This is a genomic window from Terrabacter ginsenosidimutans (genome assembly GCF_039539425.1).
Taxonomy (GTDB): domain Bacteria; phylum Actinomycetota; class Actinomycetes; order Actinomycetales; family Dermatophilaceae; genus Terrabacter; species Terrabacter ginsenosidimutans.
In genome coordinates, this window is the sequence record NZ_BAABDC010000001.1 from 392,614 (window position 1) to 450,284 (window position 57,671).

The 57,671-nt window shown below is 71.9% G+C and carries 49 protein-coding genes (2 of these 49 only partly in view); 22 read left to right on the plus strand and 27 right to left on the minus strand.

Annotation, left to right across the window (positions count from 1 at the left end; translation table 11 throughout):
- The 9 genes from ABD831_RS01975 to ABD831_RS02015 all read right to left on the minus strand — a co-directional run.
- A protein-coding gene (locus tag ABD831_RS01975) for a sensor histidine kinase (RefSeq protein WP_344940745.1) crosses the window boundary here: on the minus strand, positions 1-1,717 show its 5' portion. 92 nt of this gene lie to the left of the window's left edge; 1,717 of the gene's 1,809 nt are visible here — the first part of the coding sequence; the start codon lies at positions 1,715-1,717; the stop codon falls past the left edge of the window.
- A gap of 65 nt (positions 1,718-1,782) precedes the next feature.
- Positions 1,783-4,281 carry a sensor histidine kinase gene (locus ABD831_RS01980; protein ID WP_344940748.1) on the minus strand — a complete coding sequence of 833 codons (2,499 nt, stop codon included), beginning with the start codon at positions 4,279-4,281 and terminating at the stop codon, positions 1,783-1,785.
- Between the two features lie 165 nt (positions 4,282-4,446).
- On the minus strand, positions 4,447-4,860 hold the full coding sequence (locus ABD831_RS01985) for a nitroreductase family deazaflavin-dependent oxidoreductase (RefSeq protein ID WP_344940751.1): 414 nt from the start codon (positions 4,858-4,860) through the stop codon (positions 4,447-4,449).
- A gap of 89 nt (positions 4,861-4,949) precedes the next feature.
- Positions 4,950-6,215 (minus strand): acyl-CoA dehydrogenase family protein, encoded by a 1,266-nt coding sequence (locus ABD831_RS01990; protein WP_344940754.1) that lies wholly within the window; start codon positions 6,213-6,215, stop codon positions 4,950-4,952.
- Positions 6,202-7,422 (minus strand): acyl-CoA dehydrogenase family protein, encoded by a 1,221-nt coding sequence (locus tag ABD831_RS01995; protein ID WP_344940758.1) that lies wholly within the window; start codon positions 7,420-7,422, stop codon positions 6,202-6,204. Before ABD831_RS01995 ends, ABD831_RS01990 begins: the two co-directional genes overlap by 14 nt.
- A gap of 1 nt (position 7,423) precedes the next feature.
- Positions 7,424-8,473, minus strand: coding sequence for a phosphotransferase family protein (locus ABD831_RS02000; protein ID WP_344940760.1), 1,050 nt, complete (start codon positions 8,471-8,473; stop codon positions 7,424-7,426).
- A 1-nt stretch (position 8,474) separates the two neighbouring features.
- Positions 8,475-9,257: a 3-oxoacyl-ACP reductase FabG gene (fabG, locus tag ABD831_RS02005; RefSeq protein WP_344940763.1), complete on the minus strand. Its 783-nt coding sequence runs from the start codon at positions 9,255-9,257 to the stop codon at positions 8,475-8,477.
- Positions 9,254-10,063: an SDR family NAD(P)-dependent oxidoreductase gene (locus ABD831_RS02010; RefSeq protein WP_344940766.1), complete on the minus strand. Its 810-nt coding sequence runs from the start codon at positions 10,061-10,063 to the stop codon at positions 9,254-9,256. The genes fabG and ABD831_RS02010 overlap by 4 nt, the downstream gene beginning before the upstream one ends.
- Before the next feature lie 209 nt (positions 10,064-10,272).
- Positions 10,273-11,283, minus strand: a complete 1,011-nt coding sequence (locus ABD831_RS02015) for an alpha/beta hydrolase (protein WP_344940769.1) — start codon at positions 11,281-11,283, stop codon at positions 10,273-10,275.
- Between the two features lie 180 nt (positions 11,284-11,463).
- Between ABD831_RS02015 and ABD831_RS02020 the strand changes: the two genes are divergently transcribed.
- From ABD831_RS02020 to ABD831_RS02080, 13 genes are all read left to right on the plus strand, one after another.
- Complete coding sequence (locus tag ABD831_RS02020; RefSeq protein WP_344940772.1) at positions 11,464-13,020, plus strand: ATP-dependent DNA ligase; 1,557 nt, start codon at positions 11,464-11,466, stop codon at positions 13,018-13,020.
- Between the two features lie 125 nt (positions 13,021-13,145).
- Positions 13,146-14,963 carry a glycoside hydrolase family 3 protein gene (locus ABD831_RS02025; RefSeq protein WP_344940775.1) on the plus strand — a complete coding sequence of 606 codons (1,818 nt, stop codon included), beginning with the start codon at positions 13,146-13,148 and terminating at the stop codon, positions 14,961-14,963.
- Position 14,964: 1 nt separating this feature from the next.
- Entirely contained in the window at positions 14,965-15,891 is a 927-nt protein-coding gene (locus ABD831_RS02030; RefSeq protein WP_344940778.1) for an endonuclease/exonuclease/phosphatase family protein, read from the plus strand.
- Entirely contained in the window at positions 15,888-17,210 is a 1,323-nt protein-coding gene (locus ABD831_RS02035; RefSeq protein WP_344940781.1) for an exo-beta-N-acetylmuramidase NamZ family protein, read from the plus strand. The genes ABD831_RS02030 and ABD831_RS02035 overlap by 4 nt, the downstream gene beginning before the upstream one ends.
- A 37-nt stretch (positions 17,211-17,247) precedes the next feature.
- Positions 17,248-18,990: a serine hydrolase domain-containing protein gene (locus ABD831_RS02040; RefSeq protein WP_344940784.1), complete on the plus strand. Its 1,743-nt coding sequence runs from the start codon at positions 17,248-17,250 to the stop codon at positions 18,988-18,990.
- Positions 18,991-18,994: 4 nt separating this feature from the next.
- On the plus strand, positions 18,995-19,894 hold the full coding sequence (locus tag ABD831_RS02045; RefSeq protein WP_142176582.1) for an SIS domain-containing protein: 900 nt from the start codon (positions 18,995-18,997) through the stop codon (positions 19,892-19,894).
- 195 nt (positions 19,895-20,089) lie between these two features.
- Positions 20,090-21,007, plus strand: coding sequence for an N-acetylmuramic acid 6-phosphate etherase (locus ABD831_RS02050; protein ID WP_344940787.1), 918 nt, complete (start codon positions 20,090-20,092; stop codon positions 21,005-21,007).
- Between the two features lie 76 nt (positions 21,008-21,083).
- A complete protein-coding gene (locus tag ABD831_RS02055; protein WP_344940790.1) occupies positions 21,084-22,412 on the plus strand; it encodes an ABC transporter substrate-binding protein in 1,329 nt (442 codons plus the stop codon).
- A 22-nt stretch (positions 22,413-22,434) separates the two neighbouring features.
- A complete protein-coding gene (locus ABD831_RS02060; RefSeq protein ID WP_344940793.1) occupies positions 22,435-23,334 on the plus strand; it encodes a carbohydrate ABC transporter permease in 900 nt (299 codons plus the stop codon).
- Entirely contained in the window at positions 23,331-24,239 is a 909-nt protein-coding gene (locus ABD831_RS02065; protein WP_344940796.1) for a carbohydrate ABC transporter permease, read from the plus strand. The genes ABD831_RS02060 and ABD831_RS02065 overlap by 4 nt, the downstream gene beginning before the upstream one ends.
- A gap of 13 nt (positions 24,240-24,252) precedes the next feature.
- Complete coding sequence (locus ABD831_RS02070; protein WP_344940798.1) at positions 24,253-25,200, plus strand: N-acetylglucosamine kinase; 948 nt, start codon at positions 24,253-24,255, stop codon at positions 25,198-25,200.
- A 161-nt stretch (positions 25,201-25,361) separates the two neighbouring features.
- Positions 25,362-28,646, plus strand: coding sequence for a glycoside hydrolase domain-containing protein (locus tag ABD831_RS02075; RefSeq protein ID WP_344940801.1), 3,285 nt, complete (start codon positions 25,362-25,364; stop codon positions 28,644-28,646).
- Positions 28,647-28,752: 106 nt separating this feature from the next.
- Complete coding sequence (locus ABD831_RS02080) at positions 28,753-30,525, plus strand: alpha-amylase family glycosyl hydrolase (protein WP_344940804.1); 1,773 nt, start codon at positions 28,753-28,755, stop codon at positions 30,523-30,525.
- 261 nt (positions 30,526-30,786) lie between these two features.
- Here the strand turns inward: ABD831_RS02080 and ABD831_RS02085 are convergent, their stop codons facing one another.
- Positions 30,787-32,055: an NAD(P)/FAD-dependent oxidoreductase gene (locus tag ABD831_RS02085; protein WP_344940807.1), complete on the minus strand. Its 1,269-nt coding sequence runs from the start codon at positions 32,053-32,055 to the stop codon at positions 30,787-30,789.
- A gap of 138 nt (positions 32,056-32,193) precedes the next feature.
- Here ABD831_RS02085 and ABD831_RS02090 point away from each other — a divergent pair, with 138 nt between their 5' ends.
- The gene (locus ABD831_RS02090; RefSeq protein ID WP_344940809.1) at positions 32,194-33,828 is read left to right on the plus strand and encodes a PucR family transcriptional regulator; all 1,635 of its coding nucleotides are present in this window, start codon (positions 32,194-32,196) and stop codon (positions 33,826-33,828) included.
- A 17-nt stretch (positions 33,829-33,845) separates the two neighbouring features.
- Here ABD831_RS02090 and ABD831_RS02095 read toward each other — a convergent pair whose 3' ends face one another.
- A complete protein-coding gene (locus ABD831_RS02095) occupies positions 33,846-34,286 on the minus strand; it encodes a VOC family protein (protein ID WP_344940813.1) in 441 nt (146 codons plus the stop codon).
- Between the two features lie 179 nt (positions 34,287-34,465).
- Here ABD831_RS02095 and ABD831_RS02100 point away from each other — a divergent pair, with 179 nt between their 5' ends.
- On the plus strand, positions 34,466-34,894 hold the full coding sequence (locus tag ABD831_RS02100; RefSeq protein WP_344940816.1) for a hypothetical protein: 429 nt from the start codon (positions 34,466-34,468) through the stop codon (positions 34,892-34,894).
- A 114-nt stretch (positions 34,895-35,008) separates the two neighbouring features.
- Here the strand turns inward: ABD831_RS02100 and ABD831_RS02105 are convergent, their stop codons facing one another.
- Entirely contained in the window at positions 35,009-35,200 is a 192-nt protein-coding gene (locus tag ABD831_RS02105; protein WP_045191048.1) for a BldC family transcriptional regulator, read from the minus strand.
- Between the two features lie 472 nt (positions 35,201-35,672).
- Between ABD831_RS02105 and ABD831_RS02110 the strand changes: the two genes are divergently transcribed.
- A complete protein-coding gene (locus ABD831_RS02110) occupies positions 35,673-35,867 on the plus strand; it encodes a DUF3073 domain-containing protein (protein ID WP_030199226.1) in 195 nt (64 codons plus the stop codon).
- A gap of 275 nt (positions 35,868-36,142) precedes the next feature.
- Here the strand turns inward: ABD831_RS02110 and purM are convergent, their stop codons facing one another.
- Positions 36,143-37,273, minus strand: coding sequence for a phosphoribosylformylglycinamidine cyclo-ligase (gene purM / locus ABD831_RS02115; protein ID WP_344940820.1), 1,131 nt, complete (start codon positions 37,271-37,273; stop codon positions 36,143-36,145).
- 57 nt (positions 37,274-37,330) lie between these two features.
- Between purM and ABD831_RS02120 the strand changes: the two genes are divergently transcribed.
- The gene (locus ABD831_RS02120) at positions 37,331-37,948 is read left to right on the plus strand and encodes a YdeI/OmpD-associated family protein (RefSeq protein WP_344940822.1); all 618 of its coding nucleotides are present in this window, start codon (positions 37,331-37,333) and stop codon (positions 37,946-37,948) included.
- A 20-nt stretch (positions 37,949-37,968) separates the two neighbouring features.
- Here the strand turns inward: ABD831_RS02120 and purF are convergent, their stop codons facing one another.
- The 6 genes from purF to ABD831_RS02150 are packed head-to-tail and all read right to left on the minus strand — an operon-like array spanning position 37,969 to position 42,902.
- Entirely contained in the window at positions 37,969-39,531 is a 1,563-nt protein-coding gene (gene purF, locus ABD831_RS02125; RefSeq protein ID WP_344940825.1) for an amidophosphoribosyltransferase, read from the minus strand.
- Between the two features lie 26 nt (positions 39,532-39,557).
- Positions 39,558-40,136, minus strand: coding sequence for an RNA 2',3'-cyclic phosphodiesterase (thpR, locus tag ABD831_RS02130; RefSeq protein WP_344940828.1), 579 nt, complete (start codon positions 40,134-40,136; stop codon positions 39,558-39,560).
- Positions 40,133-41,311: a CaiB/BaiF CoA transferase family protein gene (locus tag ABD831_RS02135; protein WP_344940831.1), complete on the minus strand. Its 1,179-nt coding sequence runs from the start codon at positions 41,309-41,311 to the stop codon at positions 40,133-40,135. The genes thpR and ABD831_RS02135 overlap by 4 nt, the downstream gene beginning before the upstream one ends.
- Entirely contained in the window at positions 41,308-41,592 is a 285-nt protein-coding gene (locus ABD831_RS02140; RefSeq protein WP_344940834.1) for a hypothetical protein, read from the minus strand. The genes ABD831_RS02135 and ABD831_RS02140 overlap by 4 nt, the downstream gene beginning before the upstream one ends.
- Positions 41,589-41,969, minus strand: coding sequence for a sterol carrier family protein (locus ABD831_RS02145; protein WP_344940837.1), 381 nt, complete (start codon positions 41,967-41,969; stop codon positions 41,589-41,591). Before ABD831_RS02145 ends, ABD831_RS02140 begins: the two co-directional genes overlap by 4 nt.
- 51 nt (positions 41,970-42,020) lie before the next feature.
- A complete protein-coding gene (locus tag ABD831_RS02150) occupies positions 42,021-42,902 on the minus strand; it encodes an LLM class flavin-dependent oxidoreductase (protein WP_344940841.1) in 882 nt (293 codons plus the stop codon).
- An 88-nt stretch (positions 42,903-42,990) separates the two neighbouring features.
- On the opposite strand from ABD831_RS02150, the gene ABD831_RS02155 reads away from it, so the two are divergent.
- Positions 42,991-43,416, plus strand: a complete 426-nt coding sequence (locus tag ABD831_RS02155) for a VOC family protein (protein WP_344940844.1) — start codon at positions 42,991-42,993, stop codon at positions 43,414-43,416.
- A 24-nt stretch (positions 43,417-43,440) separates the two neighbouring features.
- Positions 43,441-44,265: a spermidine synthase gene (locus tag ABD831_RS02160; protein WP_344940847.1), complete on the plus strand. Its 825-nt coding sequence runs from the start codon at positions 43,441-43,443 to the stop codon at positions 44,263-44,265.
- 12 nt (positions 44,266-44,277) lie between these two features.
- Here the strand turns inward: ABD831_RS02160 and purL are convergent, their stop codons facing one another.
- From purL to ABD831_RS02180, 4 genes are all read right to left on the minus strand, one after another.
- A complete protein-coding gene (gene purL / locus ABD831_RS02165; RefSeq protein ID WP_344940850.1) occupies positions 44,278-46,596 on the minus strand; it encodes a phosphoribosylformylglycinamidine synthase subunit PurL in 2,319 nt (772 codons plus the stop codon).
- Positions 46,593-47,288, minus strand: coding sequence for a phosphoribosylformylglycinamidine synthase subunit PurQ (gene purQ / locus ABD831_RS02170; protein WP_344940853.1), 696 nt, complete (start codon positions 47,286-47,288; stop codon positions 46,593-46,595). Before purQ ends, purL begins: the two co-directional genes overlap by 4 nt.
- Positions 47,285-47,566: a phosphoribosylformylglycinamidine synthase subunit PurS gene (gene purS / locus ABD831_RS02175; RefSeq protein ID WP_344940856.1), complete on the minus strand. Its 282-nt coding sequence runs from the start codon at positions 47,564-47,566 to the stop codon at positions 47,285-47,287. Before purS ends, purQ begins: the two co-directional genes overlap by 4 nt.
- Positions 47,567-47,660: 94 nt before the next feature.
- Positions 47,661-48,290 carry an LURP-one-related family protein gene (locus ABD831_RS02180; RefSeq protein ID WP_344940859.1) on the minus strand — a complete coding sequence of 210 codons (630 nt, stop codon included), beginning with the start codon at positions 48,288-48,290 and terminating at the stop codon, positions 47,661-47,663.
- A 137-nt stretch (positions 48,291-48,427) separates the two neighbouring features.
- On the opposite strand from ABD831_RS02180, the gene ABD831_RS02185 reads away from it, so the two are divergent.
- The gene (locus ABD831_RS02185) at positions 48,428-49,585 is read left to right on the plus strand and encodes an acyltransferase family protein (RefSeq protein ID WP_344940862.1); all 1,158 of its coding nucleotides are present in this window, start codon (positions 48,428-48,430) and stop codon (positions 49,583-49,585) included.
- Positions 49,586-49,628: 43 nt separating this feature from the next.
- Here the strand turns inward: ABD831_RS02185 and ABD831_RS02190 are convergent, their stop codons facing one another.
- From ABD831_RS02190 to ABD831_RS02205, 4 genes are read right to left on the minus strand one after another with little or no spacing between them, the layout of a single operon-like run.
- Positions 49,629-50,534 (minus strand): phosphoribosylaminoimidazolesuccinocarboxamide synthase, encoded by a 906-nt coding sequence (locus ABD831_RS02190; RefSeq protein ID WP_344942999.1) that lies wholly within the window; start codon positions 50,532-50,534, stop codon positions 49,629-49,631.
- Positions 50,535-50,590: 56 nt separating this feature from the next.
- Positions 50,591-51,226, minus strand: a complete 636-nt coding sequence (locus ABD831_RS02195; RefSeq protein ID WP_344940865.1) for an RNA polymerase sigma factor — start codon at positions 51,224-51,226, stop codon at positions 50,591-50,593.
- A 36-nt stretch (positions 51,227-51,262) separates the two neighbouring features.
- Positions 51,263-52,540 (minus strand): phosphoribosylamine--glycine ligase, encoded by a 1,278-nt coding sequence (gene purD / locus ABD831_RS02200; protein ID WP_344940868.1) that lies wholly within the window; start codon positions 52,538-52,540, stop codon positions 51,263-51,265.
- Between the two features lie 10 nt (positions 52,541-52,550).
- Complete coding sequence (locus ABD831_RS02205) at positions 52,551-53,189, minus strand: GNAT family N-acetyltransferase (protein ID WP_344940871.1); 639 nt, start codon at positions 53,187-53,189, stop codon at positions 52,551-52,553.
- A 128-nt stretch (positions 53,190-53,317) separates the two neighbouring features.
- Here ABD831_RS02205 and ABD831_RS02210 point away from each other — a divergent pair, with 128 nt between their 5' ends.
- Both ABD831_RS02210 and ABD831_RS02215 read left to right on the plus strand, forming a co-directional pair.
- Entirely contained in the window at positions 53,318-55,603 is a 2,286-nt protein-coding gene (locus tag ABD831_RS02210; RefSeq protein ID WP_344940874.1) for a HelD family protein, read from the plus strand.
- Positions 55,604-56,123: 520 nt separating this feature from the next.
- Positions 56,124-57,671, plus strand: partial view of a M4 family metallopeptidase gene (locus ABD831_RS02215; RefSeq protein WP_344940877.1) — the 5' portion only. The gene runs 36 nt beyond the window's last position; only the first 1,548 of its 1,584 coding nucleotides appear in the window; its start codon is at positions 56,124-56,126; the stop codon falls past the right edge of the window.

The window sequence follows — 57,671 nt, forward strand, 5'->3', positions numbered from 1 at the left end:
GCGCGATGCTGAGGCCCAGACCGGTGCCCGGCACCCGGAGACTCTGCGGGTTGGTGCCGCGGAAGAACTCCGTGAACAGCCCGGCCTGGTCCTCCCTGGAGATCCCGACCCCGTCGTCGACGCACTCGAGCACGACCCGGTCGCGGCGACGGCCCACCGAGACCGCCACCTTGCCGCCCGCGGGGGTGAACTTCACCGCGTTGCTCACCAGGTTCTGCACGACGCGCTCGAGGTCGCCCGCGCTGCCACGGACGAGCGGCAGGCGCTCCTGGAGGTCGAAGGTGAGACGGACCTGCTGCGTGTCCGCCCGGGGTCGGAACATGTCGACGACCTCGCGCGACACCTCGCCGAGGTCGACGTCGGCCTCGGGCATGGCCCGGTCGGGGTCGCTGACCCGCGACAGCGTCAGGAGGTCGTCGACGAGGCTCTGCAGCCGTTCGGTGTTGCGCTCGATGACCCCGAGCGACCAGTCGCGCTCGCCCTCCGGCTCCTGGCGAAGCAGCTCGACGTGACCGACGATCGACGCGAGCGGGTTCTTCAGCTCGTGCGACACCGTCGAGAAGAGCTGCGTCTTGGTGCGGTCCGCCTCCCTCAGCTCGGCAGCCACCCGACGCTCCACGGCATACAACCGGGCGTTGCGGATGGCGCGCCCGAGGTCACGGCCCATCTCGAGCGCCGCCACCGCCTCGGCATCGGTCCAGGCCGGGTCGTCGGGTCCGCGCGTGCAGGCGATGTAGCCGAAGCAGCTCGAGCCCGACCCCATCGGGGCCAGGAGCAGCGAACGGGCGCCGGCGTCTCCGAGGAAGGTGCGGACCTGCGCGACGTCGTCGTCGGCCCATAGGGCCGGCGGATCCACGTGGTCGGACCCGACGACGGCGACGACACCGCCGCGCCAACAGCTCGCCGCCATCCGTCGCGCGATCGCGACGAGGCTGACGGGGGTGCGAACGGGTGCCCCGCTGCGGGCCGACACGCTCTCACGCTCGTCGTCGTCCTCACCCGCAAAAGCCCTCAGCCACAGGCCCGCCGACGCCAGCCCGGCCGAGATCGGCACGGCAGCCACGTCCACGACCCTGGCCGGGTCGAGGTCCTCCTGGGCGATGCGGGCCACCGTCTGGACCGCCTCGCCCAGACGCACCCGCTCGGAGAGCGCATGACGCTGGCGAGCCGCCGAGATGGCAATGCCGGTCTGGTTGGCGAAGAGCTCGAGGACGGCCCGCTGCGTGACGTCCGGGCGGCAGCCCGTGAGCGGGAGGTCGACCGAGAGGATGCCGAGCAGCTCACCCACGGCGTCGAAGAACGGCGCGATGAGCGTGTCCTCGGGGTTCCAGGCGTCGAGGGCGCCGTCCGCAGCCGGTGCGGTCCAGTCCGACGACACCCAGCCCTCGGCCGACCCGTCGGGCAGCTCACCGGCCGGGACGAAGCGCAGGCTCCCCCAGCGCTCCGCCACCGCGAACTCCGCCTCGAGGTTGGCCCGTGGCGTCCGACGACCGAGCAGCTCGGCGCGCGCGTCATCGTCGCCCGCGACGGCGACCACCTCGACGTCACCGGAGGGCATGACGAGGCTGATCGCCGCCACCTTGAAACCGACGACGTCCGCCGCACCGTCCACGACCATGTCGAAGAGGACCGAGAGGTCGTCCTGGGCGCTGACGCGGTTCATCAGCTCGGTGAGTCGCCGGAGCGCCAGCACCTCCCACACCACGCCGTCGCGCAACACTGTCCCCTCACGTGCGCCTACCCCTGGAGCGCGGCGATCGCCGCCGGGAATCATCCCGATGGTCACGATATGTCCGAGACGCCACGTTCGGGGGCAGGTCCGCCAGAACCCGAGACGGGAACGGCCGTCGCAGGAGCCACGGGAAGTGTCACGGTGAACGTCGATCCGGCGTCGGGGGCGGACTCGACCGCCACCGACCCGCCGTGCCCCTCGGCGATGGCACGCACGATCGACAGGCCGAGGCCCGACCCCTGGATGGCCCGCTCGTTGGCGGCGCTCGACCGGAAGAAGCGCGCGAAGACCCGCTCGTGGTCGGCCGGCGGGATGCCCATGCCCGAGTCGGAGACGACGAGCCGGACCGTCCCGGGATCCCTGTCGTCGGGGTGGGCCGCCAGCGAGACCCGGCCTCCGTCGGGCGTGAACTTCACGGCATTCGAGAGCAGGTTGGTGACCATCCGCTCGAGCGCGGCCGGGTCGCCCTCGACCCACAGCGGTCGCGGCGACACGTCGATGTCGCGCGCGAGCTCGCGCTGGCTCGTCACCGTGGCAACCGACGTCCAGGCGCTCGCGACGACGTCGGACAGGTCGCACCGGCGCGGCTCGAGCCGGAGGCGGCCCGCCTCGATGCGTGAGTTGAGGAGCAGGTCCTCGATGAGCGACAGCAGGCGTCTGCCGTTGCGGTCCACGCGTCCCACGAGCTCGAGCTGGCGCTCGGTGAGGTCGCCGGCGGCACCGTCCTCGAGCATCTCGGCGTAGCCGAGGACGCTCGCGAGCGGGGTGCGCAGCTCGTGGCTCACGGACGAGACGAAGTCCGACTTGGTGCGGTCGAGCGCGGTCAGCTCCTCGACCGCCTGCCGCTCGCGGTCGAGTGCGACCTGGAGGGCCACCTCCGCCTGACGGCGCCGGGTCACGTCCTCGGCGACGCCCAGATAGCCCGTCAGCCGGCCGCTCTCGTCCCGGATGCCGCTCATCGTCAGTGACACGGTGCGGCGCGTGCCGTCCTTGCGCACGTAGGTCCAGTCACGCGTCTCCGTCGCCGCGCCTCCCCGAAGGCGGTGCACGAGGACGCCGAAGCCGGGATCGAGCCCGAGCTCGGCCGCGCGCCGCTCGACGTCGGCCGGGTCGTGCAGGAGTGACCAGTCGCGGATGCCGACGACCTCGGCCGCGCGCCACCCGAGGACGGTCTCCGCCCCCCGGTTGAAGAGCGTGATGACGCCGTCGAGGTCGGTGCCGATGATGGCTGTCGCCGTGGCCGCCTCGAGGACGGCCTCGACGAAGGTTCGTGCGGCGCGCTCGTCGGTGACGTCGACGCCGGTCTTGACGAGGTGGGTGCGGCGCCCGTCGTCGTCGGTGAGGTAGGCGTTGGTCCACACCATGTGCCGCACGCCCAGACCCTCGACGCGCCAGTCCTGCTCGTTGCGCAGGGGGACCGTGCCGTCGGCGATCTCGGCCATCCGGGTGCGCACCTCCTGCGGGTCGTCGACCGGGAAGACCTCGGCGGCAGGTCGCCCGACGAGCGCGTCCTCCGGCGCGTCCTCCGGCGCGTCCTCCGGCGCGCCGAGCAGGCGCGCCGCCGTCGCGTTGAGGCGCGCGATGGTGCCCGACGCGTCGACGACGATGATCGCGCTGGCCGCCGTGTCGAGCACGACGCCGGAGAGCTCGACCTCGCTGCGCAGCTCGGCGAGGGCAGCCCGACGTTGGGTGGTGGCGACGGCGAGCGAGAGGGTCGTGACGGCCGCCGTTGCGAGGAACGCCTGGGTCAGGGCCCCGACCGTCTCGGGAGGTATGCCGCCCACCTGCGCCGCAGTCGCGAACGGGCCGCCACCCACACTGGTCATCGTCACCGCCACGACGCCGACGACGAGCAGCTGCGCGGCCACGGTGCGCAGGCCGAGGCGCAGGGCACCCCAGACGAGCCCCGGGATCGGCAGGAAGGCGAGCGGCAGCGACTGGTCCAGGTGGAACACCCACGCCGTCACCCCGACGACCACGACCCACTGGACGAGGTCCTCGACCTCCGGGCGCCGGGTGCGGCGGATGCCGGCCGCGATCCCGAGCGGAGCCATGACCAGCACGGCGGCCCCGTGCGAGAACGCCGCCGCCGACGCCGAGTCGAGGAAGTCCCCGCCCAGGACGTAGTGCGCGGTCAGGCCGGCCAGCACGCCGATGACGGCCGCGCCGGTGACGGTCGCGGCGATGAGGCGCCACAGGTCGTCCATCGAGGCGAGCCGTGGGCGGCGCCCGCGAGCCGTCAGCAGCCCGTGCACCAGGGCGACCTCGGCCGCGTTGGCGACGCCGTAGAGGATGCTGACCCACGCCGGGCGTCCGCCGACGAGGTTGGCGGCGGCGCTCGAGACGAGCACGCCGAGCACGAAGACGGCGGAGCGACGCGGTCCCGGGTTGGTCGCGAGCAGGAACGACACGGCCAGCCCTGCCGCCGGCCACCAGAGCGCGACCGTCGAGCCGGGCAGCGCGAAGTGCACCGAGGTCACGCCGAGCACGAAGACACCCGCCAGGGCGACGGCTGCCGCCACCGACCAGCGCAGGCGGGGGGCCGTCACGCGGCTCACGCGGCCCTGTCGGAGGTCGCGGGCCGACGTGTGGCAGCTGCTGCCGTCTGCGCGGACCTCATGTCCTCATGATGGCCCAGCGTCGGGGTCAACCGGGCAAATGGGACGTTTCGTGCGCCGTGTCGTCGCGACCGGCCGGTGACCCGGATCCCGCCGTCACCAGCCGGACTGCATGGCCGAGTGCTCGGGGGCCGCGGTCCGGGTCAGCTGGATGAACCCTCCGGGCATGTCCGTCCTCTCGACCATCCGCCGGACCAGACCTCGGGACGCCGCCAGGGCCACACTCTTGTCGACGAACGTCGGCGCCGTGCAGCTGAACTCCCGACCCCGCCACCGGACCGTGCAGCCGCCGGCCGCGCGGACGTTGCGGACCCAGTCGGTCCGCCGCCCCCACGGCAGCCCGATGAGAAAGGTCGTGGGTGTCGAGATGACGGCTACGGGTGTCGCGTAGTCCCTGCCGCTCTTCCGGCCCTGATGTCGCAGCACCGCCCAGATCGGGATGAGTCGGTGTCCGGCCAGATGGACGGCCACCTTGTTGAACTGCTTCGCGGCTGCGGGTGGACCTGCCATTCCTCCACTATCCTCGCCGTCGCCCTGTTCAGGGCCCCGACGCGGATGCGGACCGAGGACGTATGCCGTGTGGCCGGCTGCGCCCGTCGCTACCCGAGGTGGCCGCGCACCGACACGTGCCCCTTGAGCAGGTTGCGGGCGATGGTCCGACGCTGGATCTCGTCGGTGCCCTCGTAGATGCGCAGCAGTCGCAGCTCGCGGTACCACCGCTCGACGGGCAGCTCTCTGGTGTAACCCATCCCGCCGTGCATCTGCAGCACCCGGTCGACGATCTCGTTGGCCTTGACACCGCCGTAGAGCTTGGCCATCGACTGCGACTGGCGCGAGTCGAGCCCTCGGTCGACCTGCCACGCCGCGGTGAGCACGAGCCAGCGCAGCGCCTCGATCTCGACGGCGGAGTCGGCGACCATCCACTGGATGGCCTGGCGCTCGGCGATGGGCTGGCCGAAGGTGACGCGGTTGCGCGCCCATTCCATGCCCATCTCGACGAGGCGCTCGCACGAGCCGAGGGCGCGAGCGGGCAGCATGTAGCGGCCCTTGCCGATCCATCGCATGGCCAGGTCGAAGCCCTTCCCCTCCTCGCCGAGGATGGCCGAGTGCGGCACGCGGACGTCCTCGAAGACGAGCGCGGCCGGTCCCCACTCGCCCATGGTGTCGATGGGCGTGCTCGTCCACCCGCGGTCGCGGTCGACGAGGAAGCACGTCACGCCTCCGTCGGCGCCCTTCTCCTTGTCCGTCACGGCGAAGACCATGACGAAGTCGGCCTCGTGCCCGCCGGTGATGAACGTCTTCTCGCCGTTGATGACCCACTCGTCGCCCTCGCGCCGCGCGCTGGTCCGGATGGCGCGGGCGTCGGAGCCGGCCCCGGGCTCGGTGATCGCGAAGCACGACTTCCGGGTGCCCTCGATCGTCGGCCGGAGGTAGGCCTCCTGCTGCTCCTCGGTGGCGCTGAAGAGGATGTTGTCGGCCTCCCCGGCGAAGCGGAACGGCACGAACGACCGGCCCAGCTCGATCTCGATGAGGGCGGCCACGACCGCGCCCTGCCCCATGCCGCCGTGGCTCTCCGGCGTCTGGATACCGAAGAAACCCGACGAGCGCGCCTTGTCCTGAAGGGTTTTCAGCTCCTCAGCGGTCAGGCCGCGCTCGCCCCGCCTCTCGCGCTCGAGCACCTGCGGCTCGAGCGGCACGATCTCCTTGCGCACGAACGTCCGCACCCAGTCGCGGATCTCGCGCTCCTCGGCGCTGAGGTCGAAGTCCATCGTCGGTCCCTTCGTCGTGCGGTCGGGTGTGGTCGGGCGGTCGTGGATGGTCGACAGACGGGCGTATGCCGTCCGGCGGCGGTCAGCGGGCGGCATACCTCCGCAGCTCGGCCTTGGCGAGAGCGTTCTTGTGCACCTCGTCGGGACCGTCGGCGAAGCGCAGCGTGCGGATGCCGGCGAAGGCGGCGGCGAGCTCGGTGTCCTGGCTGAGCCCGGCGGCGCCGTGGGTCTGGATCGCCTTGTCGAGGATCCACTCCACGGTCTTGGGCGTCGCGATCTTGATCGCCTGGATCTCGGTGTGCGCGCCCTTGTTGCCGACGGTGTCCATGAGCCAGGCGGTCTTGAGCACGAGCAGGCGCAGCTGCTCGATGCGCACGCGCGACTCCGCGATCCAGTCGCGCACGACGCCCTGCTCGGCGATGGGCCGGCCGAACGCGACGCGCTCCGACGCGCGACGGCACATCGCCTCGATGGCGACCTCGGCGAGGCCGATGGAGCGCATGCAGTGGTGGATGCGTCCGGGGCCGAGGCGTGCCTGGGCGATGGCGAATCCTGTGCCCTCCTCGCCGATGAGGTTGCTCACCGGCACCCGGACGTCGGTGAAGCGCAGCTCGGCGTGCCCGCCGTGGTCGTGGTCGTCGTAGCCGAAGACCTCCATGCCGCGGACGACCTCGACTCCGGGCGCATCGCGCGGGACGAGGACCATCGACTGCTGCCGGTGCCGGTCCGCGTCGGGGTCGGTCTTGCCCATGACGATGAGGACCTCGCACTCCGGGTTCATCGCGCCGGTGATCCACCACTTGCGGCCGTTGATGACGTAGACGTCGCCGTCGCGACGGATGCTCGTGCCGATGTTGGTGGCGTCGCTGCTGGCGACGTCGGGCTCGGTCATCGCGAAGGCCGAGCGGATCTCGCCGCGCAGCAACGGTTTCAGCCAGCGCTCCTGCTGCTCGGTGTCGCCGAACTGGGCGAGCACCTCCATGTTGCCGGTGTCGGGTGCCGCGCAGTTGAGCACCGCCGGGGCGAGGCGGATGCAGCGTCCCGTGATCTCGGCCAGCGGGGCGTACTGGAGGTTGGTCAGGCCGGCCCCGTGCTCGCCGGGGAGGAAGACGTTCCAGAGGCCGAGGTCACGTGCCTCGCGGCGCAGGTCCTGCAGCACGGGCGCAGTGCTCCACGCCCACGGGTCGGGCAGCCCCGAGACCTGCTCGTCGAAGACGGGGAGCGAGGGCGCGATGCGCTCGTCCATGAAGCCGAGTAGCTCCTGGCGCAGCTCCTCGGTGCGGGCGTCGAATCCGAAGTCCATGTCAGCTCTCCTTGACGGCTGCGAGGCCGGCCGTGACGAGGGGGACGGTGGCCTCACCGATGCCGGCGAAGCCGGTCCCGACCGTCTGGCCCTGGGTGTGGCGGTAGTGGATCCCCTCGAGGATCACCGCGAGCTTGAAGTAGGCGAGCCCGAGGTGGAAGGAGAGGTGCCCCAGGTCGCGGCCGCTCGCCGCGGCATACCGCTGCCGCAGCTCGGGTCCGCTGATGAAGCCGGGCGCCCGGGAGACGTCGGAGACGGCGACGGTGTCCATGAGCAGCGGGAGCCGCTGGTAGGCCTCGAGGAGCGCCACGTCGGTGAGCGGGTCACCGATCGTGGCCATCTCCCAGTCGAGCACCGCCGACACCTCGTCATCGGTCGTGACGAGGAGGTTGTCGAGGCGGAAGTCCCCGTGCACGATCGTCGGATCCCCTTGCGCGGGAACGGACGCGGCGAGTCGCTCGTGCAGCTCGTCGATGCCGGGCAGGTCGCGGCTGCGGGACGCGTCGAGCTGCTGCTTCCAGCGCCGGACCTGCCGCTCCAGGAAGCCCTCGGGGCGGCCGAAGTCAGCGAGACCCACGGACGCGGGGTCGACGGCGTGCAGCGCGACGAGGGTGTCGACCATCCGCTCACTGATGGCACGCACCCGCCTCGCCCCGAGCGGCTGGAGCTGCGCCTCGAAGCGGAAGGGCGTGCCCGCGACGCGTTCCATGACGTAGAACGGCGCCCCGATGACGTCGGGGTCCTCGCACACGGCATACGTCGTCGGGACGGGGACCGCGGTGTCGCGCAGGGCGGTGATGACGCGGTGCTCACGCACCATGTCGTGTGCGGTGGCGAGCACGTGGCCGAGCGGGGGGCGTCGCACGATGACCGTCCTCGTGCCGTCGCCGACCTCGTAGGTGAGGTTGGACTTCCCGCCGGCGACGACCCTGCCCGCGAGCGGTCCGTCGAGCAGGCCCGGGGCCGCGTCGTCGAGGAAGCCCCGGAGGCGGTCGAGGGGCAGACCCGGCGGGTCGCCGTCCGGGGCAGGGGCGTCGCGGGCGTCGGTCACGTCAGTCCTTCGGTCCGCCGGCGACGTAGATGACCTGGCCGGAGACGAAGCCGGCCTCGTCACGGACGAGGAAGGACGCCGTGGCGGCGATGTCCTCGGGCTGGCCGACTCGGGCGACCGGGATCTCCTTGGCCGCACCCTCGAGGAACTGCTCGAAGGTGATGCCCATGCGCTCGGCGGTCTGGCGCGTCATGTCGGTGGCGATGAAACCCGGGGCGATGGCGTTGGCCGTGACCCCGAACTTGCCGAGCTCGATGGCGAGCGTCTTGGTGAAGCCCTGCAGGCCCGCCTTGGCGGCGGAGTAGTTGGCCTGACCGCGGTTGCCGAGAGCGGAGGTCGAGCTGAGGTTGACGATGCGCCCGAACTTCGCGTCGATCATGTACTTCTGCGTCGCCCGCGTCATGAGGAACGAGCCGCGGAGGTGGACGTTCATGACGGCGTCCCAGTCGTCGGTGCTCATCTTGAAGAGCATGTTGTCGCGGATGATGCCGGCGTTGTTGACGAGCACGGTCGGGGCGCCCAGCTCGGACGCCACGCGCTCGACGGCCGCCGAGACGGCGGCCTCGTCGGACACGTCGACGCCCACGGCCAGGCCCTTGCCTCCCCCGGCCTCGATCTCGGACACCACTGCGGCGCAAGCCGACTCGTCGAGGTCGAGGACGGCGACGGCGTAGCCGTCGGAGGCGAGGCGCTTGGCGACGGCGGCGCCGATGCCACGCGCGGCACCCGTGACGATGGCGGTGCGCGAGGTGGTCGTGTCGGCCGTGGTCGGCTGGTCGGTCATGCGGGCTCCTGGGTCGAGGTGGTGGTCGAGGTGGTGGAGGTCTGGATCTGGTGGTCGAGCTTCTGCTGGAGCCGGTTCATGCCGGCCAGCCAGGCGTCGGGGTGGGCGGCGCGCTGCGCGTAGTAGTCGCGCACCTCCGGGTGCGGCAGGACGTAGAAGTCGTCGGTCGCGAGCGCGCGCCACGCGGCGTCGGCGACCTCGTCGGCGGTGAGCGTCGCGTCGAGGGTGAGGAGGTCCTTGAGCGGCCCGGAACCGTCGAGCATCCGGGTCTGGACGCCCTGCGGGCAGATCGCCTGCACGACGACGCCTCGATGGCGGTACGTCGCGCTCAGCCACTCGGCGAAGGAGACGGCGGCGTGCTTGCTGACGGAGTATGGCGCGTCGCCCAGCATCGTGAGCAGCCCTGCGGCAGAGGCGGTCACGACGAGTCGGCCGCCGCCGGCGTCGAGCCAGCGCGGGACGAGCTGGCGGGCCGCGCGCACGTGGGCGAGGACGTTGGTCTCGAGGGTGCGAGTCCACTCGGCGTCCGAGGCGTCGAGTCCCTTGAGCGTGCCGATCCCCGCGTTGGCGAAGAAGACGTCGACGTGGCCGAGGTGGGCGTATGCCGTGTCGACGAGGTGGCGCACGCCGGCGTCGGTCGACGTGTCGCCCGGGACGGCGAGGGCGCCGGTCGCGTCGGCCACGGCCGCGAGCTCGGCGGCGTCGAGGTCCGCGACGACGAGCTGCCAGCCCTCTCGGGCCAGGCGGGACGCGAGGGCGCGGCCGATCCCTCGGGCGGCCCCGGTGACGACGGCGGTGTCGGGCATGCTGCTCCTCGCGAGTGGACTAAGCGCTTGCTTACCTTGACGACAAGAGCCCCCTCCCGTCAAGTGACCACCCCACCCCCTCAACCGTCGAGAGGCCACGAATGGCCCCACCCCCACCGTCGAGAGGCCACGAATGGCCCCTCCCCCACCGTCGAGAGGCCACGAATGGCCCCTCCCCGACCGTCGAGAGGCCGCACATGGCCCAGACGTCAGTCGACGACGCGCTCGATGAACGCGACCGCCCGGTCGAGCGCCTCACGCCCGTCCGCGGTGTCGAGGTCGAACTGGTACTCGTGCCCGAGTCGCGGCTCGTGGTCGTCGTCGAAGAGCAGGACTTCGTGGTCGACGCCGTTCCGGTCGAGCGCCTCGACGAGCGCGACCGTGTGCGGAAGGAGAGGGTCGCCATTGCCGGCCGAGACGAAGCTCGGCGGGAACGCCGACGTGACGTGCACCGGGACCGAACCCTGACGCGTGGTGCGCTCGTCGTGGCGCCGGCTCGAGCCGAGGTACGACCAGATGGCCGTGTCGATGAGCCAGCTGCCCAGCCGGGTCGACCCCTGCGCGAGCGTGAAGTCGTAGGCGCCGCAGAAGAGCACGAGACCCTTGAGCGCCCCCGCTGGCACGTCGACGTCGATGCCGACGTCCTTTGCGTATGCCGTGTCGCTCACGAGCAGCGCAACCTGCGCGGCGATCTGGGCTCCAGCCGAGTCGCCTGCGAGGACGATGCGGGCAGGGTCGAGGCCGAGCCGGTCGGCGTGGTCGACGAGGTGGGCGAGCGCGGCCGCAACCTGCTTGACCGGCACGGGGTAGCGCGAGCCGGGAGCGATCGAGTAGTCCACCCCGACCGTCGTGAATCCGCGGCCGGCGAGCACGCGGAGGTAGTTGGCGACGTCACCCTTCGACCCGGACACGAAGGCGCCGCCGTGCACCCACACGACCGTGGGCAACGGCTCGTCCCGCACCGGCCGGAAGACGTCGAGCCTGCCGTCAGGCGATGCGATGTCGTACGCCTCGTCGACCACCTCGACGAGGTCGCCCGGGACGTGCTTCTCCAGGGCGGCGCTCGCCCGCGCAGCCCCGCGGTCGAAGACGGCCCGGATGAGCAGCGCCGACGGCCAAGGGGTCGTCCGGGCGGTGACGACCAGTGCGCCGGCAGCGGTCGCCGTGCCCAGCGCGACCCTGCGCGCGAGACCGCGAGTCCGGTCGACGATGCCACCCATGCGGCGAATCTAGTCCGGACGACCGGCCCAACGTGACCACTCGACTCCCGATGGGGCCAGACGTGGCCTCTCGACGGTTGGCGGAGGGCCAGACGTGGCCTCTCGACGGTTGGCGGAGGGCCAGACGTGGCCTCTCGACGGTGCTGGTTGGGTGTCGGTGTGGCGGGGCAAGATCACGTCATGGAGCTCTCCGACGTCGTCGCCACCTCGCACACCGTCGCCGCCACGTCCTCGCGCACCGCCAAGGTCGAGGCGCTGGCTGCCTGCCTGCGACGCGCCTCCGAGGACGGGCCCGACGTCGTCGAGGTGGTCACCGCTCACCTGTCGGGCGTACTGCCGCAGCGGCGCATCGGCGTCAGCTGGCGCGGCCTCCAGGGCCTGCCCGACCCGGCGGAGACCTCCAGCCTCACGGTCGAGGACGTGGACGCCGCCGCGACGGCGATCGCGGCCATCGGCGGTTCGGGCTCCGGCGCGACCCGTTCGGCCGCGGTCCGGGGGCTCTTCGGTCGCGCGACCGCCGACGAGCAGGCGTGGCTGCGCGGCCTCATCACGGGTGAGACGCGACAGGGAGCCGGCGACGGGGTCATGCTCCAGGCGATCGCCAAGGCGGCTGCCGTGCCAGACGCCGCCGTCCGCCGGGCGGTCATGCTCGCAGGTTTCGCCGGTCCGGTCGCCCGCGCCGCCCTGGCCGGCGGCGTCGAGGCCCTCGAGGCCCTGACGCTCGAGGTGGGACGGCCCCTGCGGCCGATGCTCGCCGGCTCGGCCCCCGACGTCGCGGCCGCCCTCGCCACGCTGGGAGGGGAGGTCGTCGTCGAGACCAAGCTGGACGGCATACGCCTGCAGGCGCACGTCGACAACCGCACGAGCCCGGGGAGCGTGCGCCTCTTCACCCGCACGCTCGACGAGGTGACCGACCGGATGCCCGAGATCACCGAGGCGCTCGCGACCCTGGAGGTCGAGACCCTCGTCCTCGACGGCGAGGTCATCGCGCTCGGCGAGGGCGGACGGCCGCAGCCCTTCCAGGTCACCGGCGCCCGCACGGCGAGCAGCGCCGACGTCGATCGGCTGCGCGCCGAGGTCCCGCTGACGCCGTTCTTCTTCGACGTGCTGCACCTCGACGGCGCCGACCTGCTCGACGAGCCAGCCCACGTGCGCTGGGAACACCTCGCCCGCACGGTGCCGCCCGCGTGGCTGGTGCCACGCCAGAGCACCGACGACCCTGCGCGGGCCCAGCAGTTCTTCACCGACCTCGTCGCAGCAGGTCACGAGGGTGTCGTCGTCAAGGACCCCGACCTGCCGTATGCCGCCGGACGACGGGGTCCGGGGTGGGTCAAGGTCAAGCCGCGCCACACCCTCGACCTCGTCGTGCTCGCCGTCGAGTGGGGCAGCGGCCGCCGCAAGGGGTGGCTGTCCAACATCCACCTCGGCGCCCGTGACGCCGAGACCGGGGACCTCGTCATGCTCGGCAAGACGTTCAAGGGGATGACCGACGAGATGCTCGCCTGGCAGACCGAGCGATTCCGCGAGCTCGCCGTCGGAGACAGCGACCAGAGTGACTGGGTCGTCAGGGTGCGGCCGGAGCAGGTCGTCGAGATCGCCTTCGACGGAGTGCAGAAGTCCACGCGGTACCCCGGCGGCATGGCGCTGCGGTTCGCGCGCGTGCTGCGTTACCGCGACGACAAGCCGGTCTCGGAGATCGACACCGTGCAGACCGTGAGGTCCCTGTCCGGCTGGTGACCGTCGGACCGACGGGCGATGTCCACCGGACCGGGCGTCACTATCTGTTGCCTACGCCACAGTACGTAGGTAAGTTCCGGCCAAGAGTCAGTACGCGTCATTTCTTCACATCTCTTGGAGGCACCATGACCATGTCCGATCTCTCACGCCGATCCGTGATCGCCGGCGGCATCGCCGCGGCGGCCGCCGGAGCCGCGGCCGGCAGTGCCCGCGCCGCGTCGAGCTCCTCTCCCGCCGTCCTCGCCGGCGAGAACGGCTGGGTCACCTCGACGATGGCCCGGATGACCTTGGAGGAGAAAGTCGGCCAGCTCTTCATCCAGAACGTCTACGGCAAGGACGCCACGACGCCCGACAGCCGGAACCTGCCGCTCTACGGCGTCGCGAGCCCGGCCGAGGTCGTGCAGAAGTACCACCTCGGCGGCATCATCTACTTCGCGTGGACCGACAGCGTCCAGAACCCCGACCAGATCGTCGGCCTCTCCAACGGTCTGCAGAAGGCGGCGCTGACGCAGCAGAGCAAGGTCCGCATCCCGCTCCAGGTCGCCACCGACCAGGAGCAGGGCGTCGTGACCCGCATCGGCCCCCCGGCCACGCAGTTCCCCGGGTCGATGGCCCTCGGGGCGGGGCGCAGCGCCCCGGACGCCCGCACCGCCGCCGCCATCACGGGCCGCGAGCTGCTCGCGATGGGGGTCAACACGAACTTCGCGCCCGACTGCGACGTCAACGTCAACCCCCTCAACCCCGTCATCGGCACACGGTCCTTCTCGTCCCGGCCCGAGCTCGCGGCGCAGCTGGCCGCAGCCCAGGTCGCCGGCTACCAGCGCGACGGTGGGGTCGCGTCGTCGGCCAAGCACTTCCCGGGCCACGGTGACACCGCGACCGACAGCCATGTCGCCTTCCCGGTCATCACCCACACGCGCGAGCAGTGGGAGGCGATCGACGCTCCGCCCTTCAGGGCCGCGATCAAGGAGCAGATCGACATGATCATGACGGCGCACCTGTCGTTCCCGGCCCTCGACGACTCGGGCAACCCGGCCACGCTGAGCAAGCCGATCCTGACCGGCGTCCTGCGCGGCGAGCTCGGCTACGAGGGCGTCATCGTCACCGACTCCCTCGCGATGCAGGGTGTCCGCGACCTCTACGGCGACGCCGAGGTCGCGGTCCGCGCCCTGATGGCCGGTGTGGACCAGCTGCTCATGACACCCGCCATGGACGAGGCGTATGCCGCCGTCATCGAGGCCGCCCGCAGCGGCCGCATCGCCCCCGACGAGCTCGACGCGAAGGTCCGCCGGGTGCTGGGCCTGAAGTACCGCCGCGGCATCGTGGCCCGGCCGTACGCCGACCCGGCCGCTGTCGCTTCGGTCGTCGGCACGCCCGCCCACCTCGCGTCGGCCACCGCGGTCACCGACCGCACGACGACACTCGTCAAGAACGACGCGAAGGCGCTGCCCATCGCCCCGAACGGCAAGAAGGTCCTCGTCACGGGCTACGGCGTCTCGACGACCGCCACCCTCGCGGCAGGCCTGACGTCCAAGGGCGCCACCGTGCAGACGATGCAGACCGGCACGTCCCCGACCGATGCCCAGGTCGCGGCCGCTGTCGCTGCCGCCGCCGACAAGGATGTCGTCGTCGTCACGACGATGAAGGCGTGGGACACGAGTGTCACCGACAAGCGCGGTGGACAGCAGAAGCTCGTCAAGCAGCTGCTCTCCACCGGCAGGACGGTCGTCGTGGTGGCCGTGCGCGATCCCTACGACATCGCCTACTTCACCGACGCACCGACGTACGTCGCGACCTACTCCTACAGCCCCGTGGCGATCGAGGCGGCCGCCCGGGTGATCGTCGGCGACGTCGCCCCGACCGCGTCACTGCCGGTCGACATCCCGGTCGCCGGAGCCCCGGAGACCGTCCTCTACCCCTTCGGTCACGGGCTGACCTACTGACATGGGCGCCCTGCAGCGGTTGGCCGTGACGACGGCGCTCGCCGTCGTCACGGCCACGGCCACCGCAGTGGTCCCCGCGAGCGCCGACGTCGGAAGCCCGGGCAACGCCGTCAGTCCGGAGGTCCCGCCCGTCCGCGCGGTCGCGGCCACCTACAACATCCACGCAGGCGCCGGAAGCGACAACGTCTACGACCTCGACCGCACGGCGGCGGCCATCCGTGCCCTCGACGCCGACGTCGTGGGCCTCGAGGAGGCCGACGTGCACTGGGGCGACCGGAGCCACTGGGAGGACACCGTCGCAGCGCTCGGCCGCCGCCTCGGGATGCGGACGGCGTTCGCCCCCATCTACAGCCTCGACCCGGTGGCACCGGGACAGCCCAGACGCGAGTTCGGTGTCGCCCTCCTCTCCCGCCATCCGATCGTGGCTGTCGAGAACCACGACCTGACGCGGCTCTCGACCCAGGACCCCGACCCGGTCCCGGCACCCGCGCCGGGCTTCCTCGAGGCCACTGTCCAGATCGGCGGGGCCCGAACCCACGTCTACGTCACGCACCTCGACTACCGCGGCGACCCCACGGTGAGACGCCTCCAGGTCGCCGACACGATCGCCGTCCTCGACGACGACCCGGCCGGCGCCAACCAGGTGCTGCTCGGTGACCTCAACGCCGATGCGAGCGCCCCGGAGCTCGCCGGCCTCTGGACCCGCCTGCGCGACGCCTGGGCCGTGGCCCCGGTCCGCGACGGCGCGCCCGGCCTCAGCTACCCCGCCATCAGCCCCTCGAAGCGCATCGACCTCGTCGCCGTCTCCCCCGGCGTCGGTGTCATCGACGCGACCACCGCCCACGACCCCACCCTCGTCGGCGCGAGCGACCACAGAGCCGTCGCCGCGACCGTCGTGCTCGACCAAGGATCGGAGAGCTCCAGATGACGAACCTCAACCGCAGACAGCTCCTCACAGCCGGCGCCCTGAGCGCCGTCGCCATCCCCGCCACCGCAGCGGGTTCCGTTGCCGCGCAGACCGGCCCGACGGCATACGCCAGCAGCTATCCCAACAACCCCGTGACGACAGGGGCGCAGAGCGCGGCGGCCTCCAACTGGTCCGCGCTGTCGGGCCAGAAGGTCGGCGTCATCACGAACCCGACCGGCATCCTCACCAACCTCCGCACCATCGTGGACGAGATGCACGAGTCCGGCGCCGTCGACATCGTCGGTGTCTTCGGTCCGGAGCACGGCTTCCGCGGCACCGCGCAGGCCGGTGACTCCGAGGGCAACCACAAGGACCCGCGCACCGGCCTCATGGTCTACGACGCCTACGGCGCCAATGCGGACAAGATGACGGCCCTGTTCCGGACAGCCGGCGTCGAGACCGTCGTCTTCGACATCCAGGACGTCGGCGCGCGCTTCTACACCTACATCTGGACGATGTACACGGCGATGCGCGCGGCCGTCGCCGTCGGCGCGCGGTTCGTCGTCCTCGACCGCCCGAACCCCATCGGAGGCAAGGCGATCGGGCCGATGATGACCACACCGTGGACCTCCGGCGTCGGAGCCAAGGAGATCGTCCAGGCGCACGGGATGACCGTGGGCGAGCTGGCCCGCTACTTCGACGGCGAGTTCCTCACCGCCGACGCGGGCGGCCGCCTCGCCGACCTGTCCGTGATCGAGGTCAAGGGCTGGCGCCGTGACGTGCCGTATGCCGTCACCGGCCTCCCGTGGGTCATGCCGAGTCCCAACATGCCGACTCCTGACACCGCCCTGGTCTATCCCGGTACCGGGATGTTCGAGGGCACCAGCCTCTCGGAGGGACGCGGCACGACGCGGCCGTTCGAGCTCGTCGGCGCACCGTTCGTCGACTACAAGTGGGCCGAACGCCTTGCGGCACTTGGGCTCCCGGGCGTCGGCTTCCGTGAGGCCTACTTCTCCCCGACCTTCAGCAAGCACACCGGGAAGGTGTGCGGCGGGGTGCAGGTCCACGTCACCGACCCGTCGTCATTCGACCCGATTCGGTCCACGGTGGAGATGCTCGTCGCGGCCAAGGCGCTCTACAGCGACTTCGCCTGGCGCTACGACTCCTACGACCCGGCGAGGCCCTACTGGATCGACAAGCTGACCGGCTCGCAGCGACTGCGCACCCAGATCTCGGCCGGCGCTTCCGCCGACGAGGTCGTCGGAGCGTGGCGCGACGAGCTCGCGGCCTTCGACGCCAAGCGCCGGCAGTACCTCATCTACCGCGGCCCGGCCGCCTGAGCCCGCCGCCCGCCGTACCCGACAATCCAGGAGTGACATGCGCCTGCGCACCCTCGTCCCGGCTGCCCTGGGCGGTCTCGCCCTCGCGGGCAGCCTCGTGACCGCTGGACCCGCCGGCCGCGCCACGGCCGACGACTTCAGCAAGCCCGACCGCGGGTTCGCCCCGCCCAACACCGTCCTGTCCGACGCGAGCCCGGCCTCGCTCGGCCTGGACCCGGCGCCGATCGCAGAGGCCGTGGACCGGATCCACGCCCACGAGCAGGTCGACGCGAGCGGTCACCCGCTCTTCGCCGGCGCCGTCGGGATCATGGGCCACGAAGGACGCATCGTCGAGCGTGACGCCAGCGGCTGGGCGCTGCGCTACGCCGACGCGGCGAACGAGCTGCCCCGCGACCAGTGGGAGCCGATGCGGACCGACACGATCTTCGACCTCGCCTCGGTCTCGAAGCTCTTCACCTCCATCGCCGTGGTCCAGCTCATCGAGGAGGGCCGCGTCTCCCTCGAGAGCCCGGTTGCGGCATACCTCCCGGAGTTCGCGGCCAACGGCAAGGGGTCGGTGACGGTGCGCCAGCTGCTGACGCACACGTCGGGGTTCACCTCGTGGCTGCCGCTCTGGAGCAGGTGGCCCGACAAGGCCTCGCGCATCAAGGCCGTCCTGGACCAGCCGCTGACCAACGCGCCGGGCACGACCTACCTCTACAGCGACCTCAACCTCATCACCCTCGGCGTCATGGTCGAGAAGCTGCGCGGCGAGCCGCTCGACGCCGTCGTGCGCGACCACATCACCGCGCCGCTCGGGATGAAGGACACCGGCTACAACCCCACCGACAAGGGTCGGACCGCCGCGACGGAGTACCAGACGGCCCCTCCGCGGGGCATGGTGCGCGGGGAGGTGCACGACGAGAACGCCTGGTCCCTGGGCGGCGTAGCCGGGCACGCCGGGGTCTTCTCCACCGTCGACGACCTCGCGGTCCTCTCGCAGGCACTGCTCAATGGCGGCACCTACCGCGGCGAGCGCATCCTCAGCCGCAAGAGCGTCGAGGCCCTCGTCACGAACTTCAACGGGGCCTTTCCCGGTGACTCACACGGTCTGGGCTTCGAGCTCGACCAGCGGTGGTACATGGATGCCCTGAGCGGCCCGCGCACAGCGGGGCACACCGGCTACACGGGCACCTCGATCGTCATCGACTTCACGTCACGGTCGTTCGCGATCCTGCTCACCAACCGGGTGCACCCCTCGCGCAGCTGGGGCTCGATCAACCTGGCCCGCCGCGAGTGGGCCCACGGCCTGGCAGCCTCGATGGGCATCCGCCCGCGACACGGCGACACGGCGTGGTTCACCGGCTCCGACAACGCGACGACCACCACGCTGACGACCCGGGCCCTGCCCGTGGGATCGGGCGGAGCCCGGCTCGGGTTCGACCTCTTCCTCGACACGGAGGAGACCGACCTGCTCCACCTCGAGCGTTCCACCGATGGTGGGGCCACGTGGACGGCGCTGCCCTTCGAGGTCGTCGACCGCGGCCAGACCGAGACGGCCGACGGCGTCATCTCGGGCGCCGGCACGAGGCGCTGGGTGCAGGTCCGGGCCGACCTGCCGGCGGGCTCTCAGCAGCTGCGCTGGCGGCACGCGACCGACGGCGGCTACCTCGGCCGTGGCGTGGCCGTCGACGACGTCCTGGTGCAGGGCCCGGGCGGCGTCCTGCTCGACGGCGAGAAGACACCTGACGCCTTCATCGCCGACGGCTGGCACCTGGCCGGCCGCGACGCCGTAGCGTAGGCCCATGCCCAGGACCGAGGACGGGGCCTCGTCCCCCGCAGGCGCCGCGAGCGCATCGCTGCTCATCCGCCTGCGGGGGATCAAGCCCTCACTGTCACCCGCCGAGGACCGGGTCGCCGACATCGTCCTCGCCGACGCGCGACGCGCGGCCGGGCTCACCATCAGCGAGCTCGCCACGGCGGCACGCACCTCCGAGACGACGGTGCTCCGCTTCTGCCGCCGCCTCGGGCTGCCGGGCTACCCACAGCTGCGCCTCGCCCTCGCCGAGGAGTCGGCCCACCCGCGCACGATGAGCCGCAGCGGCACCGACATCAGCGCGAGCGACACCATCGACGACATCATCGCCAAGGTGGCCTTCACCGACGCGAGCGCCGTCGAGGAGACCGCCCAGCAGCTCGACCGCGAGGCGCTCGCCTCGGCTGCGGCGGCCATCGCCAAGGCGGGACGCGTCGACATCTACGGCATCGGCGCGAGCGCGATCGTCGGCACCGACCTGCAGCAGAAGCTGCACCGCATCGGCATCGTCGCCTTCGCGTGGAACGACCCGCACATCGCCCTGACGAGCGCGACGCTGCTCGGCCCGGGCGACATCGCCGTCGGGATCTCCCACTCCGGCACGACGACCGAGACCATCGAGGCGCTGGCCGCGGCACGCTCCACCGGCGCCCGGACCGTCGCCATCACGAACTTCCCGCTGTCCCGGCTCGCGTCCGGCGTGGACTTCCTGCTCACCACCGCCGCCCGCGAGACGAGCCTGCGCTCGGGCGCGACGGCGAGCCGCATCGCCGCGCTCACCGTCATCGACTGCCTCTACATCGCCGTCGCCCAACGCAACCTGCGCCGCGCCCGCAAGGCGGTGGCAGACACCCGCGAGGCCGTGGCCGGCCACCACGTCAGCGACTGACCGTCCCACCCCCGAAGCAGTCGAGTGAGCGTCCAGCCACAGTCGAGTGAGCGCCCAGCCACAGGCAGACGCCTACGGTGTGGGACGAGCGGGACGGGCCGCTCACTCGAGTGGGAGTGAGTCGGGGGACCGTGACGGGAACGTTACTCATTTACAGCATTGACGCCGGATGCGTAGGAAACTAACCTCGCACGGGTGAGCAGCGAGGTGACCGTGGACGCCCCCACCGAGGAGCGCCATCCGGGGACGACGTCCATCGACACCCACACCTCGCTCGACATCCTCCGGGCCCTCAACGCCGAGGACGCCACCGTGGCCGGGGCCGTCAGCGAGATCCTGCCCGAGCTGGCCCACCTCGTCGACCGGGCCGTCGAGTCGCTCCGGGCCGGAGGCACCGTGCACTACTTCGGCGCCGGCACCTCGGGCCGTCTCGCCGTGCTCGACGCAGCCGAGTTGCGCCCTACGTTCAACGCGCCCGCCGGTCTCGTCGTCGCCCACCACGCCGGCGGCCCCGCCGCCCTCCTCCAGGCCGTCGAGAACGTCGAGGACGACGTCGACCTGGGCCGGTCCGAGGCCGACGTCCTGGCTCCCGGCGACGTGGCCATCGGACTCACCGCCTCGGGGCGCACGCCGTTCGTGGCCGGTGCCCTCGCCCGGGCGCGGGAGCTGGGCGCCGTCACGGCCCTCGTCACGGCCAACCCCGACGCCGAGCTCGCCGTCCACGCCGACATCCTGCTCGCAGTGCGCACCGGCCCCGAGGCCCTGACCGGGTCGACGCGCCTCAAGGCCGGCACCGCCCAGAAGCTCGTGCTCAACTCGTTCTCGACGGCCGTGATGATCAGGCTCGGTCGCACGTGGAGCAACCTCATGGTCGACGTCGTCGCCACGAACGCCAAGCTCCGCGGCCGGGTCCTGCGCATCCTGCGCGAGGCCACCGGCGCCGACGCGGACCAGGCCCGTGACGCCCTGGACGCGGCCGACGGCGAGCTCAAGCCGGCCCTGCTATCGATGCTCGCCGGCGTCGACGCCGCCGTCGCCCGCGACGCCATCGCCGCCCACGACGGCTCCGTCGCACGCGCCCTGGCCTCCCTCGACGGCCAGGCCAACCCCTGACGCTGGACCCGAACCACCCTCCCCCACCCACGTGCCGACCCCCAGGCACCTCGCAGAACCCGACAGGAGCACCACCATGACGTTCGCCTCACGCCCTCCCGGCTCGTCGCGGCGCGCACGCCGCACGGTCCTCACGATCGCCGCGCTCTCCGGAGCCCTGCTCGTGACCGCCTGCTCGCCCTCCTCGTCGGGCTCGTCGGGCTCCACCGGGGCCGGTGGCGACGGGAAGGTCACCCTCACGGTGTGGTCGTGGCGTGTGGAGGACGAAGCGGCATACAACAAGATCTTCGACGCGTACGAGAAGGCGCACCCCAACGTGAACGTCGACTTCAAGGCGTTCAAGGCGACGGAGTACAACAAGATCCTCGCAACCGGTCTCGCCGGCTCGAGCGGTCCCGACGTGCCGCAGGTCCGGTCCTACGGCCAGCTGCAGGGCACCGTCGCCAGCAAGTCGCTGCTGCCGCTCGACGGCAAGGTCGACCTGTCCGGCTGGGACGAGAACGTCGTCGCGAGCGCGAAGGGCAAGGAGGACGGCAAGACCTACTCCGTGCCGCTCGCCCGCCAGACGGTCCAGATGTTCTACAACCAGGGCCTGTTCGACAAGAACGGCCTCAAGGCCCCGACCACGTGGGACGAGTTCCTCGCCGCCAACGACAAGCTCATGGCCACGGGCGTCACGCCGATCGCCGTCGGCGCCAAGGACGACTGGACGCTGCCGATCGTCCACGAGGTGCTCGCTGCCTCCCGCTTCGGCGGCAAGTCGTTCCAGAGCGAGGTCATGTCGGGCAAGAAGTCGTTCACCAACCCCGACTGGGTGGCCTCGGTCAAGGTCGTCGGCGACCTCGAGAAGTACATGCCGAAGAACGTGACGGGTGTCGCCCAGACGGACGCCCAGACGCTCTTCTCGGCCGAGAAGGCCGCGATGATCCCGGGCGGCAGCTTCGACCTGTCGGTCCTGCAGAAGGCCAACCCCGGCATGAAGATCGGCATCTTCCAGGTGCCGCCGGCCCCGGGCTCGCCGAGCGGCTCGGCCGCGACGACGGCAGGATGGGCCGATGGCAACTTCGGCGTCTCCGCCAGGTCCAAGCACCCCACCGAGGCCACGGAGCTCGTCACGTGGATGACCTCCAAGGAGTTCGGCCAGATGGTGAACGACGACATCAAGCAGATCTCGGCCGTGCCGGGTGTCGAGCCGACCGACCCGCTGCTCAAGCAGATGAGCGACAACTACAACAACTCCGGCTCGCCCTACCTGCTCCTCACCGACTTCCGCTACGGCGCGCCGACGGGCACCGACCTGCTCGGCAAGGGCCTGCAGCAGATGCTGCTCGGCTCCAAGGACGCCGCGGGCGTGAGCCAGGACCTCGACACGGGCGTCAAGACCTGGTTCAAGCCGAGCGCGTGACGGTTCCTGCAGGAGACACAGCATGAGGCGCCGTACCGGCCTGCTCTTCGTCGCACCGGCGCTCGGGCTCTTCGCGGTGTTCGTGCTCTACCCGATGGTGACGGCGTTCTCCTACGCCTTCTTCTCGTGGCAGGGCACGACCCGCGGGGAGTTCGCGGGGGCCCAGAACTTCGTGACGCTCTTCACCCGGGCCCCGTTCACGACCGACCTGCCGCAGGCCCTGCTGCACAACGTGCTCTTCTTCGTCGGCACGATGCTCATCCAGAACACGTTCGGGCTGACGATCGCCTACCTGCTCTACAGCCGTCCGCGCAGCCGGCGGATGCTGCAGACGCTCTACGCGATGCCCTACCTCGTGAGCCCGATCGTCATCGGCTACCTCTGGACCCTGCTGCTGTCCCCGACCTTCGGGCCGGTCAACACGCTGCTGACCAAGGTGGGGCTCGAGTCGTGGGCCCTCCCGTGGCTCGGAGACCCGAAGACGGCGATCTGGGTCGTCATCCTCGTCAGCGTGTGGCAGTGGATCGGCTTCCCCGTGCTGCTCTACGGCGCGGCGCTCGGCGGCGTCCCGGAGGAGCTGACCGAGGCGGCCCGCGTCGACGGAGCGACCAACCGGCAGGCGTTCTTCAAGATCACCCTGCCGCTGCTCGTGCCCGCCATCGGGACGGTGTCGGTGCTGACCTTCATCTTCGCGATGGAGGCCTTCGCCCTGCCGTACGCGTTCGGCGGGTCGACCGGAAACCCTGCGGGCGCAACGGACTTCGTGTCGCTGCTCTTCTACCGCACGGCGTTCGACTCGGGGGCGACCGACGCCATCGGCAGCTCGTCGGCCCTCGCGACGCTGCTCTTCCTCATCATCTTCGGCGGCGCCTACGCCGCCACGGCCGTGCTGCGCCGTCACGAGCGGAGGATCACCGCATGACCACGGCCGTCGTCACCACCGAGGTCCCCCAGGAGCAGGCCGCGCCGCGTCCTGCCCAGGAGAGGCGTCGCCGCCCACCGCGGGTCAACCGTCCCGTCGGCGGCGCGGGAGCCGGCGTGCTCCTGTGGGGGTATGCCGCTCTGGCGCTGGTGCCGCTGCTGCTGATGGTGAGCAACAGCTTCCGCTCGAACGCCGACCTCATCACGGACCCGCTCGGCCTGCCCACTCCGCCCACGACGGCGAGCTACGTCGAGGCCTGGACGACCGGCAACTTCGCGACGTACTTCGGCAACTCGCTCGCGGTCACGGTCGGCGCGGTCGCGATCTCGACGTCGGTCGCGACGATGGCGGCCTACGCCCTCGCCCGTGGCCGGTCCCGCATCTTCCGGTGGCTCGAGTCGCTCTTCCTGTCCGGCCTCATGCTGCCGATCCACCTGGCGATCCTGCCGATCTTCTATCTCTTCGACGGCCTCGGACTCATCGACTCCCGCTTCGGCCTCATGCTGATGTATGCCGCGTCGGGCATCCCGTTCTCGATCTTCGTCCTGACGACCTTCTTCCGGCAGCTGCCCGAGGAGCTCGAGGAGGCGGCGGCCCTCGACGGTGCGAGCAGCTGGCAGACTTTCTGGCGGATCATGGTGCCACTCGTGCGGCCCGCGCTCGCCACCGTCGCGGTCTTCCGCTTCGTGCCGATCTGGAACGACTTCCTCTTCCCGCTCGTGCTGCTGCGCCGCGAGGAGAAGTACACCCTCCCGGTCGGGCTGACCAACTTCTTCGGCGAGAACGCGACGAACTACTCGGCGGTCTTCGCCGGACTCGTCATCACGACCATCCCGCTCATCCTCCTCTTCCTCGTCGCCACCAAGCAGATCGTGGCTGGACTGACCGCCGGCATGGCGAAGTGATCGGCTCGCCCGCATGAACGAGTGCACCGGGGTCGTCGCCGTCGACGTCGGGGGCTCGGGCCTTCGCCTGCAGAGGTATGCCGGGTCGCCCGGTCCCGTGCTCACCGCTCCGGGGGTACGGGTCGGGTCGGGCGGGATCGACGTGCCTGCCCTCGTGGCCGACGCCCGGTCGCTGCTGGACGGCGGTGACAGCGAGATCGACTCTGTCGCAAGGCAGCCCGAGGTCGTCGTGTGGTCCATGCGCGGCCTGCTCTTCCTCGCCGACCGCACCGACGTGCTGCGCACCGTGGCCCAGGGCCTGGGCGCCCGGCGCACCGTCGTCGTCAGCGACGCGGTGGCCAACCTCGTCGGCGCGACGGGCCGTATCGGTCCCGGGGCAGTCGTCGCGGCGGGCACCGGGGCGGTCGCCTTCGGGACCGACTTCGACCGGCAGTGGCGCCGCGTCGACGGGTGGGGGCACGTCCTCGGCGACGCCGGGTCGGCCGCCACTCTCGGCATGGCCGGCCTGCGGGTCGCCCTGCGCGCCCATGACGGCCTGCCCGACGGATCGTCCTCACTGCTGAGCGCAGCGGTCGACCTGCTCGGCCCACCCGAGAGATGGCCGCGGCTCGTCATGACGACCACCGACGCGCCCGAGCGCCTCGCTGCCGTCGCGCCGCTCGTGACGGCAGCCGCCGAGACGGACCCGGTCGCGCGCGCCCTCTGCGGACAGGCGGGCAGCGACCTCGCGGACTCGCTGCTCCGGGCGGCCGACGGCCTCGAGCACCCCGTCCTCACCGCGACCGGCGGCCTGCTCGCGGCCACCCCCGTCGCCGAGGCGCTCGACCGTCGTCTGGCACAGGTCGGGGCCCGCCGCTCCCCCGCCCTCGGCGGGGCGCTCGAGGGCGCCCTGCACCTGGCCCGGCAGCTGCGGGACACGGGGCACGTTCCGGAGCACCCGGCATACGTGATCACGCGGTGAACGGTCGCGGCACCTGACTGCAGGGACGGATGAGGCCATGGGGGCCCGTGGGGCGCTTGACGGGGGTACCGTCGCAGGTGGCGGTTTGCCTGATTTGCGTCGCGGCCACAGGGACCGACGGCCCACCCCACCGACTGCTGCTCAGCTCGAGAGGTTCTGACATGCCCGCTACCTGGTGCCGACTCACGGCTCTCGTCGGCGCTGCCGCGCTCACCCTCGGCGGTGCGTCCGGCGCGACGGCCGAGCCGCTCGCGGCCTCCGCGTCCACCTCGCCGGCAACGGCTCCGGCTGCGGCGGTCGCCGCGTCGGCACCGGCCGTCCCCGTCGGCACGCAGTCGGTCGACTACCGCGGCATCCACCTGTCCGTGCCCGCGGACTGGCGGGTGGTCGACCTCGACGCCGACCCCACGCGCTGCCTGCGTCTCGACATCGAGGCCGTCTACCTCGGCACACCCGGCGCCCAGCAGGACTGCCCCGCGCACCGGGTCGGCCGCGCCGACACGATCTGGCTGCACCCGGGGTCCGACCGCGCGACCCTCGCGACCACCTCGAGCCCGACGACCGTCGGCGCGCTCAGGGCGCACACCGGTTCCGACGACGTCGCACGGACCAAGGTCGCGCGCTTCACGGCGCAGGACGTCCAGGTCGACGCCACGTGGGGCGCCCGGGAGTCGACTGTCGACGACATCCTGGCGACCGCGACGACCGCGACGACCAGCTCGACGACGAGCTCGACCAGCTCGACCAGCTCGACCAGCTCGACGAGCACGGCGACGAGGTCGGGGACGCCGACGGCGACGTCCACCTCACCCTCCACGTCGACGGCCCGCACCCCCTCCCCTGCCCTGTCCGCCGCGTCGGTGGCCGCTGCCTCCGGACCACGAACCTTCACGGGCATGGGTTTCGACGCGTGCGCCGCACCGAGCCTCGCCACGATGCAGGCCTGGCTCGCGTCCCCCTACCGCGCCGCCGGCATCTACATCGGCGGCTCGATGCGGGCGTGCCCCGACGGCAACCTCTCCGCGAGCTGGGTCAGCCAGGTGAGCTCGATGGGGTGGGGTCTCATCCCGATCTACGTCGGCCCACAGGCGCCGTGCGTCAACCAGACGAACCTGGCCACGATCGACCCGGCGAAGGCGGCTGCACAGGGCAAGGCGGCCGCCGTCGACGCCGCCGGACGCGCCGCGTTCTTCGGTCTGGGCGCCGGGTCGCCGATCTACTACGACATGGAGGCCTACGCGCCGAGCGCCTCCTGCAGCTCGACGGTCCTGACCTTCCTCACGGCCTGGACGCAGGAGCTGCACGCCCGCGGCTACACCTCCGGGGCCTACGGCAGCACCGCCTCGCTCATGGTCGACATGTCCAAGGCCGTGGGGACGGCCGGCTTCACCGCGCCCGACAACGTGTGGTTCGCCAACTGGAACGGCCTGCAGACCGTGTCCGACTCGGCGAAGTATCCCGAGTTCCGTGACACCTACTGGGCCAACGGGCAGCGGATCCACCAGTACAGCACCGGCAGCGAGACCTGGGGTGGCGTCAACATCAGCATCGACGCCAACTGGGTCGGCGGTCGCGTCACGGGCAACCCCGTGCCGATCAGCTACGGCGCCGGCATCGTCGGTCCCGGCGGCCCGTCGTTCCTGTTCACCGGCAACATGTACTACTGGAAGCCCAACCAGGGGCAGGGCCTGCAGGGTCGCGCCTACTACACGTACACCACCTACTCCGCGGACGGCAGCGTCGAGGAGAACGGCGCCACCTGGTCACCCAGCCTCTCGACCGGCCTGTATGCCGTGAGCGCCTACATCCCTGCGACGGGGGCGACGGCGAAAGCCACCTACTGCGTCACGGACGCGAAGGGCACGACGACGAGCTCCCTCGACCAGTCGACCCTCTCCGGCTGGGCACCCCTGGGCACCTACCTGGCGCGCAGCGGCACGTCCGTGCGCGTCCACGCCAGCGACAGCAGCACGAGCTCGACCACCAAGCAGGTCGGTGTCGACGCCATGCGGTTCTCGCTGGTGGCCACGGCACCGTCGGCTGCCACGTCGGTGACCGCGGTCCCCGACAACGGCCGCGCGACCGTCCGCTGGACCGCCGCGACGGCCAACGGCAGCCCGGTCACGAGCTACACGGTCAAGGCCTCACCCTCGGGCAGGACGGTCACGGTGTCGGGCTCGTCGACCGCCGCCACGGTCACCGGGCTGACCAACGAGACGGCCTACACCTTCACCGTCACGGCGACCAACGCCGTGGGTCCCGGTCCGGCATCGACGCCGTCGGCCGCCGTCCGGCCGTCGTCGTTCTCGCACCTCGTCCCCGTGGCGCCGACCCGGATCCTCGACACCCGTTCCGGCACGACGACCAACCCGGTCCGGACCCCGCTCGCCGCGGGCGCCGCCCTCACCATCAAGGTCGCCGGGGCCGCTGGCTCCCCGGTCCCTGCGGGGGCGACGGCTGCAGCGGTCAATCTGACCGCCACCGCGCCGCAGAAGGCCGGCTTCCTCAGCGCCGACTCCACGGCCACGACCGGCAGCTCCACCGCCAACTTCGCGGCCGGCCAGACCGTCGCCAACCTCCTCGTCGGTCGCCTCACCTCGACCGGCACCCTGACGATCGTCAACCACTCCGCCGGCACCGTCCACGTCGTCGCCGACGTCACCGGCTACCTCACCACCAGCGGCACGAGCGACAGGTGGACGAACACCACTCCCACGCGTCTTCTCGACACGCGCTACGGCGCCAAGGCCAACACGGTCCGGGGTGCGCTCGCCGCCGGCGCCTCCCTCACCGTCAAGGTCGCCGGGGTGTCCGGGTCCCCGGTGCCCGCCGGCGCGACCGCCGGCGCGATCAACCTGACGGCCACGTCTCCCCAGCGGGCCGGCTTCCTCAGCGCCGACTCCACGGCCACGACCGGCAGCTCGACCGCCAACTTCGCGGCCGGACAGACCGTCGCCAACCTCCTCGTGGGTCGGCTCACCTCGTCGGGCACCCTGACGATCGTCAACCACTCGGGTGGGACGGTCCACGTCATCGCCGACGTCACCGGCTACGTCACGACGGCGAGCACCTCGAACCAGTGGGCCACCTCCTCCCCGACCCGGCTGCTCGACACCCGCTACGGCACGCGCACCAACGCGGTCCGGACCGCCCTCGCCGCCGGAGCCTCCTTGACCGTCAAGGTCGCCGGCGTCTCCGGCTCCCCGGTGCCCGCGGGCGCAAAGGCCGCCACGGTCAACCTGACCGCGACCGCACCGAAGACCGCGGGCTTCCTCAGCGCCGACTCCACGGCGACCACCGGCAGCTCCACTGCCAACTTCGCGGCCGGGCAGACCGTCGCCAACCTCCTCGTCGGCCGGCTCAGCTCGACCGGCACCCTGACGATCGTCAACCACTCCAAGGGCACCGTCCAGGTCATCGCCGACGTCACCGGCTACCAGCGCTGACCGCGGACGACGATCGCCGACCCGGCCCGATCGGGTACGTCCCCGATCGGTCCCGGCACCCCGGTCTACGCTCGGGACCATCCCTCACGAGCCGACTGGAGCCCGCATGCCCGAGCACGACGCCCACCGCCCCGGACTCGGGTCCATGCCCCACGAGGGCGGCACCGCCTTCCGCGTCTGGGCTCCGAACGCCGACGCCGTCGCGGTCACCGGCAGCTTCACCGACTGGTCCGGCGACGGCCACACGATGGTCTCCGAGGACAACGGGCACTGGTATGCCGACGTCGAGGGCGCCCGCCCCGGCGACGAGTACCAGTTCGTCATCACCAACGGCGACCAGCGCCTCATGCGCATCGACCCGCGGGCCCGCGTCGTCACCAACTCCTCGGGCAACGCCGTCGTCTACGACCGCGATGCCTTCGACTGGGCAGGCGACACGTTCGGCTGCCCGCCCCACGACGAGCTCGTCATCTACGAGACCCACATCGGCTCCTTCGTCGCGTCCGAGGGCGACGCCGGCGATCTCGGGGGCCTCGCCGGCAAGCTCGGCTACCTCGCCGAGCTCGGGATCAACGCCGTCGAGCTCATGCCGGTGGCCGAGTTCGCCGGCGACTACTCGTGGGGCTACAACCCGTCGAACCCGTTCGCGGTCGAGAGCGGCTACGGCGGCGCCGACGCGCTCAAGGGCTTCGTCAAGGAGGCCCACCGCCACGGCATCGCGGTGATCCTCGACGTCGTCATCAACCACTACGGCCCGAGCGACCTGTCGCTGTGGCAGTTCGACGGCTGGAGCGAGAACGACAAGGGCGGCATCTACTTCTACAACGACGATCGCTCGTCGACGCCGTGGGGCGACACCCGTCCCGACTACGGCCGCGAGGAGGTGCGCGCCTACCTGCACGACAACGCGCTGATGTGGCTCGAGGAGTTCCACCTCGACGGGCTCCGTTTCGACGCGACGCTCTACGTGCGCACCATCGACGGTCTCGGCACCGACGACCTGCCGGAGGGCTGGGACGTCCTGCGCTCGATCACGGCCACGATCCGCGAGCGCCACCCCGACAAGATCCTCATCGCCGAGGACCTCCAGTCCGACCCAGCCATCACCTCCACCGAGGACGGCGGCGCCGGGTTCCACGCACAGTGGGACACGAACTTCGTCCACCCCGTCCGTGGCCTGTTGACCGCCGTCGACGACGCCGAGCGCTCGGTGACCGAGCTGGTCCAGGCCCTGCGCGGCAACGACGAGCCCTTCCGCCGGATCGTCTACACCGAGAGCCACGACGAGGTCGCCAACGGCAAGCTCCGGGTACCGCACGAGATCGACGGTGACGACCCGAGCGGGTGGGCACCGCAGAAGCGCGCGACCCTGGGCCTCGCGATCGCCCTGACGACCCCGGGTATCCCGATGTTGTTCCAGGGACAGGAGTTCCTCGAGGACGAGTGGTTCCGCGACGACGTGCCGCTCGACTGGGAGCGCGCCGAGCAGTTCCGCGACATCGTCCGCCTCGGCCGGGACCTCATCCACCTGCGCCGCGACGTCGACGGGGTCTCCCGCGGCCTGCGCGGCGACGGCTTCGAGGTGCTGCACCTCGACGACGAGGCCAAGACCGTCGTCTGGGCCCGCCGTGCCGGCGCTGACGACGTCGCCGTGGTCGCCGTCAACGCGAGCGCCGAGCCCCGCGACATCACGACGGGTATGCCGTCCGCCGGGCTGTGGGCGGTCCGCTTCAACTCGGACGCGTCCACCTACAGCGCCCTCTTCGCCGGCCACGAGACCGATGACGTCAAGGCGGTGGAGGAGCCGCTCGAGGAGCAGCCTGCGAGCGGCACCGTGTCGGTGGGCGCCTACAGCCTCGTGGTGCTGACCCCCGCCTGACCCCCGCCTGACCCCCGCCCGACCCCGTCTGACCTCGCCGCGTCGTGACCGCCAGCCTCGCTCTGGGAATCGGTCCCATCCGATCCTGCTGGCGCTCCGAATCCCTTGACGACGGCTGCCGCCGCACTGAGGGGTCCGGCGGCAGCCGTCCGAGGCGAGGCGCACCGACGCCTCGCCGTTGCGCGGGGGACGCGCACGGAGGCCCACCTGACGCGCGGCGTCAGGTGGGCCTGGTGCGAGCCGGCGGGCGCCGGCGGCGGCTCAGCGCAGCGGGTTGAAGGGCGCGAGCTGCTCGGGGGCGCGGCCCGTGACCATCTGCTCGGCGAGCAGGCGGCCGGTGACCGGACCGAGCGTGATGCCCCACATGCCGTGACCGCCGGCGACGAAGACCTTGGGGTTCTTCGAGGCACCGATGAGAGGCAGGCCGTCGATGGTGCACGGGCGCGAGCCGACCCACTCGTCCTGCCGGTGGTCGAGGTCGGCGCCCTGGAGCAGCGGACGGGCCGACTCGACGATGGCCTTGATCCGTCGCGGGTCGAGGTCGGCCTCGGGCTGGCGGAACTCCATCATGCCGGCGACGCGGAGGCGGTCACCGACCGGCGTGCACGCGACGCGGGCGGCCGGGAAGTAGACGGGGCCGTTGGGCAGGTCGTCGACGGCGACGCTGAAGGAGTAGCCGCGCCCGGCCTGCACGACGCGCTTGACGCCGAACTCCCGCGCCAGCTTGCCGAGCCACGCGCCGGTGGCTACGACGACGGCGTCGTAGTGCTCGGCCTGGCCGAAGTCGTTGGTGACGAGGACCCCGGTCGGGGTGTCGGTGATGCGCGAGACGGCGCTGCCGGTGACGATCTTGCCGCCGCGGGCGGTGACGGAGTCGGCGAGGGCCGCGACGTAGGCGCCCGGGTTGATGAAGCGCTGGCCGTGCAGCACGATCGCGGCGCCGATCTCGTCGGAGAGGGCCGGCTCGATGGCGCGGGCCTCGTCACCGGACAGCACGTCGAAGGTGATGTCGCCGCCGGAGGCGTGGATGTGCTCGATCTCCTCGAGCAGCGTCTGGCGCTCCTCGGCGGTGCGGTAGGCAGCGGTGAACGACTTCGCCTCGTAGGTCTCGGCGTCGACGCCGCCGGCCCCGAGCAGGTCGAAGCTCTGCAGCGACAGGTCGTTGACGGGCACGAGCGCGCCCATCGCCTGCTTCCAGGCCGTCATCGTGCTGTGGCGGGTGAAGCCGGTGACGAAGCGGAGGAAGTCCGGACGCGCGCTCGGCGGCACGTAGACGGGCGAGCTCGGGCTGAGCACGGCGCGCAGGCCGTACTTCAGCACGGCTGGCTCGGGCAGCGGGGTCGCGATGCCCGGAGTCAGCCAGCCCGCGTTGCCCCAGGACGCGCCGGCAGCCACGCCGTCGCGGTCGATGACGGTGACCTCGACGCCGCGCTCCTGGAGGAACCAGGCGGTGGCGAGACCGACCATGCCGGCGCCGACGACGGCGACGCGCTCGGGGACGGGGGTACCGGCGGGGGTCACGGCGGGCATGCGATCGACTCCTGTGTCAGGTCTGTGGGTGGCCTTGCATCCATGGTGGGGCCCCCCGCAGGCGCAACCGTGGTGCTGGAGCGCCAATGTTTGCCACTTGTGTTGTGTGGTCAGCACAACACGGATCACTATGGTCGTATGCCGTCCGTCCCGTCCCGCTCGACCCGACGGTCGGCGACCCGCACCTCGTCGACGACCCCGGTCGGCCTCCCGGTCACGCAGCTCGTCGGCACCCTCGGCGGGGGCCTGCTCACCGTCGTCGTCGACGCCGGCGGCCCGGCCGTCGACGACGTGACCTTGGCCGAACCGGGATCCGGCGTCTTCGGCCAAGCAGGCGATCTGCTGCTCGGCGTCGGTGTCGAGCGCACGGCCGAGGCGAGTGCACTGCTCGAGGGTGCAGCGGCCGTGGACAGCGGCGCGGTGGTCCTGCGCCGGAGCGCGGCGCGCAACCGGCAGGTCAGGGCGACGGCCGCGCGCCTCGGCGTCAGCCTCGTCGAGCTGGCCGACCACGCCTCGTGGGCGCACGTCGTCTGGCTGTTGCGCGGCGTCCTCGACCGCGCTGCGAGCGGACCCGCCGTCCGGGCCGAGGGTCCGGTGCTCGACGAGCTCTTCGTCCTCGCCGACGCCTGCGCGGCGCTCGTTGCCGCGCCGATCACCATCGAGGACACCCAGTCCCGTGTGCTCGCCTACTCCTCGACGCAGGACGTCGCCGACCCGGCCCGGGTGTCGACCATCGTCGGCCGCCGGGTGCCTGAGGAGGTCATCGCGGGCCTGCGCGGGCGGGGGGTGTTCCGGCGGCTCGCACGCTCCGACGAGCCGTTCTTCGTGCCGGCGGGGCGCGGTCTGGGCGCGCGCGTCGTCGTCCCGGTCCGGGCCGGCACCGAGTGGCTCGGTTCGATCTGGGCCGTCGTCGACGAGGAGCCGCCCGAGCAGGTGCTGGCGTCGCTGGCGCAGACCGCCGCAGTAGTGGCCCTGCACCTGCTGCGTCTCCGGTCGCAGGCAGACCTCGCCCGGCGGGTCTCGGCCGACCGGCTGAGGGCCGTGCTCAGCGGCGACACCCTCGAGGCGGAGGGCTGGCTCCCGCCGCCGCCCTGGCGCGTCGTGGTGCTCTCCGGGGCACACCGCGACCGCGGCAGGGTCACCGGCGAGGGCTCGCCGCGCGACACCGAGCGTGAGCTCGACGTCTGGGAGTCGGCAGCGCGCCGTCGGTCGTGGCGCCAACCACTGCTCGCGATCTTCGACGGCGTCGCCCTCACCCTCGTGCGCGACGTGCCCGGTGACAGCTCCCCCGGCTCGTGGGAGTGGCTGCACGGCGTCGTCGAGGAGATCGCCGGTGTCGCCCCCACGGCCACGGCGAGCGCCGGCGGACGGGTCTCGCGCACCGTCGATCTCGACCGGTCGCGGCGCGAGGCGACCGAGGTCCAGCGCCTGCGCGACGTGGGTCGCGTCACGGGCACGACGACCACGGTCGAGGACGCCTGGGCCGCGGTGACGAACGCCCGGGCCCTCGGCGGCATCTGGACCGAGGAGCTGCTCGGCCCCGTCGCGAGGCTGCGCGAGCACGACGAGGCCCACCACACGGCATACCTCGAGACGGTCGCGGCCTGGCTCGACCACCCGGGCGACCCACGGGCGGCCGCGGCACGGATCCACGTGCACCCCAACACGCTGCGCTACCGCATGCAGCGCCTGTCGGACGTCGTCGACCTCGACCTGCACGACCCCGAGACGCGTCTGGCCCTGCGCCTGCAGCTGCGCGCGCTCGGCCACTGACCCGGACCGACCGGGGCTCAGCCCTCGCCGAGGTGCACCGTGCCGTCGGGGTCGACGCGGAAGTTCGGGTTGTGCACGAGGTCCCAGCGGAAACCGTCGGGATCGGCCACGCAGGCACTGACGCCGCCCCAGTCGCGCACGGTCGGGACCGCCACCGACGTGGCGCCGGCAGCCAGGGCAGCGGCATACAGCCTCTCCACGTCCTCTGCCGCCGCCACGTTGTGTCCGAGCGAGACCGGCGGGGCGGACGGTCCGTGCGCGACGTCGCCGTACTCGCCCGGCATCCGGGTGACGTCCCAGAGGGCCAGGAGCTGGCCGGGGGCGCACTGGACGAAGCTGATCTCGCCCGCGAGGTGCAGCACGGAGCGAAAGCCGAGACCGTCGACGTAGAACGCGCGCGAGCGTTCGACGTCCCTGACGCCCAAGGTGATGGCGGTGATGTCGGGAGCCGTTGTCATCAGACCACCGTAGGGCCGACCGCCGACGTCGCCGCCCTGTAAGGACCGGGTAACCGCTGCGTCATGGAGTGGGCGCCCGCCGAGGACTTGACTCGTTCTCGAACCGGTCACGGGGATCGGTCGAAAGGTGGAAACCCATGTCTCACAGTCTGACTCGCACGGTCATCAGGTGTCTCGGCGTGGCGGCAGTCGCCGTCCCGGCGCTCCTCGCCACTGGCGCAACCGCCCTGGCGGGCGGCGTCTCCGGGCCGGCGTTCTACGTCGACCACCAGCTCTACCGGACGGTCGCGACACCGACCGACCTCAGCGGCACCGGCGCCCCGGCCCAGTCGTGGGACACGATCTACAGCTTCGGCGCCGTCCAGCGCAGCGTCGCGACGGCAGCGCCCGGCGACCCCGGCTTCAACGGCGGCCGCTGGCAGGTGCACGCCGTGTCGCTCACGGGCACGTATGCCGCCGCGCTGGCCGCCGGCGACCACGACGCCGACGGCGTGCTCGACGCCGCCGACGAGGTGCAGGCCGCCATCGCCGCCGGCGCCCTCGTCGACGACGGCGTCGTGAAGTACTTCGTCTGCACGGTCAACCCGGTCCCCCACGGCCAGGCCTGAACGCACACCCGAGCACACACCCGAACACCGACCCGGAAAGCAGTCGGGGGAGTCACACCCTGTGGTGTTCCTCCCCCGACGTCCGACCGGTTACCCCCAACTGTTCGGTCGAGCTCAGTGCCCGCCACCCAGAAGGTCGCGAACTTCTGACTCGCGGTACCTCCGGTGCCCGCCAAGGGTCCGGATCGAAGTCAGCTTGCCTGCCTTGGCCCAACGAGTGACCGTCTTGGGGTCCACTCGGAACAGGGCCGCAACCTCGGCAGGAGTCAGCAGCTTCTCGGTCTCGTGTCGATCCTGAGTCGTCATTGTCATATCCCCACCACCCTGTCGCTAGGTGCAGCGACACGCATGTGCCCCAATCGGGGCTCAGTAAAGCAAGGGTAAAGTCTCCGCCCTGCGAATGGCAGTTAAACACTGAAAAGAGTCAAATCGTCCCGCTTTCACAGGGAGTGGTGTATTGGTGCCAGCGCCCCCGGGAGGGCGATTCGGGGCCCTGGCCGGCACCGGATCGGGGCGATCGGCCTCCCAACGAGGGGCTGCCGAGGCGCTGCCGAGGCGCTGTCGAGGCGCTGCCGAGGCCCTGTCGAGGCGCTGTCGAGGCGCTGCCGCCGCCCATCGGCGAGCCGCGGGTACGCCGTGCGCGGGATTCGCCTCACTCATGTAGCGTTAGGCCCACGAGAACACACACATTCCCGGGACCGCTACGCAGACATCGGGGAGCCATCCGGCTCTTCGAGGGGCGATGCCGTCCCGGCACGACGCACGAGGGGGTCACGCCATGGGGCGCGGCCGAGCCAAAGCCAAGCAGACCAAGGTCGCACGGCAGCTCAAGTACTACACACCCGACACGGACTTGAGCGCGCTGGAGCGTGAGCTGCACGGGCCGTCGCAACGCGACGTCTCCAACCAGCCACGGTCCGTCGACGACGACGAGTACGACGAATACGGGAAGTGGGTCTCGGGCGAGCGCTGAGCTCGCCCTCCCCCTTCCGTCTGCACCTCGTGCGTCGGGTGTTCGCACCCGGCGCGCGATCGGTGCTGCCCGGTCCGTTCGATCACCTCGCGGCAGCCGAGTCATGGCATGCCAGCGCGACGATTCGATGCCCGCACGCCCTCCGGGGCGCGCGGGCTTTCGTCATGGGCGGTGGCGTATGCCGTGTCGCCCGGTCGCGGAGGCAGGTCTCGCGGGCGCGTCCTTCGGGCCGCGCTCCAGCACCCCGAGCGTCCGGCTCGTCCGGCTCGCGGCCGTCAGGCAGCCGGGTGGCTGCCCACGACCTGCACGGCGCCGCCCTCGACACCCTTGGCGCCACGCACGATCTCGACGCCGTCCGCGAACAGGCCGGCTGACTGCGCCCGCTCCTCCGTCGCGACCTCGCCGAGACGCCAGGCCCGGATGCCGCGTGCTTCGCTCAGCTCGATGGCGCGAGCGGCCTGGGCCTCGGGCAGCACCGCGACGAAACCGATGCCCTGGTTGAGGGTGCGCTCGATGTCGGCCTGCGGCACCCGGCCGAGGTCCTGGATGGTGCGGAAGACGGCGGGCGGGGTCCACGTGCTGCGCTCGACGCGGGCGAACATGCCGGTGGGCAGCACCCGCGCGAGGTTGGCGGCGAGCCCGCCGCCGGTGACGTGGCTGAGGGCGTGCACGTCGACGCCGTCGGCGGCGATGAGCTCGAGCAGCGGCCTGGTGTAGATGCGGGTCGGCTCGAGCAGCTCCTCGCCCAGGGTGCGGCCGAAGTCGTCGACCTGGCGGTCCAGCTGCCAGCCGGCACTCGCGACGACGCGGCGCACGAGGCTGTAGCCGTTGCTGTGCAGGCCGCTGCTCGCAAGAGCCACGACGACGTCGCCGTCGGCGACGCGCTGCGGCCCCAGCACGGCGGCATGCTCCACGACGCCGGTGGCGGCTCCGGCCACGTCGTACTCGTCCGGCTCGAGCAGCCCCGGGTGCTCCGCGGTCTCGCCGCCGACGAGGGCGACGCCGGCCTCCTCGCACGCCCGCGCGATGCCGCCGACGATGGCGGCGATGCGTTCGGGCACGACCTTGCCGGTCGCGATGTAGTCGGTCATGAAGAGCGGCTCGGCGCCGCAGACCACGATGTCGTCGACGACCATGCCGACGAGGTCGAAGCCGATCGTGTCGTGGACGTCGAGGGCCTGCGCGATGGCGACCTTGGTGCCGACGCCGTCGGTGCTCGTGGCGAGGATCGGACGCGTCATGCGCGCGATGGCGCTGGCGTCGAACATCCCGGCGAAGCCGCCGAGGCCGCCGAGCACCTCGGGGCGGGTCGCGCGGCGCACCGACGCCTTCATCAGCTCGACGGCCTTGTCACCCGCCTCGACGTCGACACCGGCGGAGGCATAGGTGATGGGGGCGTCGCTCACGCGCCCAGCCTACCGGCGCTGCCGGGACGCGCTCTCGCGTGGCTATCGTGTGGTCCGATGACCCACACGTCGGACCTGCCGGCACCCCCGTCCCCCAACGGCCGGGAGGTGTTGGTCCCGCGCTCCAGGTCCGCGTGGCGCCACTGGCTGGCCGAGCGCCCCGACCGCACCGAGGGCGTCTGGGTGGTCTACCGCAAGAAGTCCAGCCGGCTCGACGGGCCGGGCTACGACGACCTCCTCGACGAGGCGCTCTGCCACGGATGGATCGACAGCCGCGGAGGACGGCTCGACGACGACCGGATGATCCAGTGGTTCTCCCCGCGCCGCCGGGGCGGGCTGTGGTCGGCACGCAACAAGCACCGCATCGAAGCCCTGGAGCGCGCGGGCCTGATGGCCCCGGCCGGACAGGCGGCCATCGACCGCGCGACGGCGGACGGCTCCTGGGCCCAGGCCGACGAGGTCGAGGCGCTCGTCGTCCCTGCCGACCTCGCGACCGCACTGGCCGGGGCTGCGGCGACCGCTGCCTACGAGGCGCTGGCCGACTCGACCAAGCGCCAGTACCTGTGGTGGATCCAGAGCGCCCGACGCCCCGCGACGCGCGCGGCGCGGATCGCCGACACGGTGGGCCGGCTGGCTGCGACCGACGCCGAGGCTGACGTCGACGCCGAGGACTGACGGTCGACCCGCCAGCGGACCTACGGGTGCTGGAGGGCGTTCGCGCCGCCGAGGCCGACTCCGAGGCTGACGCCCTCGACGTCGACCGAGCGGTCGTGGCCGGTGCGGACGGTGAGCGGCAGGGTCTCGAGGACGTGCTTGCCGATGAGGCCGTCCTCAGGAAGCTCGATCGGGTAGCGGCCCGTGAAGCAGGCGGAGCACAGCTCGTCGGCGGGCTGGTTGGTCGCGCCGACCATGCCCTCCTCGGAGATGTAGCCGAGGGAGTCGGCGCCGATCGAGGCCCGGATCTCCTCGACCCCCAGGCCGGTCGCGATGAGCTCGGCTCGCGTCGCGAAGTCGATGCCGTAGAAGCACGGCCACTGGACGGGCGGCGAGCTGATGCGCACATGGATCTCGGCCGCACCCGACTCGCGGAGCATCCGGATCTGGGCGCGCTGGGTGTTGCCGCGCACGATCGAGTCGTCGACGACGACGAGGCGCTTGCCGCGGATCGTGTGCTCGAGCGGGTTGAGCTTGAGCCGGATGCCGAGCTGGCGCAGCGTCTGGGACGGCTGGATGAAGGTGCGTCCGACGTAGGCGTTCTTGACGAAACCCTGGCCGAACGGGATCCCGCTCTCCTGCGAATACCCAACAGCCGCAGGCACGCCCGACTCCGGCACCCCGATGACGAGGTCGGCGTCGACGGGGTGCTCGCGCGCGAGGACGCGGCCCATCTCGACGCGGGCCTCGTGCACGACGCGTCCGCGGATGACGGCGTCGGGGCGGGCGAGGTAGACGTACTCGAAGACGCAGCCCTTGGGCTGGGGCGCCGCGAACTTGTGCGAGCGCAGGCCGTCCTCGTCGATGACGATGAGCTCGCCGGGCTCGACCTCGCGGATGACGGCCGCGCCGATCGTCTGCAGGGCTGCGGTCTCGGACGCGACGACCCAGCCGCGCTCGAGACGGCCGAGCGCGAGGGGACGCACGCCCCACGGGTCGCGGGCGGCATACAGCGTCGTCTCGTCCATGAAGACGAAGGAGAAGGCGCCCTTGAGCTTGGGCAGCAGCTCGAGCGCGACCTGCTCGGGGGTGCGGTCCTCGTCGGCCGCGAGGAGCGTCGTGACGAGCGCGGTGTCGGACGTGTTGCCACGGGCCAGCTCACCGGTGATGCGGGCGCCGCCGAAGTGCTCGTCGACGAGGGCCTTGAGCTCGACCGTGTTGATGAGGTTGCCGTTGTGGGCGAGCGCGAGGGTGCGGCCACCGGCGCCACCGAGCGTCGGCTGCGCGTTCTCCCACGTCGAGCCGCCGGTCGTGGAGTAGCGCGTGTGGCCGATCGCGATGTGGCCGCGGAGCGAGCTGAGCGCGGTCTCGTCGAAGACCTGCGACACGAGGCCCATGTCCTTGTAGACGAGGATCTTCTCGCCGTCGCCGGTCGCGATGCCGGCCGACTCCTGACCGCGGTGCTGCAGCGCGTAGAGCCCGAAGTACGTCAGCTTGGCGACGTCCTCCCCAGGAGCCCAGACGCCGAAGACCCCGCAGGCGTCCTGCGGGCCCTTCTCGCCGGGGATGAGGTCATGGTTCAAACGACCGTCGCCACGTGCCACCCGGCCAGTCTCCCACACCGGTGTGGTCAGTCCGTCCGCGGTGGCCGCAGGCGCAGGGGCAGCTCGGCGAGCACCTCGTAGCGGGGGCGGCGCCCACGCCCCTCGCCCAGGTGGGACTCGACGAGGGCGAGCTGCTCCACCCGCCAGGCGGGCCCCTCCCACGCGTCCAGCGCCCGGATCCACCGGGTCGCCTCGGTGGGCCGGTGGAAGCGGCCCAGGGTGACGTGCGGGGAGAAGCGGGTGCCGTCCGGCGTCGCGCCCACCTTGTTCGAGGCATGGCGTATGCCGTCCGCCACCGCCCCGAGGTCACCGCGCACCTGCTCGACGCCGGCCCAGAGGATGCGGGCGGCATACGGGCTGGGAAAGGCGCCGGCCCCGGCGAGGCGCAGCACGAGCGGGTCCCGGCGCGCGGCGGAGCGGGCGAGCGCCTCGGTCAGGTCGTCGAGGCGACGCTCCGGCACGTCGCCGAGGAAGGCGAGCGTGATGTGCCACTGGTTACGGTCGGTCCACCGGATCTCGGGACCGGCCTCGCGCCTCGGCTCGAGGTGCTCCTCGAGGTCGTCGAGCACGTCGTCGGGAGGGACGACGGCGACGAAGAGCCTCATGGCACGTCGGAGGGCGCGGACGCGGCACCCGAGCCGAGGAGGGCGTCGACGTCGTCGATCCCCCACGCGGCGAGGGCCGCGCGGGTGCCGGCACCCGGCGCGGAGGGTGGGGCGCCGAGAGCGGCCGGAGTGCGGGAGAAGCGGGGTGCCGGCGCGGGCTGGACGATGCCGTGGTGCTCGACGTAGGTGCCGCGCGCGGCGAGGTGCGGGTGAGCGGGCGCCTCCGCGTAGCTGAGGACCGGCGCGACGCAGGCGTCGGTGCCTTCGAGGACGGCGCACCACTCAGCGCGGGTCCGGGTGCGGAACGTCTCGGCGAGCAGGTCGCGCAGGTCCGGCCACTGGCTGGGGTCGAGCCGGTCGGGCGCGGTGTCGGTGAGGTCGAGCAGGCGCAGCAGCTCGGCGTAGAAGGCCGGCTCGAGCGGGCCGACCGCGAGCCAACCCCCGTCGCTCGTCTCGTACACGTCGTAGAACGGGGCGCCGGTGTCGAGCAGGTTGGTGCCACGACGGTCCGACCAGAGGCCCGCTGACACGAGCCCCATGACCAGCGAGGACAGGTGGGCCGTCCCGTCGACGATCGCGGCGTCGACGACCTGGCCACGACCGCTCGTGCGGGCCTCGAGGAGGGCTGCGAGCACACCCACGACGAGGTAGAGCGCGCCGCCACCGAAGTCGCCGACGAGGTTGACCGGGACCTGGGGCGGTCCGTCCGCGCGGCCGATGGCGTGCAGGGCGCCGGTGACGGCGACATAGCCGATGTCGTGACCCGCGGCCCGGGACAGCGGGCCATCCTGTCCCCAGCCGGTCATCCGGCCGTAGACGAGCCGCGGGTTGCGGGCGTGGCAGGCGTCCGGGCCCAGACCGAGTCGCTCGGCCACGCCGGGGCGGTAGCCCTCGACGAGCACGTCGGCGCGTTCGACGAGGGCGAGCGCGGTCTCGAGCCCGTCGGGGTGCTTGAGGTCGAGCGAGACGGAAGGGCGACCACGCCTGAGCAGGTCGGCCTCGGGCGGCAGCGGCACCGGGAGCGACGCCTCCCCGGGCCGGTCGATCCGGACGACGTCGGCCCCGAGGTCGGCCAGGAGCATCGCCGCGAAGGGCGCGGGGCCGATGCCGGCGAGCTCGACGACGCGGATGCCGGCCAGCGGACCGGTCGGGCCCTCGCCGACCGGCGGGGTCACGGCTGGTCGCGACCGGACCGGTCGAGCAGGATCCCGATCACACCTGCCACGCCGGTGCCGAGGAAGGCTCCGAGGGCGCCGATGTAGAGCGCGCCGGTGGTGGTCGTGTAGCCCTGCACCTCGTCGCCCAGGATCGAGATCGCGGCGCCCACGATGAAACCGAGGACGGCGCCGGTGATGAGGAAGCGCTTGAAGTTCGGGATGCGGGGCCGCTCCGGGCGCGTGCCCGGCTGGACGTTCGACGGCAGGTTCGGCGGCGTGGTCGGCGAGGGCTGGGTCACGGGTCAAGCCTAAGCGAGGTGAGCGGGAGGAGTCCGTCGAGGTGCGCGCGCTGACCGCTGGCCCGCACGAGCGCCGCACCGGTGGCGGCCTCCCAGGTGAGGTCGCCGACGGCGAGGCGCAGCCACGTCGCCGCGTCGGTCTCGATGACGTTGGGCGGGGTGCCGCGGGTGTGGACCGGGCCCTCGATGCACTGGACGGCCCCGTGCGGCGGTACGCGCACCTCGACCGTGCGGCCCGGTGCGACGGTCGCGAGCTCCTCGAGCGTGTAGCGCACGGCGGTGGCAGTCGTGCGGCGGTCGGCCGCCCAGTCGGCCGCGCGGCACGCCAGGAGGGCGGAGTGTCCCTCGGCGACAGGGGTACGACGGCGTGGCGGCATACCTCGCAGGTTATCGGCGCCCGGCGACGGCGCCGCCAACGGGCCGCTCGCTCAGCGCAGGCGTGGGATGACGTCGGCGACGACCTCGTCGAGGACGTCGCGCGAGCCCTCGAACGGCCCGGCGGGGCGGGGCCAGTGCGTGATGACGTCGGTGAACCCGAGCTCCGCGGCACGCCCCGCGGCGTCCTCGAAGACGGCAGCGCTCGTCAGCGAGAAGGTCGGCGCCGAGTCGAGGTTGAGGTAGCGGGCGAAGCCGGCGCCCGCCCGGCCCGAGGCGCCGAGCGCGTCGTCGACGCGTCGGCTGTGACCCGCCACGAGGGCCCACCACTCCTCGTCGGTGTCGGCGTTGCCGCCGTAGGTCATCCACCCGTCGCCGCGCTCGACGGCGAGGCGGATCGACTTCGGGCCGTTGGCGGCGACGACGAGCGGCACCCGGTTGCCCGTGTCGCCGCCGCGCACGGGGCCGGGCAGGGTGCGCACGTCACGGGCGGCGTAGAAACGCCCTTCGGCACTGACGTGGTCGTCGGAGAGCAGGCGGTCGAGCAGCGCGGTGAACTCGTGGAAGCGGGCGACCCGGTCCTGCAGCGTCAGGTCCTCGCCCATGATCCGCGCGTCGATGTCGCCGCCGCTGCCGATGCCGAGCAGGAAGCGGCCGCCGGAGATGTCGTCGAGCGCCAGCACCTCACGCATGAGCTGCACCGGGTGGTGGTTGTTCGGCGACGACACGAAGGTGCCCAGCCCGATGCGCTCGGTGACGGCGGCCGCCGCGGCGAGCGTCGGCACCGCAGCGAACCACGGTGACTCGGGCAGGCCGCCCCAGGTCACGTGATCGAAGGTCCACGCGTGGTCGAAACCCATCTGCTCGGCCTGGCGCCACATCGGCGCCGCCTCGGACCACGGGTGCTCGGGCAGGATCGTCAGGCCGAATCGCATGCCCCGACGGTAGTCCCGGACCGTTGTCGTCGGGGGTGTCGGGTCGTAGCGTCGGAGAGGACCACCCGAACCCGTCGAAGGAGCCGTCATGTCCAACCTCGTCGTCCACTTCGAGATCCACGGCTCGGACCCCGCGATCCTCGCCGACTTCTACGGCCGGCTGCTCGGCTGGTCCTTCCAGCAGTTCGGCGACATGCCCTACTGGGCCATCGACACCGGCGAGGAGGCAGGCAGACAGGGCGCCGCCGGGCACGGCATCAACGGCGGCCTGACCCAGCGCCAGGGCGACAGGCCCGCGACGGGCGGGCCCGTCAACGGCGCGAACATCGTGGTCGCGGTCGACGACGTCGACGGCACCTACGCCAAGGGCCTCGAGCTCGGCGGCTCAGAGGCCCTCGCGCCGGCCGACATGCCCGGCGTCGGGCGGCTCGCCTACCTCCACGACCCCGACGGCAACGTCTTCGGCCTCATCTCACCGGTCCTGTCCGACGGCACCACCGCGATGGGGTCCTGACCCGCCGCCTCCTACGCTGGCCCGGTGACGCCAGACCAACGCGCCGACGCCGCTGACCACGTCTCGCTCGAGTGGGACGAGCGCGGCGGCGTCACGGTGCACATGGACGGGTCGCCGCAGTCCCACGTGCAGCCCGATGACCCGACGCTGCTCGTCTTCGAGTACGTCCAGCACCTCGCCCTCGCCGTCGACGCCCTGCCGCCCGGACCTCTCGGGGTCACGCACGTCGGCGGCGCCGGCCTCACCCTGCCCCGCTGGGTCGAGGCGACCCGGCCGGGCTCGCCGCAGATCGTGCTCGAGCCGGACGAGGCCCTGACCGACCTCGTGCGCCGCGAGGTCCCGCTCCCCCGGCGCCACCGCATCCGCGTCCGTCCGGTCGACGGGCTCAAGGGCGTACGAGCCCTCAAGGAGAACTCGGCCGACGTCGTCGTGACCGACGCCTACGCGGGAGGTCGCGTGCCCGCAGAGCTCGTCGGGACGGCATACGCCCACGAGGTCGCACGGGTGCTCAAGCCGACGGGTCTCGCGCTCTGGAACCTCGCCGACGAGCCCGGGATGCGTTGGGTCGCAAGGGTGGTCGCGACGGTGGCCACCTCGCTGCCGCACGTCGCGGTCATCGCCACCCACGAGGTGCTCAAGGGTCGACGGTTCGGCAACTCGGTGCTCCTCGCCAGTGCCTCGCCGCTGCCGGTCGACGCGCTGCGTCGCGAGGTCGCCCGCGCCAACCTCCCCACCGGGATGCGGGACGGCTCTGCCCTGGCCCGACTGCTCGCCGGCGCAAAGCCGTTCGCGGACCAGGGAGTGCAGAGCCCGCCACCTCCCGAGGCCGGGAAGTGGCGGGCTCGCTGAGCCTGCTGGGTCTCAGCCGCCGAAGACCGCCGGCAGGGTGAACTCGTGCGCCGACCTGAGCTCGGCGACCGACACGGAGAAGTGCCCGACGACGTCGAGGTCGCGACCGCCCGTGACCCCGATGCGAGCGTGCGGCACGTCGCCGAGCAGCGCCTCGAACTCGGCCGCGTGGCCGGCGGGCACGGCGACGAGGGCACGCGCGCTCGACTCGGAGAAGAGCGCCGTGAAGGCGTCGAGGGGGTCGCCCTCGGCGTCCACGCCGACCTGGTCGAGACCGTCGACGGTCACGCCGACACCGTGACGCATGCACGCCTCGGCGAGCGCGATCGCGAGGCCGCCCTCCGAGAGGTCGTGCGCAGCCTCGACGAGGCCACCCCGGGCCGCTTCGACGAGGACGTGACCGAGCGCCTGCTCGGCGGCAAGGTCGACCTTCGGCGGCAGGCCGCCGAGGTGCTTGTGCACGACGTGCGCCCACTCGGAGCCGTCCAGCTCGTCGCGGGTCGTGCCGAGGAGGTAGACGTGCGCGTCGTCGCTGCGGAAGCCGGAGCCGGAGCGCTTGGACACGTCGTCCATGACGCCGAGCACGCCGATGACCGGCGTCGGGTGGATCGCGACGTCGCCGGTCTGGTTGTAGAACGAGACGTTGCCGCCCGTGACCGGGATGCCGAGGACCTTGCAGCCCTCGGCGATGCCGCGGATCGACTCGCGGAACTGCCACATGACGCCGGGGTCCTCGGGCGAGCCGAAGTTGAGGCAGTCGGTGACGGCGAGCGGTGCAGCCCCCGCGGTCGACACGTTGCGGTAGGCCTCGGCCAGCGCGAGCTGCGCACCGGTGTACGGGTCGAGCTTGGTGAAACGGCTGTTGCAGTCGGTCGAGATCGCGACCCCGCGCCCCGTCTCCTCGTCGACGCGCACGACTCCCGAGTCGTCGGGCTGCGCCAGCGCGGTGTTGCCGAGGACGTAGCGGTCGTACTGGTCGGTGATCCACGACTTGTCGCAGAGGTTGGGCGAGCCGATCAGCGTCAGCAGCTGGGCTCGGATCTCATCGCCCGTCTGCGGCTTGGCCAGCTCGGCCGTGCCCGCGGCGTTGAGGCCGTCGAGGTAGGCCGGCCGCGCCAGCGGGCGGTCGTAGGTCGGGCCCTCGTGGGCGACCGAGCGCGGCGGCACGTCGACGATGGTCTCACCGTGCCAGGTGATGACGAGGTGCTCGCCGTCGGTGACCTCGCCGATGACCGTGGCCTCGACGTCCCACTTGTCGGTGATCGCCATGAACTGCTCGAGGTGCTTCGGCTCGACGACGGCCATCATGCGTTCCTGCGACTCGGACATGAGGATCTCCTGCGGCTGCAGGCTCGCGTCGCGGAGTGGGACGAGGTCGAGCTCGACCTGCATGCCACCGTCACCGTTGGAGGCGAGCTCGCTCGTCGCGCAGGAGAGCCCGGCACCGCCGAGGTCCTGGATGCCGTCGACGACACCGGCGGCATAGAGGTCGAGGCAGCACTCGATGAGGACCTTCTCGGCGAACGGGTCGCCGACCTGGACGGCGGGCCGCTTCGTCGGGCCACCCTCGTCGAAGGTCTCGGACGCGAGCACCGAGACACCGCCGATGCCGTCACCGCCGGTGCGGGCGCCGAAGAGGATGACCTTGTTGCCGACGCCGGACGCCTTGGCGAGGTGGATGTCCTCGATGCGCATCGCGCCGACGCAGAGGGCGTTGACGAGCGGGTTGCCCTGGTAGCAGTCGTCGAAGACGACCTCGCCGCCGATGTTCGGCAGGCCGATGCAGTTGCCGTAGCCGCCGACACCCGCGACGACGCCCGGCAGGACGCGCTGGGTGTCCGGGTGGTGCAGGTTGCCGAAGCGGAGCGGGTCCATCACGGCGATCGGACGGGCACCCATCGACATGATGTCGCGGATGATGCCGCCCACGCCGGTCGCGGCCCCCTGGTAGGGCTCGACGTAGCTCGGGTGGTTGTGGGACTCGACCTTGAAGGTCACGGCCCAGCCGTCGCCGATGTCGACGACGCCGGCGTTCTCCCCGATGCCGACGAGGAGCTTCTCGCGCATCTCGTCGGTGGTGTTCTCGCCCCACAGCTTGAAGTGGATCTTGCTCGACTTGTAGGAGCAGTGCTCGCTCCACATGACGGAGTACATCGCGAGCTCGGCGATGGTCGGGCGCCGGCCGATGATCTCGCGGATGTTGGCGTACTCGTCGGGCTTGAGGCCGAGCTCAGCCCAGGGCTGCTCGACATCGGGCGTCGTCGCGGCGTGCTCGACGGTGTCGAGGAGGGGCGCCGCCGGCGCCGGCGTGGCGGTCTGGGTGTCGCTCATGCGGTGGCTGCGCTCTCGAGGGTCTGCTTGATGATCGAGGTGAAGAAGCCGCGGCCGTCGAGGCTCGGGCCGTAGCCCTCCTCGACCGCGTGCTCGGGGTGCGGCATCAGCCCGACGACGTTGCCGCGCTCGTTGGTGATGCCGGCGATGTGGCGGTAGGAGCCGTTGGGGTTGCGGCCCTCGGCGTCGGGGACGTAGCGGAAGACGACCCGTCCCTCGCCTTCGAGCACGTCGAGGGTCTTCTCGTCGGCGACGAAGCCGCCCTCGCCGTTCTTGAGGACGATCGTGATCTCCTGGCCTGCCTCGAAGTCCGACGTCCAGGCCGTCGACGCGTTCTCGACGACGAGCCGCTGGTCCACGCAGTTGAACTTGCGGTGGTCGTTGCGGATGAGAGCGCCCGGCAGCAGGTGGCTCTCGGTCAGCACCTGGAAGCCGTTGCAGATCCCGAGGACGGGCAGTCCGCCCTGGGCCGCGGGCACGAGCGCGTCCATGACCGGCGCGAAGCGGGCGATCGCGCCGCAGCGGAGGTAGTCGCCGTAGGAGAACCCACCGGGGAGGATGACCGCGTCGACGCCGCGGAGGTCTGCGTCGCCGTGCCAGAGCGGGACGGCCTCGCCGCCGCACTCGCGGACGGCGCGCGCTGCGTCACGGTCGTCGAGGGAACCGGGGAACGTGACGACGCCGACCTTCACTGCTCGTCGTCCTCCGACTCGCCCGCGCCCTCATCGAGCACGCGCACGGCGACGACGTCCTCGATGACGGGGTTGGAGAGGAGCTTCTCAGCGGCCTCGCGGGCTGCGGTGAGGTGCTCGTCCGTGACGTCACCGTCGACGGTGAGCACGAAGCGCTTGCCCTGGCGGACGTCGGTGAAACCGTCGAACCCGAGCCGCGGCAGGGCGCCGGCGACAGCCTGTCCCTGGGGGTCGAGGATCTCGGGCTTGAGCATGACGTCGACGACGATGCTTCCCATCAGTGGTGTTTCTCCCTGCGCTGGATGGGTGATGGTGGGCGTCCCGAGGGACGGCCCGAGTCTATCGGGCGTCGCGCGGGCGCCCGACAACGTCTCAGCGGGACTGGAGCGCGTCCAGGGCCACGGCCATGGCCATGCCGACCCGCCAGTCGATCGGCTTGCCGTCGGGGAGCGCCGGGAGCGTCACCTGGTAGACGTCCTTGATGCCGGCCCGCTTCGTCGAGTCGAGCGCGACCGAGCCGTCGGGGGCGACGAAGTCGAAGTGGTAGACGAAGGGCCCCGGGATGTCGCCGATGACGGGCACGATCTCCCACAGCCGCCGGGCGACGGCGACCTTGACGTTGCGCTCGGTGCCGACGAACTCGCGCCCGTCGGGAAGCCCGAGCGTCCAGGTGGAGCTGACGAGCGAGGCCTTGAAGTGCTTCTTGAACCACCCGATCGGCCGGCCGTGGCTGTCGACGACGTCGTAGGTGGAGCCCAGGTCGAGCCGTCTGCGGGCCTTGAAGCCGAAGAGCGGGTGAGCCTTAACCGAGTCGGTGAAGAAGGTGACCTGCTCCTTCGCAGCCATCCGCTTCTGCTCGGCGAAGCACAGCAGCCCGAGCTCGGCGCCCGACTCGTCCTGCCGCACGATCTCGTAGCGGTTGACCATCATGGTCAGCTTCTGCCGGAGCAGGTAGCGCTCGGCGGGCGCGTCGGAGACGGCGTCGGCGACGGGTTCGGTCATTCGACCAGCGTGACACAGCCCGCCCGGTGACCCCTGGCGTATGCCGTCACGTCGGGAACGCGCGTCCGACGCGGGTGCCGGGACCTTCGCCTCTTGCCCGCTGCCGTGGTCCGCGCGTTCCTGAGAGGGGGTGCGCCATGACCGACATCCGAGGAACGCGACCTGGGCTCGAACCTGCACCGCGTCAGGCCCATCGGCCGGCGCGCACGGCGTGGGCCGACAACCTCAAGGTCGTGCTCGTCGCCGGCGTCATCGCGGCCCACGCGACGATGGCGTGGACGGGTCTGGGCACCTGGGTCTTCGACGAGCCACCGGTGCGTGAGCCCCTCCTGACCCTGCTGACCCTGGTCACCGCCGTCGTCACGCTGTTCGGCCTGCCCCTCTTCTTCCTCGTCGCCGGCTACTTCACCCCTCGCTCGCTCGAGCGCAAGGGGCTGCGACGCTTCGTGGGCGACCGCGCCGTCCGGCTCCTCGTGCCGATGGCCGCGTTCATCGTCCTGTTCAGTCCCTGGATCGAGTTCGTCGACCCCGACAACGCCGGTTGGCCGCAGGGCTTCCGGGAGTTCGTGCCGCACGTGCTGTGGCCGCCCGCACCAGGGCCGACCTGGTTCCTCGGCGTGCTCTTCGTCGTCTCCGTCGGCTATGCCGGGATTCGCTGGGCCGCACCCCGTCGCCCGTCGGGTGCACGGCCCCTGCGGCTGCGGCACCTCTTCGTCATCGCTGCGCTCGTCGCCCTCACCTCGTGGGTCATCCGACTCGGGGTGCCTCTGGGCGAGGAGCGCTGGCACCTGGCGGTCGGCCAGGCGCCGGGCTGGCTGGCCGGCTTCGTCATCGGCGTCCTGGCCGCCGAGCGGCACTGGCTGCCCCTCGAGGCGGGCCTGGCACGACGCGTGCGGTGGATCTGCTGGACGACCGTCCTATTGGTGGTGGTGGTGATCGCGTCGAGTGGGCCTCTCGGCTACGACATGCAGGTCTACCTCGGCGGTGTGACGTGGCAGTCCGGCCTGCTCGCCGTGATCGAGGGCGTCCTCATCACGACCGCGTCCCTTTGGGTCGTCGACCTCTTCGAACGGCGCTTCGATCGCCAGGGGCCTCTCGGGCGGCAGCTCGCGCGCTCGGCCTTCGCGGCCTTCCTCGTGCACCAGGGCGTGCTCGTCGCCCTGGTGCTCGCCTCTCGTCAGGTCGGCGCCACCCCGGAGGTCTCCTACCTGACCGTCGCCTCGCTCGGGATCGTCGTGTCCTTCGCCATCGGCTGGGTCCTGACGAGACTGCCAGGCGTGTCGCGGATCGTCTGAGCCCCGCGGGCCACGAGCCGACGGGGGCCGCGGCGCCCTGTCGTCAGAAGCTCTCGCCGGTGAGGCGCTCGTAGGCCTCGACGTACTTCGCCCTGGTCTGGTCGACGACGTGCCCGGGCAGCTCGGGCGGGGGGCCGCCGGCCCTGCGGTCCCACCCGGACTCGGCGGAGGTGAGCCAGTCGCGGACGAACTGCTTGTCGTAGGACGGCTGGGGGTGCCCGGGCTCCCACAGCTCGGCCGGCCAGAAGCGCGACGAGTCCGGTGTCAGGACCTCGTCGGCGAGGACGAGGCCCCTGGAGCCGTCGGGCGCGACCCCGAACTCGACCTTCGTGTCGGCGATGAGGATGCCGCGCTCGGCGGCGATCTCGTTGCCCCGCGCGAGGATCGCTCGGGTCAGCCGGGACACCTCGGCGGCGACGTCGGTTCCGAGCTCGGCCTCGACCTCGTCGGGAGACATCGGCAGGTCGTGCTCCCCCACGGGCGCCTTGGTCGTCGGCGTGAAGACCGGCTCGGGCAGCCTCGACCCGTCGACGAGTCCCTCGGGGAGGGCGACGCCCGAGACGGAGCCCTTCTCGCGGTACTCCTCGAGGCCGCCGCCGGTGAGGTAGGCGCGGGCGATGGCCTCGACCTTGAGCATGTCGAGCTTGCGCACGAGCACCGCCCGCCCGGCGACGGCGTCGGGCACGTCGGTCGAGACGACGTGGTTGGGCACGAGGTCCGAGAGCTGGTCGAACCACCAGAGCGACAGCCGGGTCAGCACGGCTCCCTTGTCGGGGATCTCGGGCGACATCATCCAGTCGTAGGCGGAGAGCCGGTTCGAGGCCACGAGGAGCAGCTGGTCGGGCACGACCTCGCCCTCGGTGTCGAGCGGCGCGTAGAGGTCGCGCACCTTGCCGGAGTAGACGTGCTCGTAGCCCGGCAGTTCAAGCGGTAGGTCGGTCACGCGCACAGCCTGCCACCTCCTCAGACGATCGGGCAGCGCGCGTTCGGGGGGAGTGGGCAGGTTCATGTCAGGGCCTCCTTGAGGGCATCGATCTCGATCACGTCGGTGAGGCTCCGGCGAGCCCGGTGGAGGCGGGACTTCACGGTCCCCTCCGAGACGCCGAGCGCGCCGGCCGCCTCGGCGATGGAGCAGTGCGACCAGAGGACCAGCTCGATCGCCTCGCGCTGCACCGCGGGGATGCGCTTCAGGGCGAGGTGCACCTCGCTCATCTGCCGCTCGTCGTCGACGCGCGCCGCCGTGGAGCCGGCATGGTCGGCCGAGACCGCGCTGCCGGCGTCCGCCTCGATGCGACCGTGCAGGAGCCGGAGCCGCCGAGCTGCGCGCGCCGCGTTGGCACACTCCTGGCCCGCCATGACGAGCAGCACGGCGCGCGCCGTCTCGGCCCGAAGCTGGTCCACCGTGCCGCTGCGCGCCCGTCGCCAGACGGCGGTGAAGGTGGCCTGCACGACGTCCTCCGCAGCCGCCCAGGACGCCGTGCGCCGGAACGCGAAGTTGTAGACGGCGTCGCAGTGCCGGCGGTACAGCTCCGTCAGCGCCGCATCGTCCGCCCCGGCCAGCCGGGACCACAGCGCGCGGTCGTCGGGGACTCCGCCGCGCTCGGTCACCGGGCCTCCTCGGAACGCCGTCATGGTGCTCATGCCAGGAAGAGTCCGGCTGGGGCCCATCGGTTCGCCTCAGCCGGCGATGATCTCCCCGCGCTCGGCGCGCAGTGCGATGTCGGTGCGGTGGTGCGACCCGTCGAGCTCGATGACGGCGACGGCGTCGTAGGCCGCCTGCCTGGCCTTCTCGAGCGACGGTGCGACCGCGACGACGTCGAGCACCCGCCCCCCGGCCGAGACCAGCGCGCCGCTGCCGTCGAGGGCGGTGCCGGCGTGCAGCACCACGACGCCGGGCACCTCGGTCGCGGCGTCGAGCCCCGTGATCGGGTCACCCGTGCGGGGGGCCGCCGGGTAGCCCGCCGAGGCGACCACGACGACGACCGCGTGGTCGTCCGACCAGCGGAGCCGGCCGAACTCGGCGAGGCCACCCGTGGCGGCGGCGAGAAGCAGCTGCGCGACGGGTGTCTCGAGGCGGGCCAGGGACGCCTGGCCGTCGGGGTCGCCGAAGCGCGCGTTGAACTCGATGACCTTCGGCCCGCGCGAGGTCAGGGCGAGACCGACGTAGAGCACTCCGACGAAAGGAGCTCCACGGCGGCGCATCTCGTCGATCGTCGGCTGCGCCACCCGCGTCACGATGTCGTCCGCAAGGCCGGCCGGAGCCCAGTCCAGCGGCGAGTAGGCACCCATGCCGCCGGTGTTGGGGCCCGCGTCGTCGTCTGCGACGCGCTTGAAGTCCTGGGCCGGGGACAGGGCGACGACGGTCTCGCCGTCGCTGATGCAGAAGACGGACACCTCGGGCCCGTCGAGGAACTCCTCGACGACCAGGCGGCCGTCGGGCTTGGCGAGGCAGGCCTTCGCGTGCTCCACGGCCAACTCCCGCGAGTCCGTGACGACGACGCCCTTGCCCGCCGCGAGGCCGTCGTCCTTGACGACGTGGGGCGCCCCGAGCGCGTCCAGCGCCGCCTCGACCTCGCCCATCGTCGTGCAGACGTGGGCCAGCGCGGTCGGCACGTCGGCCGCAGCCATGACCTCCTTGGCGAAGGACTTGCTGCCCTCGAGACGGGCGGCCGCCGCGGACGGGCCGAAGACGGCGAACCCGGCCTCACGGCATACGTCCGCGACACCGGCGACGAGCGGGGCCTCCGGACCCACGACGACCAGGTCGACCTCGTGCTCGCGCGCGAGCGCGGCGACGGCAGCCCCGTCGAGGATGTCGACGGGCACGCAGAGGGCGGTCGCGTCGATCCCCGGGTTGCCGGGCGCGGCGATGACCGCGTCGACCTCTGGATCGGCCGCGACGGCCTTGACGAGTGCATGTTCACGGGCGCCGGAGCCGAGCACGAGGACCTTCACGGCGCTCAGCCTAGGGGGCGTCGAGGCGAGCGAGGAGGCGTGCCCGGACCGTGGGCCACTCGTCCACGAGGATCGAGTGGACCGCCGTGTCGCGCCACGTCCCGTCGGGCCGGCGCACGTCGCGGCGGGTGACCCCCTCGAAGACCGCGCCCAGCTTGAGGATGGCAGCTCGCGATCGCGCGTTGACGACGTCGGTCTGGATCTTCACCCGGCCGAAGCCGCACGTCTCGAACGCGTGCGCCAGGAGCAGGAACTTGGCTTCCGGGTTGACCTGCGTGCCCCACCACCGGGAGCCGTACATCGTCCACCCGAGGTGCACGTGCTCGCGTCCGGTGTCGACGTCGCCGAGCGAGCTCGAGCCGACGACGGTGCCCGCCGGGCCGAGGTCGCCGTCGGCGACGAGCCTGATCGTGTATGCCGTCCGGCCCGTCCCGTCGGCCGAGCGGGCCGCGACCGCGGCCGCGACGAGCGCCTCGGTCTCGGCGAGGGTCCGGTGTGGACGCATCATCGCGAAACCCTGCTCGTAGCACCGGGGGTCGGAGTAGACGTCGAACAGTCCGGCGGCGTCGGCAGGGGTCGTGACGTCGAGCCGGACGAAGCGGCCGACGAGCGGCGCGCCGGTTGGCGGGACACAGGCCTCGGTGAGCATGAAGTGACAGTAGACTTGATGGTTCCCGCGCCGCCCGAGGCGCCCCTCAGAGCCCATGGATGTCAGTGAGCACTTCGAACGCATCGTCACAGCGGAGCAGCGCGCCCGGTTCGCGGGGCGCGTCTCCGGTGTCGACCAAGAGCATCCCCGACGAACTCGCCCGCGAGATCGCCGTCGAGCAGGCGCACGTCGACCGGGTCCACGAGGAGCTGGAGAAGGCCGGCGTGCGCGCCGACAGCGTCCAGGCCGAGGGGCTCGCCCGTAGCCAGTTCGGCCGTCAGGTCGAGGTCGGCGACGCCGAGGGCGCCGCCCTCTTCGAGCGCGACGCCCTGATGTTCCACGCGGCCAAGCGGCGCACGGCGCTCGACACGCAGTACGAAGGCCTCGTCTTCGGCCGGCTCGACATCGACCACGCGATGCTGCGCGCCGACGCGTCCAGCGGCAACGGCCACCGTCGTGCCGACGGTTCGGACGGCCCGGGCGGTTCGGGTGGTTCGGACGGTTCGGGTGGTTCGGGTGGCGACCGCGAGGTCCGCTACATCGGGCGCCTGGGCGTCCGCGACGACGACTACGAGCCGCTCGTCATCGACTGGCGCGCGCCGGCGGCATCCGCCTTCTACCGGGCCACGCCGACCCAGCCGATGGGGGTGCTCCGCCGTCGTGTGCTGCGCAGCCGGGGCACCACCGTCATCGGCATCGAGGACGACCTCATGGTCCCCGAGGCGCCCGACGACCTCGTCGTCGTCGGCGACGGTGCGCTCATGGCGGCCCTGACCCGCAGCCGTGGCGGGGTCATGCGCGACATCGTCGCCACGATCCAGGCGCACCAGGACGAGGCGATCCGCGCCAGTGCCCGCGGCATCACCGAGATCACGGGCGGTCCCGGCACCGGCAAGACCGTCGTCGCGCTGCACCGCGCGGCCTTCCTGCTCTACTCCGACCGGCGCCGCTTCGAGTCGGGCGGCATCCTCGTCGTCGGCCCCTCCGGCGCCTACACGGCCTACATCGAGCGCGTGCTGCCCTCGCTCGGTGAGGACAGCGTCATCCTCCGCGCCCTCGGCGACGTCCTCGACGTCGTGCACACCGAGCGCCTCGACTCCCCCGCGGTCGCGCGCACCAAGGGCTCGACCCGCATCCGGACCCTGCTCGGGGCCGCTGCCCGCGGTCGGGTGCCCGGGACGCCGACCGAGTTCCGGGCCATGGTCGCCGGTCGGGCCGTCCGGCTCGAGGCCCGCGACCTCGACCGCGTCCGCTCCCAGGTGCTGCGCCAGCACCAGCGCAACACCGCCACCGCCGCCGCCCAGGACGCTCTCGGCGAGGTCGCCTGGGCCTCGCTCGGCATCACCGGGGACCGCGAGGCCAAGGCCGAGTTCCTCGACAAGTGGGAGGACCACCTCGACGTCGAGGCCTTCATGCAGGTCTGGTGGCCGCAGGTCGACCCGCGCGAGGTGCTGCTCTGGCTCGGTGACCCCGAGCTCGTGCGCCGCCACGCGCGCGGCACCCTGCGCGACGACGAGATCGAGCCCCTCGCCGCCTCGTTCCGCCTCGCTGTCGAGACCGGCACGTGGTCGGTGGCCGACGTCGCCCTCATCGACGACGTCACGGCACGGGTCGGACCGGTGCAGGAGGCGCCCAAGGAGGAGCGCGGTTTCTACGAGATCGAGGAGCTCGAGGACCTCAGCCAGTACGGCGTCACGGAGGTGCAGCCGGTGGTCAGCGCCGCTCGCGACGCGGGCGCGCCGCTCGTGCTGACCGACCCGCGCGAGAAGCTCCTCGCCGGACGCGTCGGCAAGCCGGACGAGTACGCCCACGTCCTCGTCGACGAGGCCCAGGACCTCTCCCCCATGCAGTGGCGCATGATCGGCCGTCGAGGGCGGTATGCGTCGTGGACCGTCGTCGGGGACGCCGCCCAGGCGTCGTGGCCCGACGCCGCCGAGGCCACCGCTGCGCGCGAGGAGGCGTTCGGCTCGCAGGCACGCCAGCTCTTCCACATGGACACCAACTACCGCAACGCGCGGGAGATCTTCGACTACGCCGCCGACGTCGTGCGCCGTCAGGTGCCCGACGCCGACATCCCGCAGGCGGTGCGCGAGACGGGCATCGAGCCGGTGGAGGGACCGCTCGGGCCCGACCCCCTCACCTCGGTCCGGGAGGCGGTCGAGTCGCTGCTCGCCCAGGTCGAGGGGGCGATCGCCGTCATCACGCCGTCGACCCACGCCGCGCGGCTCGCTCCGGTGGCAGACCTCGGCGGGGGGCGCGTCCAGGTCATCGACCCCATGTCCACGAAGGGGCTCGAGTACGACGCCACCGTCGTCGTCGACCCCGACGAGATCACCCGCGAGTCGCCGGGCGGGGTCCGCGTGCTCTACGTCGCCCTGACGCGAGCGGCGCACCGGATGACCGTCCTGGCCTGATCCGCGACCCGGCCGGACCCCGAGCCGGCGGCGGTGTCGGGCCTCACGTCGCGAGCGTGGGGAGGGGTCGGTTCGGCCGGCTTTCAGCAAGGTAAAGACTTGTTCAAGGATTCTTCGAACCATCGACTCACCCTCGAACGGGAGGGATGATTACTCCAACGTCAAGGAGCGCGACACCACCCTCCCCGCCGTCTCCTCCCCCCTGAGACCCTTGACGTCCGGCGAGGTCCCACCCCCCCAAAAAAGTGGACATCGCTCCGGGCGAGGGACGAGATGCAACCCCCCTGCATCTCGCCCCTCGCCCGTTTTCATGCCCGGGGTCGAGACGGCCCCCGCACCGTGCAGGTCGTCGTGACTCCTGTGAGGAAGTCTGGGCGAAACCTTCGACGATTCTTAAAACTTTGTTCAAGCGGCGGCAAACATTGTCCCGCCTCTCTGGTGCGACACCTCGCAACCGACAAGTGTGACGAATCGGTCATCCGACCGCCCTCGGGGGCACCTCGGTAGCCAGGAGAACGCCTTGAAGAAGAGCTTCGTCACGACGACGGTCGCCACCGCAGCGATCGCCGCCACCGCGCTTGCGACGATCGCCACGAGCGGTGCGCAGGCAGCCACCCAGTCCGCCTCGGGAGCCGGCAGCGACCGGGCCGGCGCGGCGATCGCAGCCGCGAGGGCCCACGGTGCGGCCTTCGGCTTCGACCAGGACCAGAGCCTCACGACCCGCAGCGTCGCCACGGACCAGGACGGCACGACGCACGTGCGCCTGGACCGCACGTTCAAGGGCCTGCCCGTCGTGGGTGGGGACCTCGTCGTCCACACCGACAAGGCAGGCGCCTGGAAGGGCGTCAACGCCGCCTCCACCTCGGTCCGCGTCGCCTCGACGACACCGACCGTGGCTCCCGCGGCGGCTGCCTCCACCGCGGCACGCAGTGTCGACTTCACCGTCAGCACGAGCAGGCCCACCCTCGCCGTCTACGCGATGGACGGACCTGCGCGCCTCGTCTGGAAGACGCAGGTCGACGGTGTCGGCGCCCACGGCGAGCCCGCCGGCACGGCGGTCTTCGTCGACGCCCGTTCGGGTGCCGTCGTCGACCACTGGGCGACCGAGATCAACGACGCAGGGACGGGCAACAGCCTCTACCTGGGCACCGTCACCCTGCAGACCACGCCGTCCGGCGGTCAGTGGCAGCTCGTCGACGGCACCCGCGGCGGGGCCCGCACCGAGGACGGCAACAACGGCTCGACCTCGTCGACCACCGGGACGCTCTTCACGGACGCCGACAACGCGTGGGGCACCGGCTCGAACAGCAACCGCCAGACGGCCGCCGTGGACGCCGACTTCGGCGTGGGCGCGACGTGGGACTTCTACAAGAACACCTTCGGCCGCAACGGGATCAAGAACGACGGCAAGGGCGCGCGCAGCCTCGTGCACGTCGGCACGAACTGGGTCAACGCCTCGTGGAGCGACACGTGCTTCTGCATGCGCTACGGCGACGGTGACGGCGTCAGCTACGGCCCGCTCGTCTCGCTCGACGTCGCCGGCCACGAGATGACCCACGGCGTCACCTCCGCCACGGCCGGCCTGGCCTACCGCCGCGAGTCCGGTGGTCTCAACGAGTCGACCTCCGACGTCATGGGCACGATGGTCGAGTTCACGGCCGCCACGGCAGGCGACCCCGGCGACTACCTCATCGGTGAGCGCTTCGCCCTCGGCAACGCCAAGCCGCTGCGCTACATGGACCAGCCGAGCAAGGACGGCGCGTCGGCGAACTGCTGGAGCAAGAGCGTCGGCACGCTCGACGTCCACTACTCCTCGGGCGTCGGCAACCACCTCTTCTACCTGCTGTCCGAGGGCAGCGGTGCGAAGACGCTCAACGGCGTCAGCTACAACAGCCCGACGTGCAACGGCTCCACGGTCACCGGAATCGGTCGCGACGCGGCCGCCAGGATCTGGTACCGCGCCCTGACGACGTACTGGACCTCGTCGACGAGCTACGCCGGTGCCCGCGCCGGCATGCTCTCGGCCGCGACCGATCTCTACGGCGCCGGCAGCGCGCAGTACGCCGCG

Excerpts from the sequence above, each read along its gene's own strand:
- ABD831_RS02185 (WP_344940862.1), top strand. The coding sequence starts at position 48,428 with ATGACCGACATCCGAGGAACGCGACCTGGGCTCGAACCTGCACCGCGT.
- ABD831_RS02025 (WP_344940775.1), top strand. The coding sequence starts at position 13,146 with ATGACCATGTCCGATCTCTCACGCCGATCCGTGATCGCCGGCGGCATC.
- ABD831_RS02110 (WP_030199226.1), top strand. The coding sequence starts at position 35,673 with ATGGGGCGCGGCCGAGCCAAAGCCAAGCAGACCAAGGTCGCACGGCAG.
- ABD831_RS02015 (WP_344940769.1), bottom strand. The coding sequence starts at position 11,283 with ATGGGTGGCATCGTCGACCGGACTCGCGGTCTCGCGCGCAGGGTCGCG.
- ABD831_RS02035 (WP_344940781.1), top strand. The coding sequence starts at position 15,888 with ATGACGAACCTCAACCGCAGACAGCTCCTCACAGCCGGCGCCCTGAGC.
- ABD831_RS01985 (WP_344940751.1), bottom strand. The coding sequence starts at position 4,860 with ATGGCAGGTCCACCCGCAGCCGCGAAGCAGTTCAACAAGGTGGCCGTC.
- ABD831_RS02010 (WP_344940766.1), bottom strand. The coding sequence starts at position 10,063 with ATGCCCGACACCGCCGTCGTCACCGGGGCCGCCCGAGGGATCGGCCGC.
- thpR (WP_344940828.1), bottom strand. The coding sequence starts at position 40,136 with ATGAGGCTCTTCGTCGCCGTCGTCCCTCCCGACGACGTGCTCGACGAC.
- purL (WP_344940850.1), bottom strand. The coding sequence starts at position 46,596 with ATGAGCGACACCCAGACCGCCACGCCGGCGCCGGCGGCGCCCCTCCTC.
- ABD831_RS02085 (WP_344940807.1), bottom strand. The coding sequence starts at position 32,055 with ATGCCCGCCGTGACCCCCGCCGGTACCCCCGTCCCCGAGCGCGTCGCC.
- ABD831_RS02070 (WP_344940798.1), top strand. The coding sequence starts at position 24,253 with ATGAACGAGTGCACCGGGGTCGTCGCCGTCGACGTCGGGGGCTCGGGC.
- ABD831_RS02150 (WP_344940841.1), bottom strand. The coding sequence starts at position 42,902 with ATGCGATTCGGCCTGACGATCCTGCCCGAGCACCCGTGGTCCGAGGCG.
- ABD831_RS02120 (WP_344940822.1), top strand. The coding sequence starts at position 37,331 with ATGACCCACACGTCGGACCTGCCGGCACCCCCGTCCCCCAACGGCCGG.
- ABD831_RS02090 (WP_344940809.1), top strand. The coding sequence starts at position 32,194 with ATGCCGTCCGTCCCGTCCCGCTCGACCCGACGGTCGGCGACCCGCACC.
- ABD831_RS02180 (WP_344940859.1), bottom strand. The coding sequence starts at position 48,290 with ATGACCGAACCCGTCGCCGACGCCGTCTCCGACGCGCCCGCCGAGCGC.
- ABD831_RS02155 (WP_344940844.1), top strand. The coding sequence starts at position 42,991 with ATGTCCAACCTCGTCGTCCACTTCGAGATCCACGGCTCGGACCCCGCG.
- ABD831_RS02045 (WP_142176582.1), top strand. The coding sequence starts at position 18,995 with ATGCCCAGGACCGAGGACGGGGCCTCGTCCCCCGCAGGCGCCGCGAGC.
- ABD831_RS01990 (WP_344940754.1), bottom strand. The coding sequence starts at position 6,215 with ATGCCGCCCGCTGACCGCCGCCGGACGGCATACGCCCGTCTGTCGACC.
- fabG (WP_344940763.1), bottom strand. The coding sequence starts at position 9,257 with ATGACCGACCAGCCGACCACGGCCGACACGACCACCTCGCGCACCGCC.
- ABD831_RS02065 (WP_344940796.1), top strand. The coding sequence starts at position 23,331 with ATGACCACGGCCGTCGTCACCACCGAGGTCCCCCAGGAGCAGGCCGCG.
- ABD831_RS02145 (WP_344940837.1), bottom strand. The coding sequence starts at position 41,969 with ATGCCGCCACGCCGTCGTACCCCTGTCGCCGAGGGACACTCCGCCCTC.
- ABD831_RS02095 (WP_344940813.1), bottom strand. The coding sequence starts at position 34,286 with ATGACAACGGCTCCCGACATCACCGCCATCACCTTGGGCGTCAGGGAC.
- ABD831_RS02030 (WP_344940778.1), top strand. The coding sequence starts at position 14,965 with ATGGGCGCCCTGCAGCGGTTGGCCGTGACGACGGCGCTCGCCGTCGTC.
- purS (WP_344940856.1), bottom strand. The coding sequence starts at position 47,566 with ATGGGAAGCATCGTCGTCGACGTCATGCTCAAGCCCGAGATCCTCGAC.
- ABD831_RS02105 (WP_045191048.1), bottom strand. The coding sequence starts at position 35,200 with ATGACGACTCAGGATCGACACGAGACCGAGAAGCTGCTGACTCCTGCC.
- ABD831_RS02020 (WP_344940772.1), top strand. The coding sequence starts at position 11,464 with ATGGAGCTCTCCGACGTCGTCGCCACCTCGCACACCGTCGCCGCCACG.
- ABD831_RS02075 (WP_344940801.1), top strand. The coding sequence starts at position 25,362 with ATGCCCGCTACCTGGTGCCGACTCACGGCTCTCGTCGGCGCTGCCGCG.
- ABD831_RS02040 (WP_344940784.1), top strand. The coding sequence starts at position 17,248 with ATGCGCCTGCGCACCCTCGTCCCGGCTGCCCTGGGCGGTCTCGCCCTC.
- ABD831_RS02060 (WP_344940793.1), top strand. The coding sequence starts at position 22,435 with ATGAGGCGCCGTACCGGCCTGCTCTTCGTCGCACCGGCGCTCGGGCTC.
- ABD831_RS01995 (WP_344940758.1), bottom strand. The coding sequence starts at position 7,422 with ATGGACTTCGGATTCGACGCCCGCACCGAGGAGCTGCGCCAGGAGCTA.
- ABD831_RS02195 (WP_344940865.1), bottom strand. The coding sequence starts at position 51,226 with ATGAGCACCATGACGGCGTTCCGAGGAGGCCCGGTGACCGAGCGCGGC.
- ABD831_RS02080 (WP_344940804.1), top strand. The coding sequence starts at position 28,753 with ATGCCCGAGCACGACGCCCACCGCCCCGGACTCGGGTCCATGCCCCAC.
- ABD831_RS02205 (WP_344940871.1), bottom strand. The coding sequence starts at position 53,189 with ATGCTCACCGAGGCCTGTGTCCCGCCAACCGGCGCGCCGCTCGTCGGC.
- ABD831_RS02055 (WP_344940790.1), top strand. The coding sequence starts at position 21,084 with ATGACGTTCGCCTCACGCCCTCCCGGCTCGTCGCGGCGCGCACGCCGC.